The organism is Kitasatospora sp. NPDC056076 (genome assembly GCF_042266305.1).
GTDB lineage: Bacteria > Actinomycetota > Actinomycetes > Streptomycetales > Streptomycetaceae > Kitasatospora.
In genome coordinates this window covers 84,990-135,953 of the sequence record NZ_JBHJWG010000020.1, presented here as the reverse complement: position 1 = coordinate 135,953, position 50,964 = coordinate 84,990, and the positions used below count along the sequence as shown (strand labels likewise).

Genomic DNA, 50,964 nt, shown 5'->3' with positions numbered 1-50,964 from the left:
GCGATACTGGGATTGAACCAGTGACCCCTACCGTGTCAAGGTAGTGCTCTCCCGCTGAGCTAATCGCGCCTGGTGTGGCGGTTGTGCAGCGAGCCCCGATGGGCTCGTTACTGTGCGCGATACTGGGATTGAACCAGTGACCCCTACCGTGTCAAGGTAGTGCTCTCCCGCTGAGCTAATCGCGCCTGGTGTGGCGGTTGTGCAGCGAGCCTCGAAGGGCTCGTTACTGTGCGCGATACTGGGATTGAACCAGTGACCCCTACCGTGTCAAGGTAGTGCTCTCCCGCTGAGCTAATCGCGCCTGGTGAGGCGGTTGTGCAGCGGACCTCGTGAGGTCCGACGTGCGCGATACTGGGATTGAACCAGTGACCCCTACCGTGTCAAGGTAGTGCTCTCCCGCTGAGCTAATCGCGCGGGGAGGTCTCCCGGTGGAACCGGGAGAACCCCTTGGAGGTGGAGACGGGATTTGAACCCGTGTACACGGCTTTGCAGGCCGTTGCCTCGCCTCTCGGCCACTCCACCAGGCAACGCATGAAGAACGACCTTACACTGTTCTCCATCGAGCGGACGACGAGATTCGAACTCGCGACCCTCACCTTGGCAAGGTGATGCTCTACCAACTGAGCTACGTCCGCCTGTCTCCCCGGGACCTTCACCGCTTTTCCTCGGCTGCGCTCCCTGGCGACGTGTTGAACTCTAGCGGATTCCCGGGCCAGCTAAAAATCCGTTCCCGCAGCGTGCCGAGGGGATGCCGACGGAGTGCCGTTCCGTCAGCCCCTCCGGCCGGTCACCGGCCACCACCTGCGGCGCTCCCGGACGATCATCCGCAGGCCACCCGGCGCACACCGGCGCGACGCACTCAGCTGCTCGTACGCGGGGGCGCGGCGGGCTCGGGCCCGACCCGGGGCACGCCCCCGACCTACACTTCAAGCACCGCCACCCCCCAGCACCACCGCGCAGGAGAACCGTGTCCGGCCATCCCGACCCCCGCACCCCGCTCGCCCGCTTCGGCGGCCGCCTGGCCACCGGACTGCGCGACGTCACCTCGGACCCGGCCGCGCTCGACTCCTCCGGCTACTGGGCCGTCGCCTACGACTTCGAGGGCCGGCTGACCTGCGCCCGCTTCGACGAGGTCCGCCCCGCGCCCGCCCCGCCCTCCGGCGCGGGCTGGCACGGCCCGGACGCCGGCAGCTGGCACAGCTCCCTGGACCGCGCCGCCTACACCGCGGGCGTACGCCGCATCCGCGCGCACATAGCCGCCGGCGAGGTCTACCAGGCCAACCTCTGCCGGGTGCTCTCCGCGCCGCTGCCCGACCCCGACCGCAGCGACATCGACGCCCTCACCGGCCTCCTCGCCCGCGGCAACCCCGCCCCCTACGCCGGGACCGTCCGACTGCCCGACCACGGCGTCGAGATCGCCACCGCCTCCCCGGAGCTCTACCTGCACCGCACCGGGCGCACCGTCTCGTCCGGCCCGATCAAGGGCACCGGCCGCACCGAGGACGACCTCCTCGACAAGGACCACGCCGAGAACGTGATGATCGTCGACCTGGTCCGCAACGACCTCGGCCGGGTCTGCGGGACCGGTACCGTCACCGTGCCCGACCTCTGCGTCGTCGAGAAGCACCCCGGCCTGGTCCACCTGGTCTCCACCGTCGAGGGCACCCTGCGCGACGGCGCCGGCTGGCCCGAACTGCTCGACGCGACCTTCCCGCCCGGCTCGGTCACCGGCGCCCCCAAGTCCAGTGCCCTGCGGATCATCGACGCCCTGGAGACCGCCCCCCGCGGCCCCTACTGCGGCGCGATCGGCTGGGTCGACGCCGACCGCGGCGAGGGCGAACTCGCCGTCGGCATCCGCACCTTCTGGCTCGACCGGCAGGACCCGCGGGTGCCGGTCCTGCGCTTCGGCACCGGCGCCGGCATCACCTGGGGCTCCGACCCCGAACGCGAGTGGGCGGAAACCGAGCTCAAGGCCGCCCGACTCGTCGCGATAGCGTCGGGCAGCGAGCCCGGCATCGACACCGCCCCCGAGCCGCACCGTGTCTAGGAACCGTGTCTAGGAGCAGCCCTCGATGAACACCCGCACCACGAGCTGGGTCAACGGAACCCTGGTCGACTCCGCCCACGCCGCCGTCTCGGTCCTCGACCACGGCCTCACCACCGGCGACGGCGTCTTCGAGACCATGAAGTCCGTCGACGGCCGGGCCTTCGCGGTCACCCGCCACCTCGACCGGCTCACCCGCTCCGCCCGCGGCCTCGGCCTGCCCGACCCGGACCACGCCGTGGTCCGCGAGGCCTGCGCCCAGGTCCTCGCCGCCAACCCGGCCCCGCTCGGCCGCCTGCGCGTCACCTACACCGGCGGCGACGCCCCCCTCAGCTCGGAGCGCGGCACCACCGGCCCCACCCTGGTGGTCGGCTTCAACGCCATCGGCCCCCGCCCCGACGAGACCGCCGTCGCCGTCGTCCCCTGGCGCCGCAACGAGCACAGCGCCGTCGCCGGCCTCAAGACCACCTCGTACGCCGAGAACGTGGTCGCCCTCGCCGCCGCCCACCGCACCGGCGCCTCCGAGGCCCTGTTCGCCAACACCGCGGGCCGACTCTGCGAGGGCACCGGCTCCAACGTCTTCGTGGTCCTCGGCGGCCGCCTGCTCACCCCGCCGCTCGCCTCCGGCTGCCTGGCCGGGATCACCCGGCAGCTGGTCGTCGACTGGTGCGGCGCCGAGGAGGCCGACCTCCCGCTCGGCGCCCTCGAGGAGGCCGAGGAGATCTTCCTGACCTCCACCACCCGCGACGTCCAGGCCGTCACCCGCGTCGACGACCGCCGGCTGCCCGGCACCGGCCCGGTCACCGCCAAGGCCATGGCCGTCTTCGCCGAGCGCAGCGGCGACGACCTCGACCCCTGACCCCGGGGAAACGGCCGGGCAGACGCCCCGGGCAGCGCGGATAACCTTCCCGGCGAGGGGAAGGGACCACCACATGACCACCACGCTGCGCCCCGAGGGCCCGGAGACACCCACCACGGCCGGCGGCCGCACCAGACGCTGGCGGATCCTCGCGAACGGCCACCAGGTCGGCGCCCTGCGCACCAGCTCAGCCCGTCACGACAGTGAACTCTGGGGTGAGATAGCGGAGTTGGAGATCACGGAGGGCCGCGGTCGGGGCCGCGGCACCTTCGGTGCCCTGGCCGCGGAGGAGGTGCTGCGCGCCTGGGGCTGTACCCGGGTCGACGTCGTCGTCCCCGAGTCCGCCCCGATCGCCCGGGGGCTGGTCGCCGCCCTCGGCTACACCGAGCGGATGCGGAACCTGGGCAAGAGCCTGACCGCCGCCCCGCCGCTGCCCGCCGGTGTCACCGCCCGCCCGATCGACGCCGCCGAGTTCCCGGCCTGGATCGACCGGGCCGCGCGGGAGTACGTCCAGTCCCTGCGGGACTCCGGCCTCACCGAGGCGCAGGCCCGCGCCAAGTCACGCCTGGACCACCGCAACGTCCTCCAGCAGGGCGTCGAGACCCCCGGCGTCGCCCTGCGCCGCCTCCACGGCCCGGGCGGCGCCCCCGAGCCGCTCGGCTCGCTCTGGGTGAACCTCCACCTGCGCGACCTGCCGGACGGCACCCCGCTCGCCTGGGTCATGGTGGTCGAGGTGGACCGGGCCCACCGAGGCCGGGGCCACGGCCGCACCCTGATGCTGCTCGCCGAGCGGGAGTGCCTGGCCGCCGGAGTGCGCGAACTCGGCCTGAACGTCTTCTCCGGCAACCGGGCCGCCCTCCGGCTCTACGCCTCGCTCGGCTACCGGGTCGTCAACCGCTGTTACGGCAAGCCGCTGTGAGCAGTTGACGCAACGTCAGACCGACGGGGCGTCAGGTGTGCCGGTCAGGAGGCCTTCGCCGCCTCGATGGCCGCGACGATCCGCTCGCGCAGCCCGTCCTGGCTCTTCCCGCCGTCCAACCGCTCGCGGCTGATCACGTACGTCGGCGTCCCGGTGACCCCGATCGCCTTGCCCTCGGCTTGGTCGGAGTCCACGATCAGCATGTGCCGGCCGTCGACCAGCGCGGTGTCGACCTCCTCGGCGTCCACCCCGACCTCCCGGGCCACCTCCAGCAGCAGCTTCTGCCCCCGGGCGTCCAACTCCTCGACCCGGGCCAGCAGCGCCTCCACGAACGGCCACCCCAGCCCCTGGGCGAACGCCTCCTCGGCCGCCTCCGCCGCGGCGTAGGCGTGCTTGTGCTTCTCCAGCGGGAAGTGCCGCAGCTCGACGGAGAGCGCGTCGCCGTACTGCGCGCGCAGCGCCCGTACGTCGTCCAGGGCGGTGCGGCAGTCCGGGCACTGGAGGTCGCACCAGAACTCGAGGCGGGGGAGGGAACCATCGATCATTCCCCCAGTGTTCCACTAGTGGGTGCCCGCCCCCGCCCGGCGGTGCGCCCGAGGGCGGACCGAGAGGGAGGCACCGATGTCCAGGACCACCGGAAGCGAAGGGGCGCACCCGTGCTGACCGCGGCGATCAGTTTCCTCCTCACGGCCGGCGGCGTGGCCGTCGCGGGCCTGCGGGCCCGGCGGCGGCGCTTCCGCTCGGCGACCCGCTGGTTCGCGGTCGCCCTGCTGCCCGCCGGGCTCTACCTGACCGGACTGTTCCCGCTGGCGAGCACGATCGGCCGGGAGTTCGCCGACTGGGCGGCCAAGCTGGTCTTCGACCCCCGGGTGTGGACTGGCCTGGTGCTGCTCGGCGTCTCCGCCGCGCTGCTGTTCGCCAGCCGCTGGCCGGGCCGACGCGGTGAGGTGGAGTCCTCCGCGGAGCGTCCGGCCGCGGCCGGAGCGGCTCCGGAGCGTCCGGCGGTGGCCCAGGCACCCAAGGCGCCCAAGGCGTCGAGGGACCCCAAGGCGTCCGGCAAGCCGCAGGCGGGCAAGCGGGACGACGGCCTCGGCGACTTCGCCGACATCGAGGAGATCCTCCGCAAGCGCGGTATCTGAGCCGGGCGGGAGGTGCGGCGCCGGTCAGGCGGGGGCGACGGCCTCCGCCGACCGCTGGCGCGCCCGGTAGGCGGCGACGTGCAGCCGGTTCCCGCAGGTGCGGCTGTCGCAGTAGCGCCGGGAGCGGTTCCGGGAGAGGTCCACGAAGACCCGCGCGCAGTCCGGCGCCTCGCACCGGCGCAGCCGCTCCCGCTCGCCCGCCATCAGGATGAAGGCCAGCGCCATGCCGAGTTCCGCCGCGAGGTGGGGCCCGAGCGCGGCGTGCGGGGCGAAGTAGTGGATGTGCCAGTCGTGGTGGTCGTGGTTGACCAGCCGGGGCGTCGTCCCGGCGGCCGCGACGATCGCGTTGACCAGCTCGGCGGCCGCTTCGGTGGACTCCGTCCAGAACACCTCGCGCAGCCGGGTGCGCAGCTCCTGCACCTGGCGCAGGTCGTCCTCGGTCAGCGAGTCGATCTCGCTGATCTCCTGGCGGCCCACGAAGGCGTCCAGCGCGGCGACGTCCGGCAGTCGCTCGTCGCCGCACACCTCGGGCGCGGTGTTGAGCAGATCCACGAGGATGCTCAGCGCGCACTCGGTGTCATGGGTGATCAGCACGTTGGGACTCCTCGCGCAGGGGGACTCCGGTACCCCGCGTCCACGGTTACCCCAGACCATACCGGCCCTTGCGGCATAAGGGCGGCGCCTTCGTTCGAAGGCCTGTACGGATTCCGGCGGAGTGTCCCGGTCTGGGTGTGGCCCGGGTGTCGGCGGCCCTGCCGAGCCTCTCGCCCCGCGGCCCGGGAGGAGCGGCCACGGCCCCCGGAAACGACGGTGGCGCCCGGCAGCGAGGCCGGCCACCCGTGACGGATGGCCGGCTCCGATGCCGGGCGCCTGCGGTGCTGTGGCCCCGCTCCGGTGGGAGCGGGCCGTTTCACCGGCCCCGAGACCGCGTGGTGCGCGGCTGAGTCCGCTGCCGTGCCCCCGAGTAGGACGGCAGCGGTGACGGCAGGAAGTACGGCCCCGCCGACAGCGGGGCTGGACCGCCTCCGGTCGGGGTCAGCTTTCGGCGAGGATGTGGGACAGCTCCCGGTCGAGGTCGAAGTGACGGTGTTCGGTGCCGGGGGGCACCGCGGCGTCCGTCCGCTTGAGGAACGACTCAAGCGCGCGGGCCGGGGCTTCCAGCAGGGCTTCTCCTTCCGGAGAGCTCAGGGCGATGCAGACCACCCCTTGCCCGTGGCTGCGCGACGGCCACACCCGGACGTCGCCGGTACCGGTGGGTCGGTGCAGCCCCTCCGCGAGGAGATCTCGGGCGAACACCCACTCCACGGTCTCGTCGGCGCCCGTGTGGAACGTGGCGTGCACGGCGTAGGGGTCGGCGGTGTCGTAGCGCAGGCCCGCGGGGACGGGCAGTGAGGACTCGCTGGACACGATGAGGCGCAGGTGCAGCTCGCAGCTGACCGTGGTGTTCATAAGCGCCATGGCCTTTCGCTCAGTGTGCGCTCGGGGAATCGCACGTCGGCGAACGGACCATCCCACCCCCAAGACCGATGTAAACCCCTCTGTCCCGATTCGGGCGCGAGTCGTACCCCTTACGGCGCATTGCGGAATCGCCCCGGAGTACCCGCCCGGGGCATTACCGGCGGTTCTTCTCGGTCGGATTCCGGTTCGGCGTGCAGGCGGTCCGTCGGAGTGCCGGGCGGGCCGGGAACAGGGGAGCGGGTGGTGCGGCCGGGCCCGACGAGTCGTGCGCGCGGGCGGGAGGGGCGGGACGGGTGGCGGGGAGGCCCCGGCCCCGGGCGTCGGGGCGGGGTCGCCGGCGGGCGGGGTGTTCGGAGCACCCTCCGGGATGCGGTAATGTTTTCCCTGCACCCGGGCGATTAGCTCAGCGGGAGAGCACTTCGTTCACACCGAAGGGGTCACTGGTTCGATCCCAGTATCGCCCACCGGAATGCATTGTGATATGTGAGGCCCAGTCGATTATCGGCTGGGCCTCACATGTATTTCCGGAAATCCATCCGAAGAGCCGGTATCGAATCCGGCTGAGGGCCAGTCATCTTCCGTGCGGAGCGCGAGTTCTGTGGGTGCGTCGGCCGTACCCCGGAAGAGCGAGTTGTACGACCGCCCCCGAATGGTGCTAGAGTTCTTCTCGTTGCCCGGGCGATTAGCTCAGCGGGAGAGCACTTCGTTCACACCGAAGGGGTCACTGGTTCGATCCCAGTATCGCCCACCCGGACAGCACGCAGGCCCTGACCAGGAAACCGGTCAGGGCCTGCGGCGCGTTCCGGGCCGTCGTGCCGGTGAAGGGCTATGCCGCCGCCCGGCACCCGTGCTCCGGCTCCAGCCGACGACCGCAGACGCACCGGGCCGGCCGCAGCGGCCACGACAGGTCCACCCGCTCCGGCGTTCCCGAGCGGTCGAACCAGGCCTGCAGCCCCCGGGCCTGCGCCGCGTGCCAGACCGCCTGCCGCAGGTGCAGCTCCGCCGCCGTCAGCCCGCCGAGCGCCGCCGGATAGCGGGCGCCTATGCGCCGGATCAACGACAGGGCCGCCGTCGCGTCCGCCGCCGCGTCGTGCGCCCCGGCGAGGTCCACCCCGTAGTGGGCGCACAGGTCGGTCAGCGTCCGCCGGCCCTTGCGGTAGCGGTCCACGTGCTTGTCCAGCACCCGCGGATCCAGTACCACCAGCCCCGCGCCGTCCAGCCCGGTGCTCAACGGCAGGCCGTGGTGGCGCCGCAACTCCCGGTCCAGCAGGGTCAGGTCGTAGGGGGCGTTCATCACCACCACCGGGCGGCCGGCCCGCGCCTGGGCCGCCAGCGCGCGGGTGACCTCGGCCACCACCGTGCGGGCCGGGCGCCCGTACGTGCGGACCTGGTCGTCGGTGATGCCGTGCACCGCCCGCGCCCCGTCCGGGATCGGCACTCCCGGATCGGCGAGCCAGGTGGTGGTCTGCGCCGGTGCGCCCGGGGTGAGTTGGACGACCAGGGCGGCGGAGACGATGCGGTCGGACTCCACGTCCACGCCGGTCGTCTCGGTGTCGAAGGAAGCGAGCGGGCCGGTGTACCAGTGCTGCTGCATGACTGCCCCTCAGGCGTGCGTTCCGCGCCCTGGTGATACCCGGTTCTGACGGTCGCTCAACCCGTTTGGCCCAGCTCCGACCGGGGATCCTGCCACTGGGCCGCTCGGCCCGGACGGGCCCGGAGCCGGGGGAGGCCACGGGGCGATGGCACTGACACAGCCGCAGCCCGACGGCGCGGCGACCACACTCAGGGGGAACCTCGCGGTCACCGCCTGCATGGAGACGCTGCAGGTCGGCTACCTGCACGCGGTCGCCGCGGCGGCTGGCTGCTCGCTCTCCCAGCCGTTCCCGGACAACGGCATCGACTGGCAGGTCAGCCACGGCTCCCGGGAGCACGACGTGGACGACGAGGTCACCATCAAGATCCAGCTCAAGGCGACCCAGCAGATCGCACCCGGTCCGGCCGGGCCGTTCTTCAGCTTCACCCTGGACAACGACCACCTGCGCAAGCTCGCCCGAGCCCGGGTCGCCGTCCCGCGGATCCTGGTCGTGATGCTGCTGCCGCGCCGGGTCGACCACTGGCTCCGGGCCCGCCCGGACGCCCTCGAACTGCGGCACTGCTGCTACTGGGTCAACCTGGCCGGCCACCCCGTCACCGGGAAGCGGCGCACCAACGTCCGGGTGCCCACCGACAAGGTCTTCGACGACCGCGCGCTCTGCGACATCATGGCCCGGGTCGGCGCGGGCGGCAGCCCGTGACCGCCCGGCCCCGGCAGCGAGGAAGCACGCCCATGACCCTGCCGAACGGACCGGAGGGCCGGGCCCTGCCCGACCCGGCCACGGTCGACCCCGCGGTGCTCGCCACCCTGCTCGCCCGGCACGGCTGGATCCGGCGCGGCGGCCCCGCCGCCCGGTACGGCCGCTGGACCCCGCCGGACGGCGAACCCGGCACCAGCCTCCTCCTCCCCACCGCCGACGGCTTCGACGACGCCGTCGACCTCCTCACCGACGCCGTCACCGCGCTCTCCCGCTCCCGCACCCCCTCCGCCCGCTCGATCCTCCTCGCCCTCGTCGTCCCCGGCGACGAACTCAACTGGCGCCGCGAACTGCCCGGCCCCGCCGACGCCACCCCCTGGGACGACGCCGAACGGCTCCAGCGGGCCGCGCGCTCGATGCTCGCCGCCGGGGCCAAGGCCGGCCGGACCACCGCCGGCTACTTCGGTGCCCGGCTGGACGGCCTCGCCGGGGAGTTCCTGGACCGCGTCCTCCTGGTCGAGCAGGGCGCCGTCGACCAGGGCGCCGCCCTCACCGCCTACACCCCCGCCCCCGAGGGCCGCACCGCCGTCACCACCCTGGTCCGCGCCCTGGAGGCGCTGCGCGACGCGGTCGACTACCGCCGGGTCAGCGGCGGGCCCGAGGCCTTCGAGAACGCCGTCCGCTCCGGGGTCAGCCGCGAACTCGTCCGGTCCGTCGAGGACCTCGTCCGCGGCGCGACCGCCGCCCGGCTCACCGTCGCCTGGTCGCCCGCCGCCGGCACCCCAGGCGGATTCGGCGACCGCCGGATCGAGCTCGACTTCTCCCCCGGGGACCTGCCCGCCCTCGCCGAGGCCGCCGAACTGCTGGAGCGGATCGAACCCGCCGTCGACGTCACCGTCGTCGGCGTGGTCGTCCGCCTCAAGCGCGCCGACCCCGCCGGACCGGGCTCGATACGGCTCCGGGTGCTCGGCGGCGCCGAGGTCCGCGAACTCAAGGTCGGACTGCCCGACCCCGACTACCGGCTCGCCGCCGAGGCCCACCTCACCGGCGTCCCGGTCCGGGTCTCCGGCCGCCTGGAACGCCGCGACGGCTTCCGCCGGCTGACCCGCCCGCACGGCCTGGAGCTGTGCGGTTGGGCGGACGACGACCGCGAGCGGCTGCTCAAGGGGCTCCAGGAGAGAGGGGAGAGGTCCTGAGTGCGCGGTGCGGCTGGTGCTCTCGGTACCATCGTCACGCGCAGCGCAGTGTTGCGTCCTCTGAATCCAGCACGTCAGGAGAGACCGGTGACGGACGTCCGGGTAATCATCAACCGCGAACCCGATCGGGAAGAGCGCGTGGTGACCACGGGCACTACGGCCGCCGAGCTCTTCGCCGACGACCGCTCGATCATCGCCGCCCGCGTCGGCGGCCAGCTCAAGGACCTCGCGTACGCCGTCCAGGACGGTGACGAGGTCGAGCCGGTCGCGATCAGCAGCAAGGACGGCCTGGACATCCTGCGCCACTCCACCGCGCACGTCATGGCCCAGGCCGTGCAGCAGCTCTACCCCGAGGCCAAGCTCGGCATCGGCCCGCCGGTCAAGGACGGCTTCTACTACGACTTCGACGTCGAGAAGCCCTTCCACCCCGATGACCTCAAGGCCATCGAGAAGCGGATGCAGGAGATCATCAAGCGCGGGCAGAAGTTCTCCCGCCGCGTGGTCACCGACGAGGCCGCCGCCGAGGAGCTGGCCGCCGAGCCGTACAAGCTGGAGCTGATCGGCCTCAAGGGCTCCGCCGCCACCGCCGGCGAGGGCGCCGACGTCGAGGTCGGCGCCGGCGAGCTCACCATCTACGACAACCTGGACGCCAAGAGCGGCGAGCAGTGCTGGGGCGACCTCTGCCGCGGCCCGCACCTGCCCAGCACCCGGCACATCCCGGCGTTCAAGCTGATGCGCAACGCCGCCGCGTACTGGCGCGGCAGCGAGAAGAACCCGATGCTGCAGCGCATCTACGGGACCGCCTGGCCGACCAAGGACGAGCTCAAGGCCCACCTCGACTTCCTCGTCGAGGCCGAGAAGCGCGACCACCGCAAGCTCGGCAACGAGCTCGACCTCTTCTCCATCCCCGAGGAGATCGGCTCCGGCCTCGCCGTCTTCCACCCCAAGGGCGGCATCATCCGCCGCGCGATGGAGGACTACTCGCGCAAGCGGCACGAGGAAGAGGGCTACGAGTTCGTCTACACCCCGCACGCCACCAAGGGGAAGCTCTTCGAGAAGAGCGGCCACCTCGACTGGTACGCGGACGGTATGTACCCGCCCATGCAGCTCGACGAGGGCGTGGACTACTACCTCAAGCCGATGAACTGCCCGATGCACAACCTGATCTTCGACGCGCGCGGCCGCTCGTACCGTGAACTGCCGCTGCGCCTCTTCGAGTTCGGGACGGTGTACCGCTACGAGAAGTCCGGCGTGGTGCACGGCCTGACCCGGGCCCGCGGCTTCACGCAGGACGACGCCCACATCTACTGCACCCGCGAGCAGATGGCGGAGGAGCTCGACTCCACGCTGACCTTCGTGCTCAACCTCCTCCGTGACTACGGTCTGACCGACTTCTACCTGGAGCTGTCGACCAAGGACCCGGTCAAGTTCGTCGGTTCGGACGAGGTCTGGGAGGAAGCCACCGCCGTCCTGGCGAGCGTGGCCGAGAAGCAGGGCCTGCCGCTGGTCCCGGACCCGGGCGGCGCGGCCTTCTACGGCCCGAAGATCTCGGTGCAGGCCAAGGATGCCATCGGCCGTACCTGGCAGATGTCGACCATCCAGCTGGACTTCAACCTGCCCGAGCGCTTCGACCTGGAGTACACCGCTGCGGACGGTTCGCGTCAGCGGCCGGTCATGATCCACCGTGCGCTGTTCGGCAGCATCGAGCGGTTCTTCGCGGTGCTGCTGGAGCACTACGCCGGTGCCATGCCGCCGTGGCTGGCCCCGGTCACCGTGACCGGCATCCCGATCACCGACGAGCACGTGCCGTACCTGCTGGAGGTCGCGGCCGAGCTCAAGAAGCACGGGATCCGGGTCGAGGTGGACACCTCGGACGACCGGATGCAGAAGAAGATCCGCAACGCCCAGAAGACCAAGGTCCCGTTCATGCTGATCGCGGGCAACGACGACGTCGAGGCGGGCGCGGTCTCCTTCCGCTACCGCAACGGCGAGCAGAAGAACGGCGTGCCGCTCGCGGACGCCGTGGCCGAGATCGTGGACGCGGTGAAGAACCGCATTCAGGTGTGACGCCGTCGTCGGACCGTTGACGCGCGGGGCAGGCTCTTCAAGAGTCTGCCCCGCGCGGCTTTGCAAGCACCCCCGGGCGAATATGCTGATCAGCATGACGACTGAGCCGGAACTGCAGCGGGGTGTCGGTGAGCCGGACGGCTTCCGCCGCCTGTGGACCCCCCATCGGATGGCGTACATCCAGGGTGAGAACAAGCCCACCGGCCCGGCTCCGGACGACGGTTGTCCGTTCTGCTCGATCCCGTCGCTGAGCGACGAGGAGGGGCTGGTCATCGCCCGGGGGAGCGCCGTGTTCGCGGTGCTGAACCTGTACCCCTACAACGGCGGGCACCTGATGGTGGTCCCGTACCGGCACGTGGCCGACTACACCGACCTGGACGAGGCGGAGACGGCCGAGCTGGCGGACTTCACCAAGAAGGCGATGACCGCGCTGCGCGCCGCCTCGGGGGCGCACGGGTTCAACATCGGGATGAACCAGGGCGCGGCGGCCGGGGCCGGGATCGCGGCGCACCTGCACCAGCACGTGGTGCCGCGCTGGGGCGGGGACACCAACTTCATGCCGGTGGTCGGCCACACCAAGGTGCTGCCGCAGCTGCTGGCGGACACCCGCAAGATGCTGGCCGAGGCCTGGCCGCAGGGCTGAGCCGGCCGGACGCGCGAAGAGGGGCCCGCCACCGGGGAGTTCGGTGGCGGGCCCCTCTTCACATGTCGCTCCCGGTCAGTCGGCGCTGAACTCGTCGACCTTGTACGGGCGGGGGCTCTGCGCCTCGGACTTGATGATCGAGGTGCGGGTCTTGAAGAAGCGGTCCGCGTCGAGGTCGTGCTCCTGGAGGAACTCCAGAGTGGCGGTGTGCACCGCGCTGAGCACCGGCACGGAGGCGTTCATGGCGTTGTCGACCATGGAGCGGTTGTTCCAGGCGGTGCCGACCCAGGAGTGCCGGAGTCCGAACGGCTCGGGCAGGCCGAGGCCGCCGCCGAGCCAGCCGAGCAGGCTGGGCATCTTGTGGAACGGTGCGCGGACGGCCTGGCGGACCACCTCGTCGTTGTCGATCAGGGGGAGCTTGACGGTGCGCTCCTCCCAGAACCGCACGGTCTTGGCGACCGACTTCTCCTTGTCCTTGGGCTTGTCGAAGAAGACGCCCTTGACCGGGCCGAGCGCGTAGCCGGCCACCGAGATGTTCAGCACGTTGGCGAGCAGGGTCACCGTGACGGTGAAGGTGATGATCAACTTGCCGTCGTGGGTGATGAACTGGGTGGCCAGGTAGTGCCGGGGGCCGCCGGAGAAGGTCTGCTTGTCGGCGAGGCTCTGCACGGCGAAGTCGCGCATCCGCTCGCCGTCCATGTCGGCGCCGCCGGGGCGGCTGATCTCGTCCGCGCCCTCGCCGATGTCGAAGACCGCCCACTGCTTGATGGCCACGTTGGGGATGCCGCTGTTGGCGACGTGGCTGACCCCGAGGCCCTTGAGGTGGGCGGAGATCCGGCGGACCAGGTCCCAGGGGTGGAAGGCCCGGAAGTCGGCGTGGCCCTCGGCGGGGTGCAGGGTGTCGGCCAGGCGCCACTCGCCCCAGCGGCGGCCGGCACCGAGGATGCCCTTGGGGCCGGCGTAGTGGTGGACGTTGGTCTCCTGCTCGGCGTCCAGCCGGCCGAGCTTGTCGCGCAGGTCGTTGGCCTTCTTGTCCAGGTCGTCGCGGGGGACGGCCTTGGCGACGGTGGCGGCGACGGCGCTGCCCTCGACCAGGGCCTGCCAGCGGGCGCGGAGGTCGGTGGCGGAGCGTTCGACGATCCGGCGGGCGAGGTACCAGCCGAGCACCGGGGCGAGCATGGTGATCCGCAGGTAGATGCCGAGGACGCCCGCCGCCGGCGGGAACAGCGCCAGGTAGCCGGCCAGGACGGCGACCGCGATCAGGGCGAGGGCGCCGTAGGTGTCGGCCCCCCGGGCGCTGTCCCGCTTGAGCCAGGCGCGCAGTTGGAAGGCGCCGAGCCAGATCAGGGTGCCGGGGAGGAAGAGCAGGCCGGTGACGACGGTGACGGTGCTGAGCTGCCGGTCGCGGGCGTGCCGGAGTTCCTCGGCGGCCAGGCAGTGCTCGACGACCTGGCGGGTGTCGACGCCGAAGGAGGGGACGAGGGGCTTGCGGTCGCCGCCGAGGGCGCGCGAGACCAGGGCCTTGCTGAAGGCCTCGCCGAGGTTGGGGCGGAAGAGCGCGAAGCGGCCCTTCTTCTCCTTGGCGTCGGTGACGTCGGTGACGAACTTGCCGATCTCGCCGTCGCGGTAGGCGGCGGAGGAGAGCGCCTGGGTGACGGCCGTCTGCGGGCCGGTGTCGGTCCGGGGTATCTGCGCACCCGGGGTCATGTCGAGTGTGGCCACGGTGGCGTCTGCTCCTCCCCTTGTCAGCGGCAGGTTACCGTGCCGTGGCACCCCTGCGCGGATGATCGTCTGAACTACCGTCACGAAGCGGTGCGTTCCGGCCGCACCGGGGCCTGAGGGGCATGATGCCCAGCTTCGGCCGGGTCGATACCCGCCCGGGCCGACGGCGTGAGGGTGGAGGAGGATGGAGGTGAAGGCGATGAAGGGGGTTGTCGTGGTGAAGGATCCGGTACTGGTCTTCGACGGGGACTGCGCGTTCTGTTCGTCCTGCGTGCGCTGGGGGGAGCGGTACCTGCGGCAGACGCTGGCCTCGGGTGGCTGGGAGGCGGTGCCGTTCCAGTTCGCGGACCTGGCGGAGCTGGACACGGTGGCGGGCGGCCGCGGTGAGGTGGCGGCCGAGCGGGCCGAGCGCGAGGTGCTGTGGGTGACGCCGGCCGGCCGGGTGTACGGGGGCGCGCAGGCGGTGGCGCGGCTGCTGCTGCGCACCGGGGGCGCGTGGGCGTACCTGGGCGCGCTGTTGACCTTGGCGCCGGTGCGGCCGGTGGCGGGTGCGGTGTACCGCTGGGTGTCGCGGAACCGGCACCGGATGCCGGGGGGTACGGCGGCGTGCGCGCTGCCGAACCGGAAGCCGGCTCAGTCGGTGTAGCGCCCGGCCAGGGCGGCGGGCATGGGTTCGTGGCGCAGGTAGGCGCGGGAGAACTCGGCGGTGCCGTGGGTGAGGGAGCGCAGGTCGACCGGGTAGCGGACGAGTTCGAGTTCGGGGACCTCCGCGCGCAGCAGGGTCAGCCCCTGGCCGCCGGTTTCGGTGCCGAGGACGCGGCCGCGGCGTGCGGAGAGGTCGCCGAGGACGGCGCCGAGGTACTCGTCGGGCAGCAGGACGCTGACGGCGGCGACGGGTTCGAGCAGACGGATGACGGCGTGTTCGGCGGCGTCGCGCAGGGCGAGGGCGGCGGCGTTCTGGAAGGAGGCGTCGGAGGAGTCGACGGAGTGCGCCTTGCCGTCGGTGAGGGTGACCCGGACGTCGACGAGCGGGAAGCCGGTGGCGACGCCCTTGGCGAGCTGGGCGCGGACGCCCTTCTCGACGGAGGGGATGAAGTGCTTGGGGACGGCGCCGCCGACGACGTGTTCCTGGAACTCGAAGCCGGAGCCGGCCGGGAGGGGTTCGACCTCCAGGTCGCAGATGGCGTACTGGCCGTGGCCGCCGGACTGTTTGACGAGGCGTCCGTGGCCGGCGGCGGCGGTGCCGAAGGTCTCGCGCAGGGCGACCTTGGGTTCGACGGTGTCGACGTGGACGCCGTGGCGGGTGCGCAGCCGGTCGAGGACGACCTCGGCGTGGGCTTCGCCGGTGCACCAGAGGACGAGCTGGTGGGTGTCGGGGTTCTGTTCGAGCCGTAGGGCCGGGTCCTCGGCGGTGAGCCGGGTGAGGGCCTGGGAGAGCTTGTCGTCGTCGGCCTTGCTGTGGGCTTCGACGGCGATCGGGAGCAGGGGTTCGGGGAGGGTCCAGCCGTCGAGTTCGACGGGGTGGCCGGGGTCGTGGACGGTGTCGCCGGCCCGGGCGGTGGTGAGTTTGGCGGCGCAGACGAGGTCTCCGGCGACGGCGTGCGGGACGGGGCGCTGGAGTTTGCCGAAGGGGCTGGTGAGGCCGGTGACGCGTTCGTCGCCGTTCTGGTCGGCGGTGTGGGCGGGGCCGACGAGGTGGATCCGGCTGTCGGGGCGCAGGGTGCCGGCGTAGACGCGCAGCAGGCTGATCCGGCCGACGTAGGCGTCGCCGGTGACGCGGACGACCTGGGCGGCGAGCGGGGCGTCGGGGTCGCAGGCGGGGGCGGGGCGGGTGCGTTCGGTGGGGTTCGGGAAGGCGTGGGTGATCAGGTCGAGGAGTTCGGTGGCGCCGAGGCCGTTGTCGCTGGTGGGGACGGCGGGGTGGAGGGTGCAGTCGAGGACTTCGCGGCGCAGTCCGGCTTCGAGGGAGTCGGTGTCGAGGGGGTCGCCGGAGAGGTAGCGCTCCATGAGGGTGTCGTCCTGGCCGGAGATGGCTTCGACGAGGCTGTCGTGGGCGGGGCCGGTGTCGGGGAGGGGGTCGGCGTCGCCGTAGGTGTCGCCGGTGAGGAGGTCGACGCTGCCGTCGGGGTGTCCGTCGTGGAGGACGGGCAGGAAGAGCGGGCGCAGGGTGTCCGGGCCGAGCTCGAAGGCGTCGTGGCAGCTGGTGAGGATGTCGTCGAAGCCGGTGCGGGCGAGGTCGAGTTTGGCGACGGCGATGGCCCGGGGGATGCCCTCGGCGGCGCACTCGCGCCAGAGGGCGCGGGTGGGGGCGGTGACCGGGTCGGTGGCGGAGACGACGAAGACGGCGGCGTCGGCGGCGTGCAGGGCGGCGCGCAGGTCGGCGGCGAAGTCGGGGTGGCCGGGCGGGTCGATCAGGTTGATCTTGACGCCCTTCCATTCGAGGGGGAGCAGCGAGAGCTGGACGGAGCGCTGCTGCTGGTGCTCGATGTCCTCGTGGTCGGAGACGGTGGTGCCGTCGGCGACGCGGCCGGGGCGGGCGGTGGCGCCGGCGGCGAGGGCGAGGGATTCGGCGAGGGTGGTCTTGCCCACACCGCTGGAGCCGACGAGGACGACGTTGCGCAGGTCCGTGGGGCCGGTGACGGCGGGTGCCTGGCCGGCTCGTGCGGTGCTGCGGTCGGGCATCGGGGTCTCCTCCCGTGGCGCCGAGGCTGTCCTTGGCAGTTTAGGCGTGCCGCCCGGATCAGGCCGGATGAGGCTGCGGCGTTGGGGTGCGTGCATCGCAAGGCGGAGGAGGGAGTCCATGCGGAGCATCGGCGACCGACGACAACGCGGCGAGGTGCGTGCCCCGGCGTCGTAGCCCCGGGATGATCCGGGCGGCACGCCTGTGGTCGGGTGTCGTTCCGGCGCGTGTCGTGCTGGGCCCTGGTGGCCGGGGGCCGTCCGGCGGTGCGTGCGTCGGAGCGTGTCCCGGGCGTGGCTACGATGGGTGCGTCGGGCGGGCTCATTCGTCCGGCCGTCTGCCGCGTGTGTTGCGCCAGGCGGGTACCCGGGAGAATCGGAGCGGCTGGGAAGGCCATGCTCAACAAATACGCGCGTGCCTTCTTCACACGTGTTCTGACCCCTTTCGCCGCGTTCCTGATCCGGCTGGGCGTGAGTCCGGACGCCGTGACGCTGATCGGTACGGCCGGTTCGGTGGCCGGTGCGCTGGTGTTCTTCCCGCGCGGGGAGTTCTTCTGGGGCACCATCACGATCACGCTGTTCATCTTCTCGGACCTGGTGGACGGGAACATGGCCCGCCAGCTGGGCCGGACCAGCAAGTGGGGCGCTTTCCTGGACTCCACGCTGGACCGGGTCGCGGACGCGGCGATCTTCGGCGGTCTGGCCATGTGGTACGCGGGCAAGGGCGACGACAACCTGCTCTGCGCGGTGGCGATCTTCTGCCTGGCCAGTGGCCTGGTGGTGTCGTACACGAAGGCGCGGGCGGAGAGCCAGGGCCTGCCGTGCGACGTGTCGGGGCTGGTGGAACGGGCCGAGCGGCTGGTGATCAGCCTGGTGGCGGCCGGGGTGGCCGGTCTGCACGTGTTCGGGGTGCCGTACGTGGAGTGGCTGCTGCCGGTGGCGCTGTGGCTGGTGGCGGCGGGCAGTCTGGTGACGGTGGTCCAGCGGGTGCTGACCGTGCGCCGTGAGGCGTTCGAGGCCGACCGAGCGGCGGCCGGGAGCTGATGGGGGGCGTCCTGCGGTGACGGACCGACTGGTGTACTGGGCGTACGCGCTGGGCTGGGCGGTGTTGAAGCACCTGCCGGAGCCGGTGGCGCGGTGGCTGTTCGACCGGCTGGCGGACTACGCCTGGCGTCGTCGCGGGCCGCGGGTGCGGCAGCTGGAGGCGAACCTGCGCCGGGTGCGTCCGGCCCTGCACGAGGCGGCGCTGCGGCGGTTGTCGCGGGCCGGGATGCGTTCCTACCTGCGGTACTGGATGGAGTCCTTCCGGCTGCCGGTGTGGAGCCGGGAGCGGGTCCTGCGCGACGTCCAGGTGGGCGGCTACGAGCGCATAAGGGAGGCGCTGGACTCCGGGCGGGGTGTCGTGGTGGCGCTGCCGCACATGGGCAACTGGGACTTGGCGGGCACCTGGATAGCGCAGCTGGGCCACCCGTTCACGACGGTCGCGGAGCGGTTGAAGCCGGAGCGGCTGTTCGACCGGTTCGTGGAGTTCCGGGAGGGCCAGGGCATGGAGGTCCTGGCGCTGTCCGGCGGCGGAGCGAACGTGATCGGCACGCTGGCGCGGCGGCTGCGCGCGGGCAAGCTGGTCTGCCTGGTGGGCGACCGGGACCTCTCGGAGGCCGGTATCGAGGTGTCCTTCTTCGGTGAGGTGACCCGGATGCCGGCCGGGCCGGCGGCGCTGGCCCAGCGCACCGGCGCGGCGCTGCTGCCGGCGACGCTGTGGTACGACGGTCCGGTGCTGCGGGGGATGATCCACCCCGAGGTGCCGGTCCCGGAGGAGGGCGACCGCAAGGCGCGGACGCTGGCGATGACCCAGGCGATCGCGGACGTGTGGCAGCAGGGCATCAGCGAGCACCCGCAGGACTGGCACATGCTGCAGAAGTTCTGGCCGGCCGACCTGCCGGCCCGTGAGACGGTGGGGGGCGGGTCCGCGGCCGGGCGCGCCGACGCGGCGAAGGAGCCCGCCGCCGGGGCCTCCGGCGCCTGAGCCCGGCTGCCCGTCCGACCCTGCCCGAAGGAGCTTGAGGAACCCGTGAAGATCGGCATCGTCTGCCCGTACGACTGGGACGTCCCCGGTGGGGTGCAGTTCCACATCCGGGACCTCGCCGAGCACCTGATCGGTCTGGGGCACGAGGTGTCGGTGCTGGCGCCGGCCGAGGACGACGAGGCGCTGCCGCCGTACGTGGTCTCGGCGGGGCGGGCGGTGGCGGTGCCGTACAACGGGTCGGTGGCCCGGCTGAGCTTCGGCATCCTGTCGGCGGCCCGGGTGCGGCGGTGGCTGCGCGAGGGGCGTTTCGACATCCTGCACGTGCACGAGCCGGCCTCGCCGAGCCTGTCGATGCTGGCGGCCTGGTCGGCGACCGGGCCGATGGTGGGCACCTTCCACACCTCGAACCCGCGCTCGCGGGCGATGATCGCGGCCTCGCCGATCCTGCAGCCGGGGCTGGAGAAGATGCGGGCCCGGATCGCGGTGTCGGAGTACGCCCGGCGGACCCTGGTGGAGCACCTGGGCGGGGACGCGGTGGTGATCCCCAACGGGGTGGACGTGGAGTTCTTCGCGGAGGCCGAGGCGGACGAGCGGTGGACGGGCGGTGCGGCGGCGGGGGAGCCGGGCACGATCGGCTTCATCGGCCGGATCAACGAGCCGCGCAAGGGCCTGCCGACGCTGCTGGCGGCGCTGCCGCGGATCCTGGCGGAGCGGCCGGGGGTGCGGCTGCTGGTCGCGGGCAAGGGCGACGAGGAGGAGGCGGTGGCCGGCCTGGCGCCCGAGGTGCGCGCGCAGGTGGAGTTCCTGGGCATGGTCTCGGACCGGGAGAAGGCCCGGCTGCTGCGCAGCGTGGACCTGTACGTGGCGCCGAACACGGGTGGCGAGAGCTTCGGGATCATCCTGGTCGAGGCGATGTCGGCGGGTGCCCCGGTGCTGGCCAGCGACCTGGACGCGTTCAAGCAGGTGCTGGACGGCGGGGACGCCGGGGAGCTGTTCCCGGTGGAGGACGCGGACGCGCTGGCCCGTACGGCGCTGCGGCTGCTGGGGGATCCGGGGCGGCTGGAGGAGCTGCGCAAGGCGGCTTCGCGGCACGTGCGGCGGTTCGACTGGTCGACGGTCGGCGCGGACATCCTTGCGGTGTACGAGACGGTGACGGCCGGCGCCGCGGCGGTGGTCGAGGAGGACGAGCGCAGCGCCCCGAGCCGAAGGACGCGCCGGTGACGGGAGCGGGGGCGCGGGCGGTTCGGTCCGGCCCGGGGCCGACGGCCGGGGCTTGCGTGGCGCCCGGTGCCGGTGGGGTTAGGGTCGGGCCGACCGCACCACTGTGACCCCTGGGGGAAACGATGCCGCAGATCTCCGTCGACTACTCGTCCAGCCTGGCCGGGGCCTTCGAGCGCCGGGCGCTGGGCCTGGCGATCAACCGGCTGGCGGAGGAGACGATCGACGCCAAGCCGGGGTCCTGCAAGACGGTGTTCCGGCCGAGCGAGGACCTGGTGGTGGGCTCCGACGGGTCGGTGGGCGACGCCGGGGTGGACGCCCAGGTGTACGTCGAGTTCCAGGTGTTCCCGGGCCGTACGCCGGAGGCGAAGGCGGCGCTGAGCGAGGGTGTGGTGGCGCTGCTGGCGCAGCACGTGCGGCCGGCGCCGGGGACGCGGCTGTTCACCGCGGTGAACGTCGAGGACATCGACCGGGAGAGCTACCGCAGCGGCGTCGTGCAGGGCTGACGTCGGGCGGGGCGGCCGGTGACACCCGGTAACGTAGCGGTCCGTGACTACCTGGATCTGGGCCGGCGTGGCCGTGGTGCTGTTCGGCATGTACCTGAGTTGGACGGCCGGCCGTCTGGACCGGCTGCACGCCCGGATCGACGCCGCGCGGGCGGCGCTGGACGCGCAGCTGGTCCGGCGGGCCTCGGTGGCGATGGAGCTGGCGACGTCCTCGTTGCTGGACCCGGCGGCCTCGCTGCTGCTGCTGGACGCGGCGCACGCGGCCCGGCAGGCCGAGGACGAGCACCGCGAGGTGGCGGAGAGTCAGTTGAGCCTGGCGCTGCGGGCGGTGTTCGAGGAGTCGGAGCAGGTGGCGGCGCTGGTCGCGGAGCCGGGCGGCGACGAGGCGGTTCGTGATCTGACGGCCGCGGTGCGGCGGGTGCCGATGGCCCGCCGCTTCCACAACGACGCGGTGCGGGCGGCGCGGGCGGTGCGGGAGCACCGGCTGGTGCGGTACTTCCGCTTGGCGGGCAAGGCGCCGTTCCCGATGGCCTTCGAGATGGACGACGCCCCGCCGCCCGCCCTTACGCCCGAGGGAGCGCCTGCTTAGGCTGTCCTCGGATACGGCCCGTTTGTCGCATCCCGTCGTCCGGGCTGGACTTGGTGGCGCATGGTTGGGCCACCTGATCTGCCTACCATAGGGCGATAGCACTGGTTAATCTTCGAGTGAGGTCTCACGTGTCCACCACCCCCACCACCGCAGACCAGCCGCAGATCGGTACCGCCCGGGTCAAGCGCGGCATGGCCGAGCAGCTCAAGGGCGGTGTGATCATGGATGTGGTCAACGCCGAGCAGGCGAAGATCGCCGAGGACGCCGGCGCGGTGGCCGTCATGGCGCTGGAGCGGGTTCCGGCCGACATCCGCAAGGACGGCGGCGTGGCCCGCATGTCCGACCCGAACATGATCGAGGAGATCATCGAGGCGGTCTCCATCCCGGTGATGGCCAAGTCCCGCATCGGGCACTTCGTGGAGGCCCAGGTCCTGCAGTCGCTGGGTGTCGACTACATCGACGAGTCCGAGGTGCTGACCCCGGCCGACGAGGTCAACCACTCCGACAAGTTCGCCTTCACCACCCCCTTCGTCTGCGGCGCCACCAACCTGGGCGAGGCCCTGCGCCGCATCGCCGAGGGTGCGGCCATGATCCGCTCGAAGGGCGAGGCCGGCACCGGCAACGTCGTCGAGGCCGTCCGCCACCTGCGCCAGATCAAGAACGAGATCGGCCAGCTGCGGGCGCTGGACCACAACGAGCTGTACGCCGCCGCCAAGGAGCTGCGCGCCCCGTACGAGCTGGTCAAGGAGGTCGCCGAGCTCGGCAAGCTGCCGGTCGTGCTGTTCTCCGCCGGTGGCGTGGCCACCCCGGCCGACGCCGCGCTGATGCGCCAGCTGGGCGCCGAGGGCGTCTTCGTCGGCTCCGGCATCTTCAAGTCGGGCGACCCGGCCAAGCGTGCCGCCGCCATCGTGAAGGCCACCACCTTCTTCGACGACCCGAAGATCATCGCGGACGCCTCCCGCAACCTGGGCGAGGCCATGGTCGGCATCAACTGCGACACCCTGCCGGAGACCGAGCGCTACGCCAACCGCGGCTGGTAGTCACTCCGCCCTTCGCCCGGCCCGCCGCAGCGCTTCGGTGTGCGGCGGGCCGCGCCGCGTCCTTCCGTAGTAACGATCGATAGAGGTTGAAGACCGTGAGCACTCCAGTCATCGGCGTCCTCGCCCTCCAGGGCGACGTCCGCGAGCACCTGGTGGCGCTGGCCGAGGCCGACGCGCTGGCCCGTCCGGTGCGCCGCGCCGAGGAGCTGGCCGAGGTCGACGCACTGGTGATCCCCGGCGGGGAGTCCACCACCATGTCCAAGCTGGCCCTGCTGTTCGGGGTGATGGACCCGCTGCGCGCGCGGGTCGCGGCCGGCATGCCGGTGTACGGCACCTGCGCGGGCATGATCATGCTGGCCGACAAGATCCTCGACGGCCGGGAGGACCAGGAGAGCGTCGGCGGCATCGACATGACGGTGCGCCGCAACGCCTTCGGCCGGCAGAACGAGTCCTTCGAGTCCGGCCTCGCCTTCAAGGGCCTGGAGGAGGAGCCGGTGCACGGCGTCTTCATCCGCGCCCCCTGGGTCGAGGCGGTCGGCGCGGGCGTCGAGGTGCTGGCCGAGCTGCCCGGTGCGGACGGTCCGGAGAGCCGGATCGTGGCCGTGCGCCAGGGCAACCTGCTGGCCACCTCGTTCCACCCGGAGCTCACCGGCGACCACCGCGTGCACGCCTACTTCGTGAAGATGGTCGAGGAGCACCTCGCCGCCCGGTAGGGCTCCGGTAGCCGTGTGCGCCTTACCCGTGACGACACCGGTAAGATCTCTCCTGTTTCATTTCCCTTTGGCGACGTAAAGGAGCTGGCGATGTCCGGCCACTCTAAGTGGGCTACCACCAAGCACAAGAAGGCCGTGATCGACGCCAAGCGCGGCAAGCTCTTCGCCAAGATGATCAAGAACATCGAGGTGGCGGCGCGCACGGGCGGTCCCGACCCGGCGGGTAACCCGACCCTCTACGACGCCATCCAGAAGGCGAAGAAGAACTCGGTCCCGATCGACAACATCAACCGCGCCGTCAAGCGCGGTGGCGGTCTGGAGGCCGGCGGCGCCGACTACCAGACCATCATGTACGAGGGCTACGGTCCGAACGGTGTCGCCGTCCTGATCGAGTGCCTCACCGACAACCGCAACCGTGCGGCCTCCGACGTGCGCGTCGCGATGACCCGCAACGGCGGCTCGATGGCCGACCCGGGCTCGGTGTCGTACCTGTTCAACCGCAAGGGCGTCGTGATCGTCCCCAAGGCGGACGGCGTGGACGAGGACAAGCTGTTCGAGGTCGTCCTCGACCAGGAGCCGGAGGAGATCAACGACCTCGGCGAGTCCTTCGAGATCGTCTCCGAGGCCTCCAAGATGGTCGCCGTGCGCACCGCGCTGGTGGACGCCGGTGTCGACTACGACTCGGCCGAGGCCAACTTCCTCCCGAGCATGCAGGTCGAGCTGGACGTCGACGGCGCCCGCAAGATCTTCAAGCTGATCGACGCGCTGGAGGACAGCGACGACGTGCAGAACGTCTTCGCCAACTTCGACATCTCCGACGAGGTCGGCGCGCAGCTCGACTCCGAGTGACACGGCGTCGTCCGTGCCACGGTGAGTGATCGTTCTCACGGCCCGGCCCGGTGGTCCCAGGACCGCCGGGCCGGTGTCGTCGGCGGGGTTGTCGGACCCGGGCGGTAGCCTTCGCGAAGGCCGCTCGCCGTGAGCGGCGGATCGGCGAGGGACGGGGCGTGGCGTGCGGGTGCTGGGTGTTGACCCGGGGCTGACCAGGTGCGGGGTCGGCGTGGTCGAGGGCATGCCGGGCCGGCCGTTGCGGATGGCCGGGGTGGGCGTGGTGCGCACGCCGGCCGACGCCGAGATCGGGCAGCGACTGCTGCTGGTGGAACAGGGGCTGGAGAGCTGGCTGGACGAGCACCGGCCCGACCTGGTCGCGGTCGAGCGGGTCTTCGCCCAGCACAACGTCCGCACCGTGATGGGCACGGCCCAGGCGAGCGCGGTCGCGATGCTCTGCGCCACCCGGCGCGGCATCCCGGTCACCCTGCACACCCCCAGTGAGGTCAAGGCCGCCGTCACCGGCTCAGGCCGGGCCGACAAGGCCCAGGTCACGGCCATGGTGCAGCGCCTGCTGCGGCTGGACGCGCCGCCCAAGCCCGCGGACGCGGCCGACGCGCTGGCGCTGGCGATCTGCCACATCTGGCGCGGCGGGACGACCAACCGGCTGCAGGCCGCGGCCCAGGCCGCGGCCGAGGCCGCCCGCTCCGGGCCCGCCCGGGGCCCCTTCTCCGTGAAAGGCAGTAGTCGGTGATCGCCTTCGTGCAAGGACCGGTGGCGGCCATCGCCTCCGGCATCGCGGTGGTCGAGGTCGGTGGGGTCGGCATGGCCGTCCAGTGCACCCCGAACACCCTGGCCGGCCTGCGGCTCGGTGAGCCCGCCCGGCTGGCCACCTCGTTGGTGGTCCGCGAGGACTCGCTGACCCTGTTCGGCTTCGCCGACGACGACGAGCGGGCCGTGTTCGAGATCCTCCAGGCCGCGCCGGGCGTGGGCCCCAAGCTGGCCCAGGCGATCCTGGGCGTGCACAGCCCCGACGCGCTGCGCGCCGCGGTGGCGGGCGGGGACGAGAAGGCGCTGGTCGCGGTGCCGGGCATCGGCAAGGCGAAGGCGGCCAAGCTGCTGCTGGAGTACAAGGACAAGCTGGGCGCCCCGCACGGCGCGGTGCCCGCGCAGAAGCCGATCGCCACCGGCCCCGCGCCGTGGACCGAGCAGCTGCACTCCGCGCTGACCGGTCTCGGCTACGCCCCGCGCGAGGCGGACGACGCGGTCGCCGCCGTCACCCCGGAGGCGGAGGCCCAGCAGTCGCCGGACGTCGGCGCCCTGCTGCGGCTGGCCCTGCGCGGCCTCAACCGCGCCCGCTGAACCCAGCCGACGACCTGTCCGTCCGTCGACACCGACACCGCAGACCCTGGAGCCCGCGAGGATGTACGACTCGGAACCCGCCGACCGGCTGGTGACCGCCGCCGCCGACGGCGAGGACCAGGCGGTCGAGGCCGCGCTGCGCCCCAAGCTGCTGGACGAGTTCATCGGCCAGGAGCGGGTGCGCGAGCAGCTGTCCCTGGTGCTCCAGGCGGCCCGCCAGCGCGGGAGCGCGCCGGACCACGTGCTGCTGAGCGGCCCGCCCGGACTGGGCAAGACCACCCTCTCCATGATCATCGCCGCCGAGCTGGGCGCCCCGATCCGGATCACCTCCGGCCCGGCCATCCAGCACGCGGGGGACCTCGCGGCGATCCTCTCCTCGCTCACCGAGGGCGAGGTGCTCTTCCTCGACGAGATCCACCGGATGTCCCGGCCGGCCGAGGAGATGCTCTACATGGCGATGGAGGACTTCCGGGTCGACGTGATCGTCGGCAAGGGCCCGGGCGCCACCGCCATCCCGCTGGAGCTGCCGCCCTTCACCCTGGTCGGCGCCACCACCCGGGCCGGGCTGCTGCCGCCGCCGCTGCGCGACCGCTTCGGCTTCACCGGGCACATGGAGTTCTACGCCCCGGCCGAGCTCCAACGGGTGGTGCACCGCTCGGCCACGCTGCTGGACGTCGAGATAGACCCGGCCGGCGCGGCCGAGATCGCCGGGCGCTCGCGCGGCACCCCGCGCATCGCCAACCGGCTGCTGCGCCGGGTCCGCGACTACGCCCAGGTCCGGCACGACGGCGTGGTCACCCCCGCGATCGCCGCCCGGGCGCTGGACGTCTACGAGGTGGACGCCCGCGGCCTGGACCGGCTGGACCGCGCGGTGCTGAGCGCGCTGCTGCGGCTGTTCGGCGGCGGCCCGGTCGGCCTGTCGACCCTCGCCGTCGCGGTGGGGGAGGAGGCCGAGACGGTCGAGGAGGTGGCCGAGCCGTTCCTGGTCCGCGAGGGCCTGCTCGCCCGCACCCCGCGCGGCCGGATCGCCACCGCCGCGGCCTGGCAGCACCTGGGCCTGACCCCGCCGGTCCAGACCACGCGGGGCAGCGTGCCGCCCCAGCCGGAGCTGTTCCGGCCGGACGGAAGTTGACCGCTCTCGGCCGAACGGGTGAGACCCGGCCGTCGGTTCCCGCCCCCGCCCGGCGCTGTGCCCCGGGGAGGAGACGGGGGCGAACTCCCGGGAATCCGTGCAGGCGGAGGGTCGCCACTTTCGGCGGCAGGATGCGATGCTTGGCGTTGTCCGATCAGTTCGGGGTCGCCTAGACTCCGCCGGACCGCCCCTCTCACCTGACGGGCCGACCCATACCACACAGGCCGCCGGCCGGCGGCCCGTAAAGGACCCTGGCTGCAGTGAACCTCATCATCCTTCTCCTCCCGATCATCGCGATCGTGCTCATGTTCCGGTCGCAGAAGAAGCGCCAGCAGCAGCAGCAGAGCATGCAGACCTCGCTGGAGCCCGGGGCGGGAGTGCGCACCATCGGCGGCCTGTACGCCCAGGTGAAGGCGGTCAACGACGAGACCGTCGAGCTGGAGATCGCGCCCGGCGTGGTCACCCACTTCACCAAGAGCGCCATCGCGGCCGTCCTGGACCCCCAGGAGTACGACGCGATCATCAACGGTCGCCCCGCCGACGACGAGCTGTCCGAGCCGGAGGCCGAGGACACCGACGCCGCGCCGGTCGAGGACAAGCCGCTGACGCTCACCAAGGACAGCGCCGAGAAGGGCGATGTCAAGGGGGATGTCGAGGGCGGGGCTCCCGCGAGCAAGTAGTACGGCCGGGCAACCCGCCCGGTCGCGCGGCGCAGTGCCGCGAGCCCACAGGACCTCAGGGCCGCAGACCCGCCATGCCCCCGTCCCGCCACGAGCCGGACGGGGGTCCGGTCGGCGACGTGGCATGGACAGGGAGAAACGAGCAAGGTGGCAACACCCAAGTCGCGCCCGCGCGACGGCTACCCAGGGCGGGCGCTGGCCCTCATCCTGGTCGTCACCGTCGGACTGGTCGCCCTCATGTTCGGGACGGGCAACACCAAGCCCCGGCTCGGTATCGACCTCGCAGGCGGCACCAGCATCACGCTGACCGCGAAGTCGAAGGATCCCAAGGCGATCACCAAGGCGAACATGGACATCGCCGTCGGGATCATGGAGCGCCGCGTCAACGGGATGGGTGTCTCCGAGGCGGAGGTCCAGACCCAGGGCTCGGACACGATCATCGTGAACATCCCCAAGGGCGGCGACAAGCAGAACGCGGCGGACCAGGTCGGTACCACCGCCCAGCTGTTCTTCCGTCCGGTCCTGGCGGTCGCGCCGAGCGGCTTCACGCCGCCCGCGCCGCCCACCGGCACCCCGTCCGCGGGCGCCTCGGGCACCCCGAGCGCCGCCCCGTCGGGCAGCGCGACGCCCACGGCCGGCGCGAGCGGCTCCGCGAGCCACGCTCCCACCCCGTCCGCCAGCGCGAGCGCCACCAAGCAGGGCCGCTCCGTCGGTGAGGCCCTGGCCGCCGAGGGCTCCACCCCGAGCCCCGCCGCCACCGGCGTCAGCGGCACCCCGTCCGCCCCCGCCACCGGGTCGGCCGCCCCGAGCGCCCAGGCCACCCAGCCGAGCGCCGCCGACGTGAGCGCGGCGATGACCCAGGGCACCGTGCCGCCGGAGCTGGCCACCGCGTTCGCCAACCTCGACTGCACCAAGCCGGAGCAGCGCTCGACCCAGACCGGCGCCGTGGACAAGGCCGTCGTCGCCTGCTCGCAGAAGCCCGTCAAGGGCGGCTACTACGAGAAGCTGGCGCTCGGCCCCGTCGCGGTCAAGGGCTCGGACGTCTCCAAGGCCCAGCCCAGCCTCGACACCCAGACGGGTGCCGGCTGGCAGGTCCAGCTGCAGTTCAACGGCACCGGCACCGACGCCTTCACCAAGGTCACCGGCCAGCTCGCCTCCCAGACCCCGCCGAACAACCAGTTCGCGATCGTGCTGGACAACGAGGTCGTCTCGCACCCGCAGGTCAACGGCCCGATCCCCGGCGGCAGCGCCGTGATCACCGGCCAGTTCAGCCAGCCCGAGGCGCAGGACCTCTCCAACGTGCTGAGCTACGGCGCCCTGCCGCTGGAGTTCAGCAAGGGCGACGTCACCACCGTCTCCCCGGCGCTCGGCAGCGACCAGCTCAAGGCGGGTCTGATCGCCGGCGCGATCGGCATGCTGCTGGTGGTCGCCTACTCGCTGATCTACTACCGCGGCCTCGGCCTGGTCTCGATCGCCGGTCTGCTCGTCTCGGCGGCCCTGACCTACTCGATCATGAGCCTGCTCGGCGGCGGGATCGGCTTCGCGCTGAACCTGCCCGCGGTCTGCGGCGCGATCGTCGCGATCGGTATCACCGCAGACTCCTTCATCGTGTACTTCGAGCGCATCCGCGACGAGGTCCGCGACGGCGCCCCGCTGCGCCCGGCCGTCCAGCGGGCCTGGCCGCGGGCCCGACGCACCATCCTGGTCTCGGACTTCGTCTCCTTCCTCTGTGCCGCGGTGCTCTACGTGGTCTCGGTCGGCAAGGTCCAGGGCTTCGCGTTCACCCTGGGTCTGACCACCGCGCTGGACGTCGTGGTGATCTTCCTCTTCACCAAGCCGATGATCACGCTGCTGGCCCGGCGGAAGTTCTTCTCCGACGGCCACCCGTGGTCCGGCCTGGACCCGAAGCGGCTGGGCGCCCGCCCGCCGCTGCGCAGCACCCGTCGCCGTAACTCCTCCTCTGCCGCCGTGAAGGAGGCCTGACACCGTGTCGCGCTTCTCCAATCTGGGCCACCGGCTCTACCAGGGCGAGGTCAGCTTCGACTTCGTCGGGCGCCGCAAGCTCTGGTACTCGATCTCCGGCGTGATCGTGCTGATCGCGGCGATCGGCCTGGCGATGGGCCTGCACCTGGGCATCGAGTTCAAGGGCGGCTCGGTCTACACCGTGACCAAGCCGGGCCTGTCGGTCTCCCAGGCCCAGGACACCGCCGACGGGATCGTCTCCTCGCACCCGCTGGTGCAGTCGACGGACAGCAACAAGATCCGCATCCAGGTCAGCAGCGACGAGACGAAGAGCTCGGACGAGATCCGTTCGCAGCTCTCGCAGAAGCTCGGCGTGCCGCTGGACACCGTCGAGGCCCAGGTGATCGGCCCCAGCTGGGGCAAGCAGATCTCCAACAAGGCGCTCACCGGCCTGGTCGTCTTCATGGTCCTGGTGACGGTCTACCTGGCGATCGCCTTCGAGTGGCGGATGGCGGTGGCCGCCCTGGTCGCCCTCATCCACGACCTCCTGATCACCATCGGCGTCTACGCCCTGGTGGGCTTCGAGGTCACCCCCGGTACGGTGATCGGCTTCCTGACCATCCTCGGGTACTCGCTCTACGACACGGTCGTCGTCTTCGACACCGTGAAGGAGAACGCCAAGGGGATCACCAAGCAGAACAAGCTCACCTACAGCGAGGCGGCCAACGCGGGCCTCAACCAGACCCTGGTGCGCTCGCTCAACACCACCGTGGTGGCGCTGCTGCCGGTCGCCGCGCTGCTGTTCATCGGTGGCGGCCTGCTGGGCGCCGGCACCCTGAACGACATCTCGCTCGCGCTGTTCATCGGCCTCGCGGCCGGTGCCTACTCCTCGATCTGCGTCGCCACCCCGCTGCTGGCGCAGCTCAAGGAGGAGCAGCCGGAGATGAAGGCGCTGCGCAAGCGCGTCCTGCAGCACCGGGCCGCCGCGGCGGCCAAGGGCGAGGGCGCCGACGCGACGGCGACCGACGAGGGCCCGGAGGACGACGAGCCTGCGGGTATGGTCGGTCAGCGCGGCCGGTCGGCCGGCGCCACCCGTGCCAAGGGCCGTCCGTCCACCAAGCGCTGAACCGCACCCGACCCTGAGGACAGAACACCGTGACCACCGCCGACACCGCACTGGCCGAGCTGCTGAACAGCCGGATCCGGGACGTCCCGGACTACCCGAAGCCGGGTGTGCTGTTCAAGGACATCGCGCCGCTGCTCGCCGACGCCGAGGCCTTCGGCGCCCTCACCCGGGCGCTGGCGGACCGGGCGCTGGAGCTCGGGGCGACCAAGGTGGTGGGCCTGGAGGCGCGAGGCTTCGTGCTGGCGGCTCCGGCGGCCTTCGCGGCCGGGCTCGGCTTCGTGCCGGTCCGCAAGGCCGGGAAGCTGCCCGGCGAGGTGTTCCGGCGCTCGTACGAGCTGGAGTACGGCTCGGCGACGCTGGAGGTGCAGTGCGACGCCTTCACGCCCGGTGAGCGGGTGCTGGTGGTGGACGACGTGCTGGCCACCGGTGGCACCATCGGTGCCTCGCTGGACCTGGTGAAGGAGGCCGGCGCCGAGCTGGCGGGCGTCGTGGTGCTGATGGAGCTGGGCTTCCTGGACGGCCGCGAGCGGCTGGCCGGGCACCTGGGCGACGCCCCGCTGGAGACGCTGGTCACGGTCTGAGGGGCAGGACGGAAGGACGGCGGTCGGATCATCCGACCGCCGTCCTTCCGTTTCCGGGCCCGGCCCGATGAACACCGGGCCGCCCGGCTCGGTACCATGAAGATTCATCCCCTCCCGGTAGTGCCCGGACCGCACGGGCCTCGGCGGGGGTCGGCCCCGGTGCCCCGAGGAGTGTCCTTGCCCGACGAGGTTGTGCCCACGGCCGCAGCGGCCGCCCCCGAGAACCACCCCACGCCCTCGGGGGCCACCCCGGCACGCCCGGCGCCGGCCTCCTCGCGCCAGCTCGCCCCGCTCGGCCGCGGCTCCGGCAGCGGCGGCGGGATGCGCGCCCGGCTGGCCCGCCTCGGCGGCCAGCGCTCCAGCGTGCTCAACCCCGTCCTGGAGCCGCTGTTCCGCTCGATCCGGGCGAACGACCCCAAGGCCGACCCGGCGCTGCTGCGCGACATCGAGCGCGCCTACGCCGTCGCCGAGAAGTGGCACCGCGGGCAGAAGCGCAAGAGCGGCGACCCGTACATCACCCACCCGCTGGCGGTCGCGACCATCCTGGCCGAGCTCGGCATGGACGCCGCGACCCTGATGGCGGGGCTGCTGCACGACACCGTCGAGGACACCGACTACGGCCTGGAGACCCTGCGCAAGGACTTCGGCGACTCGGTGGCCCTGCTGGTCGACGGCGTCACCAAGCTGGACCGGGTCAAGTTCGGCGAGGCCGCGCAGGCCGAGACCGTCCGCAAGATGGTCGTGGCGATGGCCAAGGACCCCCGGGTCCTGGTGATCAAGCTCGCCGACCGCCTGCACAACATGCGCACCATGCGCTACCTCAAGCGGGAGAAGCAGGAGAAGAAGGCCCGCGAGACGCTGGAGATCTACGCCCCGCTGGCGCACCGGCTGGGCATGAACACCATCAAGTGGGAGCTGGAGGACCTCGCCTTCGCGATCCTCTACCCCAAGATGTACGACGAGATCGTCCGGCTGGTCGCCGAGCGCGCCCCCAAGCGGGACGAGTACCTGGCGACCGTCATCGACCAGGTCCAGGCGGACCTGCGCGGCGCCCGGATCACCGCCTCCGTCACCGGCCGGCCGAAGCACTACTACTCGGTCTACCAGAAGATGATCGTCCGGGGCCGGGACTTCGCCGAGATCTACGACCTGGTGGGCATCCGGGTCCTGGTCGACACCGTCCGCGACTGCTACGCGGCGCTGGGCACCATCCACGCGCGGTGGAACCCGGTGCCGGGGCGGTTCAAGGACTACATCGCGATGCCCAAGTTCAACATGTACCAGTCGCTGCACACCACGGTGATCGGCCCGGGCGGCAAGCCCGTCGAACTCCAGATCCGCACCTTCGACATGCACCGGCGGGCCGAGTACGGCATCGCCGCGCACTGGAAGTACAAGCAGCGCGCCGTCGCCGGGGCCTCCAAGATCCGCACCGACACCCCGACCCAGGTCCGCAAGGACGACAAGGCCGGTGCCGTCAACGAGATGGCCTGGCTGCGACAGCTGCTGGACTGGCAGAAGGAGACCGCCGACCCGGGCGAGTTCCTGGAGTCGCTGCGCTTCGACCTGGCCAGCAACGAGGTCTTCGTCTTCACCCCCAAGGGTGACGTGATAGCCCTGCCGGCCGGCTCGACCCCGGTCGACTTCGCCTTCGCGGTGCACACCGAGGTCGGCTACCGGACCATAGGGGCCCGGGTCAACGGCCGTCTGGTGCCGCTGGAGTCGACCCTGGAGAACGGCGACGCCGTCGAGGTGTTCACCTCCAAGGCGGAGAACGCCGGACCCTCCCGGGACTGGCTGGGCTTCGTCAAGTCCCCGCGCGCCCGCAACAAGATCCGCGCCTGGTTCTCCAAGGAGCGCCGCGAGGAGGCGATCGAGCACGGCAAGGAGGCGATCGTCCGGGCGATGCGCAAGCAGGGCCTGCCGATCCAGCGGATCCTGACCGGCGACTCGCTGGTCACCCTGGCCCACGAGATGCGCTACCCCGACATCTCCTCGCTCTACGCCGCCATCGGCGAGGGGCACGTCGCCGCGCAGAACATCGTCCAGAAGCTGGTCCAGGCGCTCGGCGGCGAGGAGGGGGCCACCGAGGACCTCGCCGAGACGGCCACGCCGACCCACGACAACCGGCGGGCCGTGCGCCGCCGGGCCAAGGGCGACCCCGGCGTGATCGTCAAGGGCGTCGAGGACGTCTGGGTCAAGCTGTCCCGCTGCTGCACCCCGGTGCCGGGCGACCCGATCGTCGGCTTCGTCACCCGCGGCAACGGCGTCTCGGTGCACCGCGCCGACTGCGTCAACGTGGAGTCGCTGAGCCAGCAGCCCGAGCGGATGATCGACGTCGAGTGGGCGGCGACCCAGTCCTCGGTCTTCCTGGTGGCCATCCAGGTCGAGGCGCTGGACCGCTCCCGGCTGCTCTCGGACGTCACCCGGGTGCTCTCCGACCAGCACGTCAACATCCTGTCGGCGGCGGTCCAGACCTCCCGGGACCGGGTGGCGATGAGCCGCTTCACCTTCGAGATGGGCGACCCGAAGCACCTGGGCCACGTGCTCAAGGCGGTCCGCGGCGTCGAGGGCGTGTACGACGTCTACCGGGTCACCTCGGCCCGCAAGTAGCCGCAGCGCACGAGGAAGGCCCCCGGGGAGCTCCCCGGGGGCCTTCCTCGTGCAGTGCACTCAAGTGCGCTGAGCGGGCTCAGCGGGCCGGAATCAGCCGCTGAACTCCTCCTGGCTCCGGTGGGCCTGCTCCAGCAGGGTCTCCACACCGGAGAGCTCGGCCTCCAGCTTGGCGACCTTGCCGGCGTTGCCCGCCGAGCGGGCCTTGTCCAGGTCGGCCCGGAGCTTGTCGGCCTTCGCCTCGAACAGGCCCACCATGCCGGCCGCGCGGGCCTTGGCCTCCGGGTTGGAGCGCTTCCACTCGCTGTCCTCGGCCTCGCGGATGGCCCGCTCGACCGCGTTCAGCCGGCCGTCCAGCTTCGGACGGATGTCGCGCGGGACGTGGCCGATGGCCTCCCAGCGCTCGTTGACCTCGCGCAGCGCGGCCTTGGCGGCCTTGAGGTCGGTGATCGGCAGGATCGCCTCGGCCTCGGTGGCCAGCGCCTCCTTGAGCTTCTGGTTCTCCACCTGCTCGGCGTCGCGCTCGCTGAACACCGCGGAACGGGCCTGGAAGAACACGTCCTGGGCGCCGCGGAACCGCGCCCACAGCTCGTCCTCGACGTCCCGCTGCGCCCGGCCGGCGGACTTCCAGCGCGCCATCAGGTCGCGGTAGGCGGCCGCGGTGCTGCCCCAGTCGCTGGACGAGGAGAGCGCCTCGGCCTCGGAGACCAGCGCCTCCTTGGTCTGCCGGGCGTGCTCGCGCTCGGCGTCCAGGGTGGCGAAGTGCGCCTTGCGGTGCTTGGAGAAGACCGAGCGGGCGTGCGAGAAGCGGTGCCACAGCTCGTCGTCGCTCTTGCGGTCCAGCCGCGGCAGGCCCTTCCAGGTGTCCACCAGGGCGCGCAGCCGGTCCCCGGCCTCCCGCCACTGGGTGGACTCGGCGAGCTGCTCGGCCTCGGAGACCAGCGCCTCCTTGGCGGTGCGGGTCTCGTCCTGGGCCTTGGCGCGGGCGGCCTTGCGCTCCTCCCGCCGGCTCTCGATCTCACCGGTGAGCGTGTCCAGGCGCTTGGCCAGCGCGTCCAGGTCGCCGACCGCGTGTCCCTCGGTGACCTGGGCGCGGAGGTGCTCCAGCGCGGTCTGGGCGTCCTTGGCGGCCAGGTCGGTGGTGCGCACCCGCTTCTCCAGCAGGCCGATCTCCACCTCGATGCCCTGGTACTTGCGCTCGAAGTAGGCGAGGGCCTCCTCGGGCGAGCCGGCCTGCCAGGAACCCACGACGCGTTCGCCGTCCGCCGTCCTGACGTACACCGTGCCCTGCTCGTCCACACGGCCCCACGGGTCGCTGCTCATAGCGCGTCCTCCACATGACGTCGCGCCCGCTCCGGGGCGGCGCACGACCGTCGTCCACAGTTGATGTGCGGCGGACCGATGAGTCCGCCGTCCCCGTCCGCCGTGCCTTGCTGCCGAGGGTGACGGCTAGGCGGGTCCGGGCACCCTATACAACGCCAACATAGGCGACCAGGACCGGTGCTGTCCGCATCCGGGCCGGGCGATTTCGGTCCGGGACCGGGCGGGGGGCGCTGCGCGCGCCCGCCGCCGGTGGTCCCGGGTTCGGTCAACCCTTGGACACCGTAACCGAGTTGAGGGTGACGTCGGCCATCGGGTGGCCGTCGCCGGCGCCCTCCAGGGTGCCCGCGGCGGCGATCTTCTGGACCACGTCCAGGCCGCCGGTGATCTTGCCGAACGGGGTGTAGTTCGGCGGCAGCTGGGTGTCCTTGTAGACCAGGAAGAACTGGCTGCCGTTGGTGCCCGGGCCCGCGTTGGCCATCGCCACGGTGCCCGCCGGGTAGGTCGCGCCGGTCAGGTTCTCGTCCGCGAACTGGTAGCCGGGGCCGCCCGAACCCTTGGCGGTCGGGTCGCCGCACTGGAGCACGAAGATGCCGTCGGTGGTGAGCCGGTGGCACTTGGTGTGGTCGAAGTACTGCTCGCCCGCCAGGAAGTTGAACGAGTTCACGGTGTGCGGGGCCTTGGCCGCGTCCAGCGTGACGGTGACCTTGCCGCAGTTGCTGTCCAGCGACATGGTGTACGAGGCACCCTTGTCGATCGACATGGCCGGCTCGGCCTTGAACTGCTTGCCGTTGGGCGAGCCCGCCGCCGGGGCGGCGCAGCCCTCGACCGGCTTGCGGGTCGGGGTGGCGGCCGGGTCGGCCTGGGCCGGGTCGCTCTGGCTCGGCGCGGCCTGCGGGGTGGCGGCGGCCGAGGTGCCCTTGTCCTTGTCGGAGCTGAACGCGCCGCCGGCGAAGAGCCCGCCGCCGCCGGCCAGCACCACCACCGCGAGCGAGGCGCCCAGGATCGTGTTGCGGCGCCGCCGGGCGGAGGCCGCCTCGGCCCGGCGCTGCGTCTGGCGCTCGTACTTCTCGCGGGCGAGCTGCCGCCGCCGCTGTTCGCTGCTGACCACCGGCCGTGTCTCCTGAGCATGTGCGGGAAAAGTGGATGGGTTCCGGAGCGGATCATCGCACCCATCGGCGGCCAAGTGTAGGGACCGGGCCCGTAAGGACGCGGTGAACCTGTCATGGCCCCGGCCCGCCACCGCCTATCTGGTTCGCAACCGGACCCGGACCGCCGGTAGGCTTCCCTTACGTCATCACTACTGGTAGCCACCGCAGCCCACCGCCGCACCCACCCGAAGGACGCGCGTGTTCATCGCCGGATTCCCCGCTGGAGCCTGGGGCACCAACTGCTACCTGGTCGCGCCGGCGGCGGGCGAGGAGTGCGTCATCGTCGACCCCGGGCACCAGGCCGCGCAGGGCGTCGAGGAGCTCATCCGTGAGCACCGGCTCAAGCCCGTCGCCGTCCTGCTCACCCACGGCCACATCGACCACGTCGCCTCGGTGGTCCCGGTCTGCGGCGCCCGCGGCGTCCCGGCCTGGATCCACCCCGAGGACCGGTACATGATGTCCGACCCGGAGAAGGCGCTCGGCCGCTCCCTGGGCACCCAGTTGATGGGCGAGCTCACCGTCGGCGAGCCCGACGACGTGCGCGAGCTCACCGACGGCAGCGTGCTGGAGCTGGCCGGCCTGCGGCTCACCGTGGACCACGCCCCGGGCCATACCGGGGGGTCGGTGACCTTCCGGACGCCCGGTGCCGAGGACCTCCCCCCGGTGCTGTTCTCGGGCGACCTGCTGTTCGCCGGCTCCATCGGGCGTACCGACCTCCCGGGCGGGGACGGCGAAGCGATCATGCGCTCGCTGGCCCGGGTGTGCCTGCCCCTCGACGACTCCACCGTGGTCCTCTCCGGCCACGGCGGTCAGACCACCATCGGCCGCGAGCGCGCCACCAACCCCTACCTCCGACAGGCAGCGGGGGCGGCCGGCGCCCCGGCTTTCCCGCGACGAGGAATGTGACGGAAGAGAAGTTGAGCACCTTCACCGCCCCCAAGGGCACCTACGACCTGCTGCCCCCCAGCTCCGGGACCTTCCTGGCGATCCGCGAGCGCATCGCCGCGCCCGCCCGCCGGGCCGGTTACGGCTACGTCGAGACCCCGGTCTTCGAGGACGTGAAGCTGTTCTCCCGCGGTGTCGGCGAGTCCACCGACATCGTCTCCAAGGAGATGTACACCCTCACCACCAAGGGCGGCGACGAGCTCGCGCTGCGCCCCGAGGGCACCGCCTCGGTGCTGCGCGCCGCGCTCCAGGCCAACCTGCACAAGCAGGGCAACCTGCCGGTCAAGCTCTGGTACTCCGGCTCGTACTACCGCTACGAGCGCGCCCAGAAGGGCCGCTACCGCCAGTTCTCCCAGGTCGGCGCGGAGGCGATCGGCGCCGAGGACCCGGCGCTGGACGCCGAGCTGATCATCCTGGCCGACGACGCCTTCCGCGCGCTGGGCCTGAGCGACTACTCGCTGCTGCTCAACAGCCTCGGCGACAAGCAGTGCCGCCCGGTCTACCGCGCCGCCCTGATCGAGTTCCTCTCCGGCCTGGACCTGGACGAGGAGACCCGCCGCCGTGCGGAGATCAACCCGCTGCGCGTGCTGGACGACAAGCGCGAGTCGGTGCAGGAGCAGCTGGTCGGCGCGCCGATGCTGCGCGACTTCCTGTGCGAGGAGTGCAAGGCGTACGACGAGAAGGTGCGCGAGCTGCTCACCGCCGCCGGCGTCGCCTTCGTCGACGACCCGAAGCTGGTCCGCGGCCTGGACTACTACACCCGCACCACCTTCGAGTTCGTGCACAACGGCCTCGGCGCCCAGTCCGCGATCGGCGGCGGCGGCCGCTACGACGGCCTGTCCGAGATGATCGGCGGCCCGGCACTGCCGTCCGTCGGCTGGGCGCTCGGCGTGGACCGCACCTACCTGGCCCTGGAGGCCGAGGGCGTCGCCCTCGACCTGCCGCCCGCCACCTCCGTCTACGCCGTCGCGCTCGGCGAGGAGGCCAAGAACCTGCTGTTCGCCAAGGTGGTCGAGCTGCGCCGCGCCGGCGTCGCCACCGACCTCGCCTTCGGCGTCAAGAGCATCAAGAACGCCATGAAGTCCGCCGACCGGTCCGGCGCCCGCTTCGCCCTGATCGCCGGTGACCGGGACCTCGCCGAGGGCGTCGTCCAGCTCAAGGACATGAGCACCGGCGAGCAGTCCCCCGTCGCCCTCGACGCACTCGTCACCACCTTGAAGGAGAAGCAGCTGTGATCCGCACGCACGACGCGGGCACGCTCCGCCCGGAGCACGCAGGCACCACCGTCACCCTGGCCGGCTGGGTCGCCCGCCGCCGCGACCACGGCGGCGTCGCCTTCATCGACCTGCGCGACGCCTCCGGCACCGTGCAGATCGTGGTCCGCGACCTCGACTCGGTGCACGGCCTGCGCGCCGAGTACTGCGTCAAGGTCGTCGGCGACGTCCGGGTCCGCCCCGAGGGCAACGAGAACCCGGACATCCCGACCGGCGCGGTCGAGGTCGTCGTCAGCGACATCGAGGTGCTCTCCGAGGCCGCCCCGCTGCCGTTCCCGGTCGCCGAGTACGAGCCGGGCACGGTCAACGAGGAGGTCCGGCTGCGCTACCGCTACCTGGACCTGCGCCGCGAGGGCCCGGCCAAGGGCCTGCGGCTGCGCTCGAAGGTCAACAACATCATCCGCCGGGTGATGGAGGAGAACGACTTCCTCGACATCGAGACGCCGTACCTCACCCGCTCCACCCCCGAGGGCGCCCGCGACTTCCTCGTCCCGGTCCGCCTGCAGCCCGGCCACTGGTACGCCCTGCCGCAGTCGCCCCAGCTGTTCAAGCAGCTGCTGATGGTGGCCGGCATGGAGCGGTACTACCAGATCGCCCGCTGCTTCCGCGACGAGGACTTCCGCGCCGACCGCCAGCCGGAGTTCACCCAGCTGGACATCGAGGCCTCCTTCGTCGACCAGGAGGACATCCTGGCCCTCGGCGAGAAGATCGTCGGCTCGATCTGGCGCGAGGTCCACGGCTACGAGATCCCGAACCCGCTGCCGCGGATGACCTACGCGGACGCCATGGGCCGCTACGGCTCCGACAAGCCGGACGTCCGCTTCGGCCAGGAACTCACCGACCTCACCGAGTACTTCAAGGGCACCGAGTTCCGCGTCTTCCAGGCCCCGTACGTCGGTGCCGTGGTCATGCCGGGCGGCGCCTCGCAGCCGCGCAAGCAGCTGGACGCCTGGCAGGACTGGGCCAAGGCGCGCGGCGCCAAGGGCCTCGCCTACGTGCTGATCGACGGCGAGACCGGCGAGCTGCGCGGCCCGGTCGCCAAGAACCTCTCCGCGGAGCACCTGGCCGGCCTCGCCGCCGCGGCCGGCGCCAAGAACGGCGACGCGGTCTTCTTCGCGGCCGGCAAGGAGCGCCCCTCGCAGGAGCTGCTCGGCGCCGCCCGCCTGGAGATCGGCCGCCGCTGCGAGCTGATCGACGAGTCCCAGTGGGCCTTCCTCTGGGTCGTCGACTTCCCGATGTTCGAGCCGATCGAGGACGACAAGGGCCAGTTCCAGGGCTGGCACGCGGTGCACCACCCGTTCACCGCCCCGACCGCGGAGTCGCTGGACACCTTCGACACCGACCCGGGCGCGGCCCTGTCCAACGCCTACGACCTGGTCCTCAACGGCTCGGAGCTGGGCGGCGGTTCGATCCGTATCCACCAGCGGGACGTCCAGAAGCGGGCGTTCGACGCGATCGGCCTGTCCGAGGAGGAGGCGGCCTCGCAGTTCGGCTTCCTGCTGGACGCCTTCAACTACGGCCCGCCGCCGCACGGCGGGGTCGCCTTCGGCCTCGACCGGATCGTCACGCTGCTCGGCGGCTACGACACCATCCGCGACGTCATCGCCTTCCCGAAGACGTCCACCGGTGGTGACCCGCTGACCGGCGCGCCGACCCCGATCACCCCGGCCCAGCGCCGCGAGGCCGGCGTGGACGCCCAGCCCAAGGTCCGCGAGGACGCCAAGCCCGAGGCGCAGCCCAAGAGCTGACGCCTCGTCATACGCGCTAACCTGCAACGGCCCCGGACGGTCCACCCACCGTCCGGGGCCGGTCCACAACGTGGTGTGACACAGGGAGGGTTGACTCGATGCAGGTCACCACGAGAGTCGAATGTCCGCAGGACGCCCCGGCGACCAGGCGCGTGCTCATGGCCGCGTTCCCCGGGCCGGACGAGGCGGACCTGGTGGATGCGCTGCGCCGCGACCCGGCCTGGCTGCCCGGGCTGTCGCTGGTCGCGGTCGACGACGGCGGGCTGGTGATCGGCCACGCCCTGCTGACCCGGCTGCGGGTCGGTGACGGCGGCGGGGCCGGTGACGCGCTGGCGCTCGCGCCGGTGGCGGTGGCGCCCGAGTGGCAGCGCCGGGGCGTCGGCGAACTCGTCGTCCGGGCGGCGCTGGCGGCCGCCGAGGAGGCGGGGGAGAAGCTGGTGGTGGTGCTCGGCGATCCCGGGTACTACGGACGGTTCGGCTTCATCCCGGCCGGGCGGCACGAGGTCTCCGGCCCGTTCGAGGTGCCGGAGGCGTACTTCCAGGTGCTGCCGCTGGCGGCGTACGACGGCGACCCGCGCGGGCTGTGCCGCTACCCGGAGCCCTTCGTCGCGGTCTAGCGGACGTCTCGGGGGCGTCCCGCGATCCGGTTCGCCCCTTCCTCCGGTCCGACCTGCGGGGTCACCGTTCTGCGCCTACGGTGAAGGGTCATCGGCAGTAGTCGGACGGAGGACCCGAGAGTGGCCAAGGGGCAGCAGCGGACCGCGAAGCCGGAACGACTGGCGAAGAAGCCGTACGAGCGGGAACTGCTGCGGCTGCAGCAGGAGCTGGTGAAGCTCCAGGAGTGGGTGCGGGTCGAGGGCGCCCGCCTGGTGGTGGTCTTCGAGGGGCGGGACGCGGCCGGCAAGGGCGGGGCGATCAAGCGGGTGACGGAGTACCTGAACCCGCGCATCGCCCGGGTCGCGGCGCTGCCCACCCCGACCGAGCGGCAGAAGACCCAGTGGTACTTCCAGCGGTACGTCGAACAGCTCCCGGCGGCCGGGGAGATCGTGCTGTTCGACCGCAGCTGGTACAACCGGGCCGGGGTCGAGCGGGTGATGGGCTTCTGCAGCGACGAGGAGTACTGGCAGTTCCTGCACCAGTGCCCGACCTTCGAGCAGATGCTGATCGAGGCGGGCATCCTGCTGCGCAAGTACTGGTTCTCGGTCAGTGACACCGAGCAGGAGCAGCGGTTCCGGGACCGGCTGGAGGACCCGATGAAGCGCTGGAAGCTCTCCCCGATGGACGTGGAGTCGATCACCCACTGGGAGGACTACTCGCGGGCCAAGGACGAGATGTTCGTCTACACCGACATCCCGCAGTCGCCCTGGCACGTGGTGGAGAGCGACGACAAGCGGCGGGCCCGGATCAACATGATCGCCCACCTGCTCTCCACCGTCCCGTACCACGAGGTCGCTCCGCCGCGGATCGAGCTGCCGCCCCGCCCGGCCCCGCACGGCTACCAGCGGCCCCCGCGCGACCTGCAGAAGTACGTCCCGGACCACGCCGCCGGGCTGCGGTAGCCGGCATCGCGCGGTAGCCGGCACCGCGCGGGGGCGGCCCTGTCGGCGGGCTCAACTAGGCTTCCGGTGTGGACGAACCGGACCTCTTCACCGCCGCCGCCGAGGAACTCCAGGCCAGGGAGCCCGGCCGGGCCCCGCTGGCCGTACGGATGCGCCCGCGCACCCTGGACGAGGTGGCCGGGCAGCGGCAGCTGCTGAAGCCGGGCTCGCCGCTGCGCCGGCTGGTGGCGGGCTCCCGCGGGCCGGCCGCCACCAGCTCGGTGATCCTCTGGGGGCCGCCCGGCACCGGCAAGACCACCCTGGCCCACGTGATCAGCCAGGCCGTGGAGGGCCGCTTCGTCGAGCTCTCCGCGATCACCGCCGGGGTCAAGGAGGTCCGGGCGGTGATCGACGGCGCCCGGCGGGCGGTCGGCATGTCCGGCCGGGAGACGGTGCTGTTCCTGGACGAGATCCACCGCTTCTCCAAGGCCCAGCAGGACTCGCTGCTGCCCGCCGTGGAGAACCGCTGGGTCACCCTGATCGCGGCGACCACCGAGAACCCGTACTTCTCGGTGATCTCCCCGCTGCTGTCCCGTTCGCTGCTGCTCACCCTGGAGTCGCTCACCGACGAGGACGTCCGGGCGCTGCTGCGCCGGGCGGTGGAGGACGAGCGCGGCCTGGAGGGCGCGCTGGAGCTGACCCCGGAGGCCGAGGACCACCTGGTGCGGCTCGCCGGCGGGGACGCCCGGCGGGCGCTGACCACGCTGGAGGCGGCGGCCGGGGCGGCGCTGGAGAAGGGCGAGCCGAGCATCTCGCTGGCCACCACCGAGACCGCCGTGAACCAGGCGGCGGTGCGCTACGACAAGGACGGCGACCAGCACTACGACGTGGCCAGTGCGCTGATCAAGTCGATCCGCGGCAGCGACGTGGACGCCACGCTGCACTACCTGGCCCGGATGATCGAGGCGGGGGAGGACCCGCGGTTCATCGCCCGGCGGCTGATGATCTCGGCCAGCGAGGATGTCGGCCTGGCCGACCCGACGGCGCTGCAGACGGCGGTGGCGGCGGCCCAGGCGGTGGCGCTGATCGGCTTCCCGGAGGCCCGGATCATCCTGTCCCAGGCGGCGATCGCGCTGGCGCTGGCGCCCAAGTCCAACTCGGCCTACCTGGCGATCGACGCGGCGCTGGCGGACGTGCGGCAGGGGCTGGCCGGGGCCGTCCCGCCGCACCTGCGGGACGCCCACTACGGCGGCGCGGGCAAGCTCGGGCACGGCCAGGGCTACCAGTACCCGCACGACCTGCCGGAGGGCATCGCCACCCAGCAGTACGCGCCGGACTCGGTGCACGGCCGGGAGTACTACCGGCCGAACCGGCGCGGCGGCGAGGTGCGGTACGCGGACACCGTGGACTGGACGCGCGGGCGGCTGCGGGGGGAGCGCCGGAGCGCCGAGAAGCAGGCGGACAGGGCTGAGAGGAAGGCTGGGGAGGCCGGGGAGGCGTCCGGGGAAAAGGGCGCGTGATCCACCGGTATACTCAGTCGGAGTGCCAAGTCCCGGGACGGCGGCGGGGGAGACCCCACCGACCGGCCGCACCAGCGGGACATCGGCCGTAGGCCTCCTCCGGGAGGCCCGCACCAGGAGCGTCGCGCACCGTTTCGGTGTCGCGGACGGCCCGGTTTTCCGGGCCCTCCGTGTGACCAGCACTTCATGTGCCCGGCTCCGGAGAGCGGCTGATCCCTTCGCGCAGGCGTCGGGGTTATCTCCGGGTCGCGACATGCGACCTCCGTCAACACCTGGTGAAAGCCGTATTCGTAAGCAAGGAAGGTTTGGTTCATGGCGAACCAGAAGCGTCCCAAGGTCAAGATCGCGCGTGCGCTCGGCGTGCCGCTGACCCCGAAGTCCGTCAAGTACTTCGAGGCCCGCCCGTACCCGCCCGGCCAGCACGGCCGTGGTCGCAAGCAGAACTCGGACTACAAGGTCCGTCTGCTCGAGAAGCAGCGTCTGCGCGCCCAGTACGACCTGAGCGAGAAGCAGATGGCCCGCGCGTTCGACCGCGCGAAGAAGGCCGAGGGCAAGACCGGTGAGGCGCTCGTCGCCGACCTGGAGACCCGTCTGGACTCCCTGGTCCTGCGTTCGGGCATCGCCCGCACCATCTACCAGGCCCGCCAGATGGTCGTCCACGGCCACATCGAGGTCAACGGCGGCAAGGTCAACAAGCCGTCGTTCCAGATGAAGCCGGGCTTCGTGGTCACCGTCCGCGAGCGCTCCAAGGAGAAGGTCCCCTTCCAGGTCGCCCGTGAGGGTGGCTACGCGGGTGAGGGCCAGACCCCGAAGTACCTCGAGGTCAACCTGAAGGCCCTGGCCTTCCGCCTGGACCGTGCGCCGCAGCGCAAGGAGGTCCCGGTGATCTGTGACGAGCAGCTGGTCGTCGAGTACTACTCGCGCTGACCCGCGCTCGGTTCGCAGTTCGCCGAACCGGCAGCGAGCCCCCGTCGCCTTTCGAGGCGGCGGGGGCTCGTCCCTTTTCCGGTGCCGGTCGGCCTCCGGTCTCCCGGTGCCGGTCGGCCCTCCGGCTACAGCTCCGCGCCGGTCATCGCGGCGGCCAGCCGCAGGTGCGGGCGGGCCTCCTCGCCGCGGCCCTGGCGCTCCAGGGTGCGGCCGAGCATCAGCCGGGCGTAGTCCTCGGCCGGGTCGAGGTCGAGGATCCGGCGCAGTTCGGCCTCGGCGCGGCCGAGCTGGGCGGAGTGGAAGTAGCTGCGGGCCAGCAGCAGCCGGACCGAGAGGTTGGCCGGCTCCTCGGCCAGCACGCCTTCCAGCATGCGGGCGGCGTCGCTGTACGCCTTGGACTCGAAGTAGAAGTTCGCGAGGCGGTACTCGTCGTGGACGGCCATGGTGCTCCTTCCGGGTGGATCCTTGCCTCCTCAAGCAATCCGCAAGCTTCAGCTATTCCGCACCGGCGCCGGGGCCGGCGCGGGCGGCACCGAACAGGGTCCGGGGCCGGGTTCCGGGCCGCCCGGCGCGCCCCCGTCGCCGAGCGCCCGGCCGACCGCGGCGTCCAGGTCCAGCCGCCCGCCCACCAGGTAGCAGTCCTCGTACTCCTGCTCGGTGAGCCCGGCCCGGGCGCGCTCGGCGCACTCCTGGTGGGTGCCGAAGAAGGAGCGGGACCCCAGGAAGGGGTTGCCGACCGCGCGCCAGATCCGGTGCGCGGCGCCCTGCAGCACCCGGGCCTCGCACAGGGCGGCCGGCTCGCCCGGCGAGGGCGGCTCGGTCTCCAGCAGTGCCAGCAGGTCGATCCCCAGCACGATGCCGAGCAGGTCGTGGAAGCGGTGGTTCAGCCGGACGCACTCGCGGGCCAGCACCCGGGCCGGCTGGACGGCGCCGTCCAGGAAGTGCGAGTACGCCATCGCGTACAGCACGTAGCCGTACGCCCACTGCTCGCCGTGCTCCTCGCACACCTCGCGGGCCTGGCCGAACCAGAGCTCGGCGCTGTCCGGATCGCCCTGGAACAGGTAGGCGAGGCCCAGCTCGACCATCGCCATCACCACGTTGCTGTTGAGCTCGCCGATGGTCCGGTAGTGCCAGAGCGCCTCCTCGAACAGCTCGGCGGCGCGCTCCGGGTCGTCACCGATCAGGGCGGCGCAGCCCTGGCGGTGGACGGCGTAGGCGAGGGCCCGGTCGTCGCCGGTGTCCAGGGCCTGGCGGCGGCACTCCTCCAGGGCGGGGCGGGCGACGCCGAGGTCGCCCTGGAGGGTGGCCATGTAGCCGGTCACCCAGAGCGCCTTGGCCCGGACCTCGGTGGGCTCGCGGTCCAGGGCGAGCGCGCGGTCCAGCCAGTGCCGGCCCTCGCCGAGGTGGCCGCAGCCGACCCAGTAGAACCACAGGGTGCCGGCCAGCAGCAGGGCGATCTGCTCCTCGCCGGGCTCGGCGAGGCAGAACTCCAGCGCGGCGCGCAGGTTGGCGTGGGCGAGCAGGGTGCGCTCGGCGGTCTCGGCCTGCCGGGGGCCGAACCACTCGACCTCGCCCCAGGTGGCCACGCCCAGGTACCAGTCCCGGTGGCGGCGCAGCAGCCGGTGCTCCTCGCCGGCGGCGCGCAGCCAGTGGCCGCCGTACTCGCGCAGGGTGTCCAGCAGGCGGAAGCGGACGCCGAAGGCGCTGTCCTCGCGCAGTACCACCGACTTGGCGACGAGTTCGTCGAGCAGGTCGAGCACGTCCTCGGGCTCGATGCCCTCGCCGGCGCAGACGTACTCGGTGGCCTCCAGGTCGAAACTGCCGGCGAAGACCGACAGGCGGGCCCAGAGTAAACGTTCCTGCACTGTGCAGAGCTCGTGACTCCAGCCGATCGTGGTGCGCAGCGTCTGGTGTCTGGGCAGGGCCGTCCGGGAGCCGCCGGTGAGCAGCCGGAAGCGGTCGTCCAGCCGGGCCGTGATCTGCTCCACCGACAGCGCGCGCAGCCGCCCGGCGGCCAGCTCCACGGCCAGCGGGATGCCGTCGAGCCGACGGCAGAGCAGGCCGACCGCCTCCGCGTTCGCCTCGGTCACCGCGAAGGACGGCAGGACGGCCCGCGCCCGGTCGGCGAACAGCCGCACCGCGTCCGGCAGCGGGGCCGGGGCGTCCGGCCGCTCCTGCGGCGGGTCGACCGGCAGCGGGGTCAGCGTCAGCAGGTGCTCGCCCGAGGCCCGCAGCGCGGTGCGGCTGGTGGCCAGCACCCGCAGCCCGGGCAGCGCGCGCAGCAGCGCGTCGGTCAGCTCGGCGCACGCCTCCACCAGGTGCTCGCAGCCGTCCAGCACCAGCAGCAGGCGGCGCCCCGCCAGGTGCTCGCCCAGCACGTCCAACGGTGGCCGGGCGGTGCCGTCGGTCAGCCGCAGCGCCTCCAGCACGGCGTGGCCGAGCAGCAGCGGGTCCTGCACCGGGGCCACGTCCACCAGCCAGGTGCCGTCCGGGAAGGCCTCGGCCGCCCGGTCGGCCGCCCGCAGCGCGAGCCGGCTCTTGCCGACCCCGCCGGGCCCGGTCACCGTCACCAGCCGCGCCCCGGCGAGCAGGTCCGCCAGCTCGGCCAGTTCCCGCCCGCGCCCGACGAAGCCCGTCACCTCGGCGGGCAGCCGGCCCGGCTCCGACTCGCGCGGCCACGCCGCGGGCTGTGCTGTCCAGTCGCCGGCCAAGCGCTGCTCCCCGTTGTTCCCGGCCCGGACCGCGGCGGTCCGGACGTGCGTCGGGCCGTACGGGCGACGGCCCGCCTGGCTGAACGAGGTGACCGGACGGTAGGTTACGCGCGCGGTTCGCACATCCGGGCGAGGCCACGGCCGTGACCCGGTCCGGAAAGCGGACCCGGGCGCGATAGGGTTCGGTTGGGAACCGCAAGGCGAGGGAGCGCGCAGAAGTGTCCGTGGGAGAGCTGGCCGGCTTGCTCGTCGCCGTGTTCTGGGCGGTCCTGGTCACCCTGCTCGCGGTGGTGCTGGTGCGACTCTCCCGGGTGTTGAAGGAAGCCACCGTCCTGGTCTCCGCGGTCACCGAACAAGCCGTCCCGCTGCTGGCCGACGCCGGTGCCGCGGTGCGCAGCGCCAACGAGCAGCTGGACCGGGTGGACGAGATCACCGCCAACGTCCAGGACGCCGCCGCCAACGCCAAGGCGCTCTCCTCCACCGCGGCCGCCACCCTGGGCGGACCGCTCATGAAGGTCGCCGCGTTCAGCTACGGCGTCCGCAAGGCCGTCGCCAAGCAGCAGGGCACCCTGCCGAGCGTGCCGGTGCAGCCCGCCGAGCGCGACGAGCTGGCCCGGCTGATCCGGGCCGAGGTGCGCGCCGCGACCGCGCCCAGGAGCGGCCTGTTCTCCCGGGTCCGGCGAGCGGTGAGGGGCTGACCGGATGGCACGGATCTTCTGGATGGCGGTCGGCGCCGGCGCCGCGGTGTGGGCCATGAACAAGGCCAACGGCGCTGTGCAGCGGCTCACCCCGGACAGTCTCTCCGGCACCGCCGCGCGCGGTGCGCTGCACCTGGGCGACCGGGCCAGGCAGTTCGCCCAGGACGTGCGCTCCGGCATGGCCGAGCGCGAGGAGCAGCTCAAGGACGACCTCGGACTGCACGGCACGGCCGTGGCGGAGCCCCGCAGCACCCGCCGGGTGCTGCGGGGCGAGCCGCAGTACCGAGCTATCTCGGCGGTGCCCGGTCGCCCGGCCGCCGCCCTGCCCCCCGCCCGCGCCCTGCCCGACGGCGGGGGCCGCACCGTCCCACAGACCATTGAAGAAACGCCCCGCCGAGCCCTGCCGCGGGGCGGAACGAACCGGAAGGACCACTAATGGAGTCGGCTGAGATCCGCCGCCGCTGGCTGCGCTTCTTCGAGGAGCGCGGCCACACCGTCGTTCCGTCGGCGTCCCTGGTCGCCGACGACCCCACCCTGCTGCTGGTCAACGCCGGCATGGTGCCGTTCAAGCCCTACTTCCTGGGCGAGGTCAAGCCGCAGTTCTCGCGCGCCACCAGCGTCCAGAAGTGCGTGCGCACCCTCGACATCGAGGAGGTCGGGAAGACCACCCGGCACGGCTCCTTCTTCCAGATGTGCGGCAACTTCTCCTTCGGTGACTACTTCAAGGAAGGAGCCATCAAGTTCGCCTGGGAGCTGCTCACCACTCCCGTCGCGGACGGTGGCTACGGCCTGGAGAAGGAGAAGCTCTGGATCACCGTCTACAAGGACGACGACGAGGCCGAGCAGATCTGGCGCGACGTCATCGGCGTGCCCTCCGAGCGCATCCAGCGCCTGGGCATGAAGGACAACTTCTGGTCGATGGGCGTCCCCGGCCCGTGCGGCCCGTGCTCGGAGATCAACTACGACCGCGGCCCCGCGTACGGCGAGGAGGGCGGCCCGGCGGTCAACGGCGAGCGCTACCTGGAGATCTGGAACCTGGTCTTCATGCAGTACGAGCGCGGCCACGGCGACGGCAAGGACGGCTTCGAGATCCTCGGCGACCTGCCGAGCAAGAACATCGACACCGGTCTCGGCCTGGAGCGCCTCGCCGCCATCCTGCAGGACGTCGACAACCTCTTCGAGATCGACACCAGCCGGATGATCCTCGACCGCGCCGCCGAGCTCACCGGCCACACCTACGGCGCCGACCACAAGTCGGACGTCTCGCTGCGCGTGGTCACCGACCACATCCGCACCGCGCTGATGCTGGTCGGCGACGGCGTCACCCCCGGCAACGAGGGCCGCGGCTACGTGCTGCGCCGCATCCTGCGCCGCGCCATCCGCAACATGCGCCTGCTGGGCGCCACCGAGCCGGTGGCCAAGGAGCTCATCGACGTCGCGATCAAGGCGATGGCGCCGCAGTACCCCGACCTGGAGAGCGACCGCAAGCGCATCGAGACGGTCGTCGTCGGCGAGGAGGCGGCCTTCCTGCAGACCCTGAAGGCCGGCACCAACCTGCTGGACGTCGCGGTCACCGAGACCAAGCAGTCCGGTGGCGTGGTGCTCTCCGGCGACCAGGCCTTCAAGCTGCACGACACCTACGGCTTCCCGATCGACCTCACCCTGGAGATGGCCGAGGAGCAGGGCCTCCAGGTCGACGAGGCCGGCTTCCGCCGTCTGATGCAGGAGCAGCGGGACCGCGCCAAGGCGGACGCCAAGGCGAAGAAGATGGGCCACGCCGACGTCGCCGCGTACCGCGAGGTCGCCGACAAGTCCGGCGCGAGCGTCTTCACCGGCTACAGCCTGACCGAGGGCGAGGCCACCGTCGTCGGCCTGCTGGTGGACGGCGTCCCGGCGCCGGCCGCCTCCGAGGGCGACGAGGTCGAGCTGATCCTCGACCGCACCCCGTTCTACGCCGAGGGCGGCGGCCAGCTCGCCGACCACGGCCGGATCCGGCTGGAGTCCGGCGCGGTCGTCGAGATCCGCGACGTGCAGCAGCCCGTCCCGGGCGTCGTCGTCCACTCGGGCGGCGTGCTGTTCGGCGAGGTCGTGCTCGGCGCCTCGGCGTACGCCACGATCGACATCGACCGCCGCCGGGCGATCGCCCGCGCCCACTCGGCCACCCACCTGACCCACCAGGCGCTGCGCGACGCGCTCGGCCCGACGGCCGCCCAGGCCGGCTCCGAGAACGCCCCGGGCCGCTTCCGCTTCGACTTCGGCTCGCCCGCCGCCGTTCCGGGCAGCGTGCTGGTGGACGTCGAGCAGAAGATCAACGACGTGCTGGGCCGCGAGCTGGAGGTCACCGCCGAGGTCATGACGATGGACCAGGCCCGCAAGGCCGGCGCCATCGCGATGTTCGGCGAGAAGTACGGCGACGAGGTGCGGGTCGTCTCGATCGGCGACTTCTCCAAGGAGCTGTGCGGCGGCACCCACGTCGGCAACACCGCCCAGCTGGGCCTGGTGAAGCTGCTCGGCGAGTCCTCGATCGGCTCCGGCGTGCGCCGCGTCGAGGCGCTGGTCGGCGTCGACGCGTACAAGTTCCTGGCCCGCGAGCACACCGTGGTGGCCCAGCTCACCGAGCTGGTCAAGGGCCGCCCGGAGGAGCTGCCGGAGAAGATCTCGGGCATGCTCGCCAAGCTCAAGGACGCCGAGAAGGAGATCGAGCGCTTCCGCGCCGAGAAGGTGCTGGCCGCCGCGGCGGGCCTGGCCGACTCGGCCGAGGACGTGCACGGCATCGCCGTGGTCGCCGCGCAGGTCGCCGACGGCGTGGGCGCGGACGAGCTGCGCAAGCTGGTCCTGGACGTGCGCGGCCGCCTGGGCGCCCGCCCGGCCGTGGTCGCCGCGTTCACGGTGGCCAACGACCGCCCGCTGACCGTGATCGCCACCAACGAGGACGCCCGCGGCCGCGGCATCAAGGCCGGCGAGCTGGTCCGCACCGCCGCCAAGACCCTCGGCGGCGGCGGTGGCGGCAAGGACGACGTCGCCCAGGGCGGCGGCTCCAACCCGGCCGCGGTCGGCGAGGCGATCGCCGCGGTGCGCGGCCTGGTCGCGGAGCGCGCCAGCTGATGGAGCAGGAGGAGAGGCCCTTCCGGCGTGGGCGGCGGATCGCCGTCGACGTCGGTGACGCCCGGATCGGGGTCGCGTCCTGCGACCCCGACGGGGTGCTCGCCACACCGGTGGAGACCGTTCCGGCCGGGGTGAAGTCGCAGGCCAGGATCGCCGCGATCGTCGAGGAGTACGACGCGATCGAGGTGATCGTCGGGCTGCCGCGCTCGCTCAGCGGCAAGGAGGGTCCGGCCGCGGAGAAGGTCCGGGCCTACGCCACGCGGCTGGCCAACCGGGTCTACCCGGTGACGGTGCGGCTGGTGGACGAGCGGATGACGACCGTCACCGCGACCCACGGGCTGCGCGCCTCGGGGGTCAAGGCGAAGAAGGGCCGCTCGGTGGTCGACCAGGCCGCCGCGGTGGTGATCCTCCAGACCGCCCTTGAGTCCGAACGGGTGAGCGGACGCCCGCCCGGTGAGAGCGTCGAGGCGACCGGCTGACCGGCCTGCTCTAACGTCCCGAAGAGGGGTCCGTGCGGACACGTCCGCACCGACCCCCCCTTAGTTGGGTTTAGGGTGGGGGTGGGGGGGATGGTGATGGATTAGCGGGGGGGGGGGGCGGGTATGAGGGCGTGGGGGGCCCCCCGGGGGCCCCG

The 50,964-nt window shown here is 72.3% G+C and carries 46 protein-coding genes and 8 tRNA genes; 38 read left to right on the top strand and 16 right to left on the bottom strand.

The window, feature by feature from the left end:
* The 6 genes from ACFC1T_RS19190 to ACFC1T_RS19165 form a co-directional block, all read right to left on the bottom strand.
* Positions 1 to 69 (bottom strand) — tRNA-Val (locus tag ACFC1T_RS19190).
* A gap of 44 nt (positions 70 to 113) precedes the next feature.
* Positions 114 to 185 (bottom strand) — tRNA-Val (locus ACFC1T_RS19185).
* A gap of 44 nt (positions 186 to 229) precedes the next feature.
* A tRNA-Val gene (locus tag ACFC1T_RS19180) sits at positions 230 to 301 on the bottom strand.
* Between the two features lie 41 nt (positions 302 to 342).
* Positions 343 to 414: transfer RNA gene (locus ACFC1T_RS19175), tRNA-Val, on the bottom strand.
* A gap of 34 nt (positions 415 to 448) precedes the next feature.
* Positions 449 to 522, bottom strand: a tRNA-Cys gene (locus tag ACFC1T_RS19170).
* 40 nt (positions 523 to 562) lie between these two features.
* Positions 563 to 635 (bottom strand) — tRNA-Gly (locus ACFC1T_RS19165).
* Positions 636 to 967: 332 nt separating this feature from the next.
* On the opposite strand from ACFC1T_RS19165, the gene ACFC1T_RS19160 reads away from it, so the two are divergent.
* From ACFC1T_RS19160 to ACFC1T_RS19150, 3 genes are all read left to right on the top strand, one after another.
* On the top strand, positions 968 to 2,047 hold the full coding sequence (locus ACFC1T_RS19160; protein ID WP_375890052.1) for a chorismate-binding protein: 1,080 nt from the start codon (positions 968 to 970) through the stop codon (positions 2,045 to 2,047).
* A 25-nt stretch (positions 2,048 to 2,072) separates the two neighbouring features.
* Positions 2,073 to 2,903: an aminotransferase class IV gene (locus ACFC1T_RS19155; protein WP_375890050.1), complete on the top strand. Its 831-nt coding sequence runs from the start codon at positions 2,073 to 2,075 to the stop codon at positions 2,901 to 2,903.
* A gap of 73 nt (positions 2,904 to 2,976) precedes the next feature.
* A complete protein-coding gene (locus tag ACFC1T_RS19150; RefSeq protein ID WP_375890048.1) occupies positions 2,977 to 3,822 on the top strand; it encodes a GNAT family N-acetyltransferase in 846 nt (281 codons plus the stop codon).
* Between the two features lie 44 nt (positions 3,823 to 3,866).
* Here ACFC1T_RS19150 and ACFC1T_RS19145 read toward each other — a convergent pair whose 3' ends face one another.
* Positions 3,867 to 4,367: a DsbA family protein gene (locus tag ACFC1T_RS19145; protein ID WP_375890046.1), complete on the bottom strand. Its 501-nt coding sequence runs from the start codon at positions 4,365 to 4,367 to the stop codon at positions 3,867 to 3,869.
* A gap of 111 nt (positions 4,368 to 4,478) precedes the next feature.
* On the opposite strand from ACFC1T_RS19145, the gene ACFC1T_RS19140 reads away from it, so the two are divergent.
* Positions 4,479 to 4,961, top strand: a complete 483-nt coding sequence (locus ACFC1T_RS19140) for a hypothetical protein (RefSeq protein WP_375890044.1) — start codon at positions 4,479 to 4,481, stop codon at positions 4,959 to 4,961.
* 24 nt (positions 4,962 to 4,985) lie between these two features.
* On the opposite strand, the gene ACFC1T_RS19135 is transcribed toward ACFC1T_RS19140, so the two are convergent.
* Positions 4,986 to 5,555 (bottom strand): CGNR zinc finger domain-containing protein, encoded by a 570-nt coding sequence (locus tag ACFC1T_RS19135; RefSeq protein WP_360230149.1) that lies wholly within the window; start codon positions 5,553 to 5,555, stop codon positions 4,986 to 4,988.
* A gap of 441 nt (positions 5,556 to 5,996) precedes the next feature.
* Positions 5,997 to 6,410: an SsgA family sporulation/cell division regulator gene (locus tag ACFC1T_RS19130; RefSeq protein WP_030056266.1), complete on the bottom strand. Its 414-nt coding sequence runs from the start codon at positions 6,408 to 6,410 to the stop codon at positions 5,997 to 5,999.
* Between the two features lie 401 nt (positions 6,411 to 6,811).
* Here ACFC1T_RS19130 and ACFC1T_RS19125 point away from each other — a divergent pair.
* A tRNA-Val gene (locus ACFC1T_RS19125) sits at positions 6,812 to 6,883 on the top strand.
* 212 nt (positions 6,884 to 7,095) lie between these two features.
* Positions 7,096 to 7,167: transfer RNA gene (locus ACFC1T_RS19120), tRNA-Val, on the top strand.
* Positions 7,168 to 7,245: 78 nt separating this feature from the next.
* Here the strand turns inward: ACFC1T_RS19120 and ACFC1T_RS19115 are convergent.
* The gene (locus tag ACFC1T_RS19115) at positions 7,246 to 8,013 is read right to left on the bottom strand and encodes an exonuclease domain-containing protein (RefSeq protein ID WP_375890042.1); all 768 of its coding nucleotides are present in this window, start codon (positions 8,011 to 8,013) and stop codon (positions 7,246 to 7,248) included.
* A gap of 145 nt (positions 8,014 to 8,158) precedes the next feature.
* Between ACFC1T_RS19115 and ACFC1T_RS19110 the strand changes: the two genes are divergently transcribed.
* The 4 genes from ACFC1T_RS19110 to ACFC1T_RS19095 all read left to right on the top strand — a co-directional run bounded on the left by ACFC1T_RS19110 (position 8,159) and on the right by ACFC1T_RS19095 (position 12,616).
* The gene (locus tag ACFC1T_RS19110) at positions 8,159 to 8,713 is read left to right on the top strand and encodes a DUF4365 domain-containing protein (protein WP_360230145.1); all 555 of its coding nucleotides are present in this window, start codon (positions 8,159 to 8,161) and stop codon (positions 8,711 to 8,713) included.
* 32 nt (positions 8,714 to 8,745) lie between these two features.
* Positions 8,746 to 9,906 carry a hypothetical protein gene (locus ACFC1T_RS19105; RefSeq protein WP_375890040.1) on the top strand — a complete coding sequence of 387 codons (1,161 nt, stop codon included), beginning with the start codon at positions 8,746 to 8,748 and terminating at the stop codon, positions 9,904 to 9,906.
* Positions 9,907 to 9,993: 87 nt separating this feature from the next.
* Entirely contained in the window at positions 9,994 to 11,973 is a 1,980-nt protein-coding gene (gene thrS, locus ACFC1T_RS19100) for a threonine--tRNA ligase (RefSeq protein ID WP_375890038.1), read from the top strand.
* Between the two features lie 82 nt (positions 11,974 to 12,055).
* Positions 12,056 to 12,616: an HIT domain-containing protein gene (locus ACFC1T_RS19095; protein WP_350507180.1), complete on the top strand. Its 561-nt coding sequence runs from the start codon at positions 12,056 to 12,058 to the stop codon at positions 12,614 to 12,616.
* A 75-nt stretch (positions 12,617 to 12,691) separates the two neighbouring features.
* Here the strand turns inward: ACFC1T_RS19095 and ACFC1T_RS19090 are convergent, their stop codons facing one another.
* Positions 12,692 to 14,338, bottom strand: coding sequence for a hypothetical protein (locus ACFC1T_RS19090; protein WP_375890036.1), 1,647 nt, complete (start codon positions 14,336 to 14,338; stop codon positions 12,692 to 12,694).
* A 199-nt stretch (positions 14,339 to 14,537) separates the two neighbouring features.
* Between ACFC1T_RS19090 and ACFC1T_RS19085 the strand changes: the two genes are divergently transcribed.
* The gene (locus ACFC1T_RS19085; protein ID WP_375890034.1) at positions 14,538 to 14,984 is read left to right on the top strand and encodes a thiol-disulfide oxidoreductase DCC family protein; all 447 of its coding nucleotides are present in this window, start codon (positions 14,538 to 14,540) and stop codon (positions 14,982 to 14,984) included.
* Here the strand turns inward: ACFC1T_RS19085 and ACFC1T_RS19080 are convergent.
* The gene (locus ACFC1T_RS19080) at positions 14,972 to 17,020 is read right to left on the bottom strand and encodes an elongation factor G-like protein EF-G2 (protein ID WP_375890032.1); all 2,049 of its coding nucleotides are present in this window, start codon (positions 17,018 to 17,020) and stop codon (positions 14,972 to 14,974) included. The genes ACFC1T_RS19085 and ACFC1T_RS19080 overlap by 13 nt on opposite strands.
* A gap of 393 nt (positions 17,021 to 17,413) precedes the next feature.
* Between ACFC1T_RS19080 and pgsA the strand changes: the two genes are divergently transcribed.
* From pgsA to ACFC1T_RS19000, 16 genes are all read left to right on the top strand, one after another.
* Positions 17,414 to 18,061 carry a phosphatidylinositol phosphate synthase gene (pgsA, locus tag ACFC1T_RS19075; protein ID WP_375890030.1) on the top strand — a complete coding sequence of 216 codons (648 nt, stop codon included), beginning with the start codon at positions 17,414 to 17,416 and terminating at the stop codon, positions 18,059 to 18,061.
* Between the two features lie 16 nt (positions 18,062 to 18,077).
* Positions 18,078 to 19,043, top strand: coding sequence for a phosphatidylinositol mannoside acyltransferase (locus ACFC1T_RS19070; RefSeq protein ID WP_375890028.1), 966 nt, complete (start codon positions 18,078 to 18,080; stop codon positions 19,041 to 19,043).
* A gap of 45 nt (positions 19,044 to 19,088) precedes the next feature.
* Positions 19,089 to 20,264: a glycosyltransferase family 4 protein gene (locus tag ACFC1T_RS19065; protein WP_375890026.1), complete on the top strand. Its 1,176-nt coding sequence runs from the start codon at positions 19,089 to 19,091 to the stop codon at positions 20,262 to 20,264.
* A 122-nt stretch (positions 20,265 to 20,386) separates the two neighbouring features.
* Positions 20,387 to 20,767: a 5-carboxymethyl-2-hydroxymuconate Delta-isomerase gene (locus ACFC1T_RS19060; protein WP_375890024.1), complete on the top strand. Its 381-nt coding sequence runs from the start codon at positions 20,387 to 20,389 to the stop codon at positions 20,765 to 20,767.
* Positions 20,768 to 20,810: 43 nt separating this feature from the next.
* Positions 20,811 to 21,356 carry a hypothetical protein gene (locus ACFC1T_RS19055; RefSeq protein ID WP_375890023.1) on the top strand — a complete coding sequence of 182 codons (546 nt, stop codon included), beginning with the start codon at positions 20,811 to 20,813 and terminating at the stop codon, positions 21,354 to 21,356.
* Between the two features lie 128 nt (positions 21,357 to 21,484).
* The gene (gene pdxS / locus ACFC1T_RS19050) at positions 21,485 to 22,396 is read left to right on the top strand and encodes a pyridoxal 5'-phosphate synthase lyase subunit PdxS (RefSeq protein ID WP_375890021.1); all 912 of its coding nucleotides are present in this window, start codon (positions 21,485 to 21,487) and stop codon (positions 22,394 to 22,396) included.
* A 95-nt stretch (positions 22,397 to 22,491) separates the two neighbouring features.
* Positions 22,492 to 23,109: a pyridoxal 5'-phosphate synthase glutaminase subunit PdxT gene (pdxT, locus tag ACFC1T_RS19045; protein WP_375890020.1), complete on the top strand. Its 618-nt coding sequence runs from the start codon at positions 22,492 to 22,494 to the stop codon at positions 23,107 to 23,109.
* Between the two features lie 90 nt (positions 23,110 to 23,199).
* The gene (locus ACFC1T_RS19040) at positions 23,200 to 23,958 is read left to right on the top strand and encodes a YebC/PmpR family DNA-binding transcriptional regulator (RefSeq protein ID WP_375890018.1); all 759 of its coding nucleotides are present in this window, start codon (positions 23,200 to 23,202) and stop codon (positions 23,956 to 23,958) included.
* Positions 23,959 to 24,121: 163 nt separating this feature from the next.
* Positions 24,122 to 24,691, top strand: coding sequence for a crossover junction endodeoxyribonuclease RuvC (gene ruvC, locus ACFC1T_RS19035; RefSeq protein WP_375890016.1), 570 nt, complete (start codon positions 24,122 to 24,124; stop codon positions 24,689 to 24,691).
* Positions 24,688 to 25,299 (top strand): Holliday junction branch migration protein RuvA, encoded by a 612-nt coding sequence (gene ruvA / locus ACFC1T_RS19030; RefSeq protein WP_375890014.1) that lies wholly within the window; start codon positions 24,688 to 24,690, stop codon positions 25,297 to 25,299. Before ruvC ends, ruvA begins: the two co-directional genes overlap by 4 nt.
* A gap of 61 nt (positions 25,300 to 25,360) precedes the next feature.
* A complete protein-coding gene (gene ruvB, locus ACFC1T_RS19025) occupies positions 25,361 to 26,431 on the top strand; it encodes a Holliday junction branch migration DNA helicase RuvB (RefSeq protein WP_375890012.1) in 1,071 nt (356 codons plus the stop codon).
* A 260-nt stretch (positions 26,432 to 26,691) separates the two neighbouring features.
* On the top strand, positions 26,692 to 27,111 hold the full coding sequence (gene yajC, locus ACFC1T_RS19020; protein ID WP_375890010.1) for a preprotein translocase subunit YajC: 420 nt from the start codon (positions 26,692 to 26,694) through the stop codon (positions 27,109 to 27,111).
* A 147-nt stretch (positions 27,112 to 27,258) separates the two neighbouring features.
* On the top strand, positions 27,259 to 29,094 hold the full coding sequence (gene secD / locus ACFC1T_RS19015; protein WP_375890008.1) for a protein translocase subunit SecD: 1,836 nt from the start codon (positions 27,259 to 27,261) through the stop codon (positions 29,092 to 29,094).
* 4 nt (positions 29,095 to 29,098) lie between these two features.
* Entirely contained in the window at positions 29,099 to 30,199 is a 1,101-nt protein-coding gene (secF, locus tag ACFC1T_RS19010) for a protein translocase subunit SecF (protein WP_375890006.1), read from the top strand.
* 29 nt (positions 30,200 to 30,228) lie between these two features.
* On the top strand, positions 30,229 to 30,780 hold the full coding sequence (locus ACFC1T_RS19005; RefSeq protein ID WP_375890004.1) for an adenine phosphoribosyltransferase: 552 nt from the start codon (positions 30,229 to 30,231) through the stop codon (positions 30,778 to 30,780).
* 96 nt (positions 30,781 to 30,876) lie between these two features.
* Positions 30,877 to 33,393 carry a RelA/SpoT family protein gene (locus ACFC1T_RS19000; RefSeq protein ID WP_375890002.1) on the top strand — a complete coding sequence of 839 codons (2,517 nt, stop codon included), beginning with the start codon at positions 30,877 to 30,879 and terminating at the stop codon, positions 33,391 to 33,393.
* A gap of 93 nt (positions 33,394 to 33,486) precedes the next feature.
* On the opposite strand, the gene ACFC1T_RS18995 is transcribed toward ACFC1T_RS19000, so the two are convergent.
* Together ACFC1T_RS18995 and ACFC1T_RS18990 are read right to left on the bottom strand one after the other, a co-directional pair.
* Positions 33,487 to 34,716: a DUF349 domain-containing protein gene (locus ACFC1T_RS18995; protein ID WP_375890000.1), complete on the bottom strand. Its 1,230-nt coding sequence runs from the start codon at positions 34,714 to 34,716 to the stop codon at positions 33,487 to 33,489.
* A gap of 265 nt (positions 34,717 to 34,981) precedes the next feature.
* On the bottom strand, positions 34,982 to 35,824 hold the full coding sequence (locus ACFC1T_RS18990) for a peptidylprolyl isomerase (protein WP_375889998.1): 843 nt from the start codon (positions 35,822 to 35,824) through the stop codon (positions 34,982 to 34,984).
* 238 nt (positions 35,825 to 36,062) lie between these two features.
* Here ACFC1T_RS18990 and ACFC1T_RS18985 point away from each other — a divergent pair, with 238 nt between their 5' ends.
* The 7 genes from ACFC1T_RS18985 to rpsD all read left to right on the top strand — a co-directional run bounded on the left by ACFC1T_RS18985 (position 36,063) and on the right by rpsD (position 43,816).
* On the top strand, positions 36,063 to 36,770 hold the full coding sequence (locus ACFC1T_RS18985) for an MBL fold metallo-hydrolase (protein WP_360230103.1): 708 nt from the start codon (positions 36,063 to 36,065) through the stop codon (positions 36,768 to 36,770).
* An 11-nt stretch (positions 36,771 to 36,781) separates the two neighbouring features.
* The gene (gene hisS, locus ACFC1T_RS18980; protein WP_375889996.1) at positions 36,782 to 38,044 is read left to right on the top strand and encodes a histidine--tRNA ligase; all 1,263 of its coding nucleotides are present in this window, start codon (positions 36,782 to 36,784) and stop codon (positions 38,042 to 38,044) included.
* On the top strand, positions 38,041 to 39,831 hold the full coding sequence (aspS, locus tag ACFC1T_RS18975; protein WP_375889994.1) for an aspartate--tRNA ligase: 1,791 nt from the start codon (positions 38,041 to 38,043) through the stop codon (positions 39,829 to 39,831). The genes hisS and aspS overlap by 4 nt, the downstream gene beginning before the upstream one ends.
* Positions 39,832 to 39,929: 98 nt before the next feature.
* Positions 39,930 to 40,448 carry a GNAT family N-acetyltransferase gene (locus tag ACFC1T_RS18970; protein ID WP_375889993.1) on the top strand — a complete coding sequence of 173 codons (519 nt, stop codon included), beginning with the start codon at positions 39,930 to 39,932 and terminating at the stop codon, positions 40,446 to 40,448.
* Positions 40,449 to 40,568: 120 nt separating this feature from the next.
* Positions 40,569 to 41,390 carry a polyphosphate kinase 2 gene (gene ppk2, locus ACFC1T_RS18965; protein WP_375889991.1) on the top strand — a complete coding sequence of 274 codons (822 nt, stop codon included), beginning with the start codon at positions 40,569 to 40,571 and terminating at the stop codon, positions 41,388 to 41,390.
* A 68-nt stretch (positions 41,391 to 41,458) separates the two neighbouring features.
* Entirely contained in the window at positions 41,459 to 42,889 is a 1,431-nt protein-coding gene (locus ACFC1T_RS18960) for a replication-associated recombination protein A (RefSeq protein ID WP_375889989.1), read from the top strand.
* A gap of 312 nt (positions 42,890 to 43,201) precedes the next feature.
* On the top strand, positions 43,202 to 43,816 hold the full coding sequence (rpsD, locus tag ACFC1T_RS18955; protein WP_030240707.1) for a 30S ribosomal protein S4: 615 nt from the start codon (positions 43,202 to 43,204) through the stop codon (positions 43,814 to 43,816).
* Between the two features lie 125 nt (positions 43,817 to 43,941).
* On the opposite strand, the gene ACFC1T_RS18950 is transcribed toward rpsD, so the two are convergent.
* Together ACFC1T_RS18950 and ACFC1T_RS18945 are read right to left on the bottom strand one after the other, a co-directional pair.
* A complete protein-coding gene (locus ACFC1T_RS18950; protein ID WP_375889988.1) occupies positions 43,942 to 44,259 on the bottom strand; it encodes a tetratricopeptide repeat protein in 318 nt (105 codons plus the stop codon).
* Between the two features lie 48 nt (positions 44,260 to 44,307).
* Entirely contained in the window at positions 44,308 to 46,527 is a 2,220-nt protein-coding gene (locus tag ACFC1T_RS18945; protein ID WP_375889986.1) for an AAA family ATPase, read from the bottom strand.
* A 218-nt stretch (positions 46,528 to 46,745) separates the two neighbouring features.
* On the opposite strand from ACFC1T_RS18945, the gene ACFC1T_RS18940 reads away from it, so the two are divergent.
* Genes ACFC1T_RS18940 through ruvX form a run of 4 tightly spaced genes read left to right on the top strand, consistent with a single transcriptional unit; the run spans position 46,746 to position 50,809 of the window.
* Entirely contained in the window at positions 46,746 to 47,225 is a 480-nt protein-coding gene (locus ACFC1T_RS18940; RefSeq protein ID WP_375889985.1) for a DUF948 domain-containing protein, read from the top strand.
* A 4-nt stretch (positions 47,226 to 47,229) separates the two neighbouring features.
* Complete coding sequence (locus tag ACFC1T_RS18935) at positions 47,230 to 47,661, top strand: DUF6167 family protein (protein ID WP_375889983.1); 432 nt, start codon at positions 47,230 to 47,232, stop codon at positions 47,659 to 47,661.
* Complete coding sequence (gene alaS / locus ACFC1T_RS18930; RefSeq protein WP_375889982.1) at positions 47,661 to 50,330, top strand: alanine--tRNA ligase; 2,670 nt, start codon at positions 47,661 to 47,663, stop codon at positions 50,328 to 50,330. Before ACFC1T_RS18935 ends, alaS begins: the two co-directional genes overlap by 1 nt.
* Positions 50,330 to 50,809, top strand: a complete 480-nt coding sequence (gene ruvX, locus ACFC1T_RS18925; RefSeq protein ID WP_375889980.1) for a Holliday junction resolvase RuvX — start codon at positions 50,330 to 50,332, stop codon at positions 50,807 to 50,809. Before alaS ends, ruvX begins: the two co-directional genes overlap by 1 nt.
* Positions 50,810 to 50,964: the final 155 nt, after the last annotated feature.

Excerpts from the sequence above, each read along its gene's own strand:
- ACFC1T_RS19155 (WP_375890050.1), top strand. The coding sequence starts at position 2,073 with ATGAACACCCGCACCACGAGCTGGGTCAACGGAACCCTGGTCGACTCC.
- ACFC1T_RS19150 (WP_375890048.1), top strand. The coding sequence starts at position 2,977 with ATGACCACCACGCTGCGCCCCGAGGGCCCGGAGACACCCACCACGGCC.
- ACFC1T_RS19145 (WP_375890046.1), bottom strand. The coding sequence starts at position 4,367 with ATGATCGATGGTTCCCTCCCCCGCCTCGAGTTCTGGTGCGACCTCCAG.
- ACFC1T_RS19130 (WP_030056266.1), bottom strand. The coding sequence starts at position 6,410 with ATGAACACCACGGTCAGCTGCGAGCTGCACCTGCGCCTCATCGTGTCC.
- ACFC1T_RS19115 (WP_375890042.1), bottom strand. The coding sequence starts at position 8,013 with ATGCAGCAGCACTGGTACACCGGCCCGCTCGCTTCCTTCGACACCGAG.
- ACFC1T_RS19110 (WP_360230145.1), top strand. The coding sequence starts at position 8,159 with ATGGCACTGACACAGCCGCAGCCCGACGGCGCGGCGACCACACTCAGG.
- ACFC1T_RS19105 (WP_375890040.1), top strand. The coding sequence starts at position 8,746 with ATGACCCTGCCGAACGGACCGGAGGGCCGGGCCCTGCCCGACCCGGCC.
- ACFC1T_RS19095 (WP_350507180.1), top strand. The coding sequence starts at position 12,056 with ATGCTGATCAGCATGACGACTGAGCCGGAACTGCAGCGGGGTGTCGGT.
- ACFC1T_RS19085 (WP_375890034.1), top strand. The coding sequence starts at position 14,538 with ATGAAGGGGGTTGTCGTGGTGAAGGATCCGGTACTGGTCTTCGACGGG.
- ACFC1T_RS19080 (WP_375890032.1), bottom strand. The coding sequence starts at position 17,020 with ATGCCCGACCGCAGCACCGCACGAGCCGGCCAGGCACCCGCCGTCACC.
- pgsA (WP_375890030.1), top strand. The coding sequence starts at position 17,414 with ATGCTCAACAAATACGCGCGTGCCTTCTTCACACGTGTTCTGACCCCT.
- ACFC1T_RS19060 (WP_375890024.1), top strand. The coding sequence starts at position 20,387 with ATGCCGCAGATCTCCGTCGACTACTCGTCCAGCCTGGCCGGGGCCTTC.
- ACFC1T_RS19040 (WP_375890018.1), top strand. The coding sequence starts at position 23,200 with ATGTCCGGCCACTCTAAGTGGGCTACCACCAAGCACAAGAAGGCCGTG.
- ruvB (WP_375890012.1), top strand. The coding sequence starts at position 25,361 with ATGTACGACTCGGAACCCGCCGACCGGCTGGTGACCGCCGCCGCCGAC.
- ACFC1T_RS19000 (WP_375890002.1), top strand. The coding sequence starts at position 30,877 with ATGAAGATTCATCCCCTCCCGGTAGTGCCCGGACCGCACGGGCCTCGG.
- ACFC1T_RS18995 (WP_375890000.1), bottom strand. The coding sequence starts at position 34,716 with ATGAGCAGCGACCCGTGGGGCCGTGTGGACGAGCAGGGCACGGTGTAC.
- ACFC1T_RS18970 (WP_375889993.1), top strand. The coding sequence starts at position 39,930 with ATGCAGGTCACCACGAGAGTCGAATGTCCGCAGGACGCCCCGGCGACC.
- rpsD (WP_030240707.1), top strand. The coding sequence starts at position 43,202 with ATGGCGAACCAGAAGCGTCCCAAGGTCAAGATCGCGCGTGCGCTCGGC.
- ACFC1T_RS18950 (WP_375889988.1), bottom strand. The coding sequence starts at position 44,259 with ATGGCCGTCCACGACGAGTACCGCCTCGCGAACTTCTACTTCGAGTCC.
- ACFC1T_RS18935 (WP_375889983.1), top strand. The coding sequence starts at position 47,230 with ATGGCACGGATCTTCTGGATGGCGGTCGGCGCCGGCGCCGCGGTGTGG.
- alaS (WP_375889982.1), top strand. The coding sequence starts at position 47,661 with ATGGAGTCGGCTGAGATCCGCCGCCGCTGGCTGCGCTTCTTCGAGGAG.
- ruvX (WP_375889980.1), top strand. The coding sequence starts at position 50,330 with ATGGAGCAGGAGGAGAGGCCCTTCCGGCGTGGGCGGCGGATCGCCGTC.